Annotated in this window: 50 protein-coding genes; 21 read left to right on the plus strand and 29 right to left on the minus strand. The window is 68.9% G+C overall.

Annotated features, from left to right (window positions below):
- Positions 1 to 234 (minus strand): hypothetical protein (locus OUA97_RS16880; protein ID WP_267233194.1); only part of this gene is annotated, 234 nt, incomplete at its 3' end.
- Between the two features lie 39 nt (positions 235 to 273).
- Here OUA97_RS16880 and OUA97_RS16885 point away from each other — a divergent pair.
- The 3 genes from OUA97_RS16885 (at position 274) to OUA97_RS16895 (ending at position 2795) form a co-directional block, all read left to right on the plus strand.
- Positions 274 to 471 carry a hypothetical protein gene (locus tag OUA97_RS16885; RefSeq protein WP_267233195.1) on the plus strand — a complete coding sequence of 66 codons (198 nt, stop codon included), beginning with the start codon at positions 274 to 276 and terminating at the stop codon, positions 469 to 471.
- A 5-nt stretch (positions 472 to 476) separates the two neighbouring features.
- The gene (locus tag OUA97_RS16890) at positions 477 to 1562 is read left to right on the plus strand and encodes a BamA/TamA family outer membrane protein (RefSeq protein ID WP_267233196.1); all 1086 of its coding nucleotides are present in this window, start codon (positions 477 to 479) and stop codon (positions 1560 to 1562) included.
- 288 nt (positions 1563 to 1850) lie between these two features.
- Entirely contained in the window at positions 1851 to 2795 is a 945-nt protein-coding gene (locus OUA97_RS16895) for a formylglycine-generating enzyme family protein (RefSeq protein WP_267233197.1), read from the plus strand.
- A 102-nt stretch (positions 2796 to 2897) separates the two neighbouring features.
- On the opposite strand, the gene OUA97_RS16900 is transcribed toward OUA97_RS16895, so the two are convergent.
- Positions 2898 to 3680, minus strand: coding sequence for a hypothetical protein (locus OUA97_RS16900; protein WP_267233198.1), 783 nt, complete (start codon positions 3678 to 3680; stop codon positions 2898 to 2900).
- A 299-nt stretch (positions 3681 to 3979) separates the two neighbouring features.
- Between OUA97_RS16900 and OUA97_RS16905 the strand changes: the two genes are divergently transcribed.
- The 5 genes from OUA97_RS16905 (at position 3980) to OUA97_RS16925 (ending at position 7311) form a co-directional block, all read left to right on the plus strand.
- Positions 3980 to 4405, plus strand: a complete 426-nt coding sequence (locus OUA97_RS16905; protein WP_267233199.1) for an EF-hand domain-containing protein — start codon at positions 3980 to 3982, stop codon at positions 4403 to 4405.
- A 46-nt stretch (positions 4406 to 4451) separates the two neighbouring features.
- Complete coding sequence (locus tag OUA97_RS16910; protein ID WP_267233200.1) at positions 4452 to 4814, plus strand: DUF1622 domain-containing protein; 363 nt, start codon at positions 4452 to 4454, stop codon at positions 4812 to 4814.
- A 194-nt stretch (positions 4815 to 5008) separates the two neighbouring features.
- Positions 5009 to 5614, plus strand: coding sequence for a DUF4136 domain-containing protein (locus tag OUA97_RS16915; RefSeq protein WP_267233201.1), 606 nt, complete (start codon positions 5009 to 5011; stop codon positions 5612 to 5614).
- Positions 5615 to 5642: 28 nt separating this feature from the next.
- Positions 5643 to 6506 carry a bile acid:sodium symporter family protein gene (locus OUA97_RS16920; protein ID WP_267233202.1) on the plus strand — a complete coding sequence of 288 codons (864 nt, stop codon included), beginning with the start codon at positions 5643 to 5645 and terminating at the stop codon, positions 6504 to 6506.
- A 103-nt stretch (positions 6507 to 6609) separates the two neighbouring features.
- Complete coding sequence (locus OUA97_RS16925) at positions 6610 to 7311, plus strand: DUF3313 family protein (protein ID WP_267233203.1); 702 nt, start codon at positions 6610 to 6612, stop codon at positions 7309 to 7311.
- Between the two features lie 3 nt (positions 7312 to 7314).
- Here OUA97_RS16925 and OUA97_RS16930 read toward each other — a convergent pair whose 3' ends face one another.
- Positions 7315 to 7875 carry a gluconate 2-dehydrogenase subunit 3 family protein gene (locus tag OUA97_RS16930; RefSeq protein ID WP_267233204.1) on the minus strand — a complete coding sequence of 187 codons (561 nt, stop codon included), beginning with the start codon at positions 7873 to 7875 and terminating at the stop codon, positions 7315 to 7317.
- On the minus strand, positions 7875 to 9605 hold the full coding sequence (locus tag OUA97_RS16935) for a GMC oxidoreductase (protein ID WP_267233205.1): 1731 nt from the start codon (positions 9603 to 9605) through the stop codon (positions 7875 to 7877). Before OUA97_RS16935 ends, OUA97_RS16930 begins: the two co-directional genes overlap by 1 nt.
- Positions 9606 to 9793: 188 nt before the next feature.
- Here OUA97_RS16935 and OUA97_RS16940 point away from each other — a divergent pair, with 188 nt between their 5' ends.
- A complete protein-coding gene (locus OUA97_RS16940) occupies positions 9794 to 10594 on the plus strand; it encodes a 3-keto-disaccharide hydrolase (protein WP_267233206.1) in 801 nt (266 codons plus the stop codon).
- Between the two features lie 59 nt (positions 10595 to 10653).
- On the opposite strand, the gene OUA97_RS16945 is transcribed toward OUA97_RS16940, so the two are convergent.
- The 5 genes from OUA97_RS16945 to OUA97_RS16965 form a co-directional block, all read right to left on the minus strand.
- Positions 10654 to 11007 (minus strand): c-type cytochrome, encoded by a 354-nt coding sequence (locus OUA97_RS16945; RefSeq protein WP_267233207.1) that lies wholly within the window; start codon positions 11005 to 11007, stop codon positions 10654 to 10656.
- Between the two features lie 11 nt (positions 11008 to 11018).
- Positions 11019 to 12074 (minus strand): sugar phosphate isomerase/epimerase family protein, encoded by a 1056-nt coding sequence (locus tag OUA97_RS16950; protein WP_267233208.1) that lies wholly within the window; start codon positions 12072 to 12074, stop codon positions 11019 to 11021.
- A complete protein-coding gene (locus OUA97_RS16955; RefSeq protein WP_267233209.1) occupies positions 12071 to 13213 on the minus strand; it encodes a Gfo/Idh/MocA family protein in 1143 nt (380 codons plus the stop codon). Before OUA97_RS16955 ends, OUA97_RS16950 begins: the two co-directional genes overlap by 4 nt.
- The gene (locus tag OUA97_RS16960; RefSeq protein WP_267233210.1) at positions 13213 to 14118 is read right to left on the minus strand and encodes a sugar phosphate isomerase/epimerase family protein; all 906 of its coding nucleotides are present in this window, start codon (positions 14116 to 14118) and stop codon (positions 13213 to 13215) included. Before OUA97_RS16960 ends, OUA97_RS16955 begins: the two co-directional genes overlap by 1 nt.
- 85 nt (positions 14119 to 14203) lie before the next feature.
- Positions 14204 to 15481 carry an MFS transporter gene (locus tag OUA97_RS16965; protein ID WP_267233211.1) on the minus strand — a complete coding sequence of 426 codons (1278 nt, stop codon included), beginning with the start codon at positions 15479 to 15481 and terminating at the stop codon, positions 14204 to 14206.
- 185 nt (positions 15482 to 15666) lie between these two features.
- Here OUA97_RS16965 and OUA97_RS16970 point away from each other — a divergent pair, with 185 nt between their 5' ends.
- Together OUA97_RS16970 and OUA97_RS16975 are read left to right on the plus strand one after the other, a co-directional pair.
- Positions 15667 to 16677, plus strand: coding sequence for a LacI family DNA-binding transcriptional regulator (locus OUA97_RS16970; protein ID WP_267233212.1), 1011 nt, complete (start codon positions 15667 to 15669; stop codon positions 16675 to 16677).
- A 28-nt stretch (positions 16678 to 16705) separates the two neighbouring features.
- Entirely contained in the window at positions 16706 to 17491 is a 786-nt protein-coding gene (locus OUA97_RS16975; protein WP_267233213.1) for a class I SAM-dependent methyltransferase, read from the plus strand.
- Here OUA97_RS16975 and OUA97_RS16980 read toward each other — a convergent pair.
- Positions 17481 to 18143, minus strand: a complete 663-nt coding sequence (locus OUA97_RS16980; RefSeq protein WP_267233214.1) for an AAA family ATPase — start codon at positions 18141 to 18143, stop codon at positions 17481 to 17483. The two genes, OUA97_RS16975 and OUA97_RS16980, sit on opposite strands and share 11 nt — an antisense overlap.
- 266 nt (positions 18144 to 18409) lie before the next feature.
- Between OUA97_RS16980 and OUA97_RS16985 the strand changes: the two genes are divergently transcribed.
- Positions 18410 to 18877 (plus strand): 2TM domain-containing protein, encoded by a 468-nt coding sequence (locus OUA97_RS16985; RefSeq protein ID WP_267233215.1) that lies wholly within the window; start codon positions 18410 to 18412, stop codon positions 18875 to 18877.
- 4 nt (positions 18878 to 18881) lie between these two features.
- On the opposite strand, the gene OUA97_RS16990 is transcribed toward OUA97_RS16985, so the two are convergent.
- A complete protein-coding gene (locus OUA97_RS16990; protein ID WP_267233216.1) occupies positions 18882 to 19850 on the minus strand; it encodes a LysR family transcriptional regulator in 969 nt (322 codons plus the stop codon).
- A gap of 113 nt (positions 19851 to 19963) precedes the next feature.
- Here OUA97_RS16990 and OUA97_RS16995 point away from each other — a divergent pair, with 113 nt between their 5' ends.
- The 3 genes from OUA97_RS16995 (at position 19964) to dmeF (ending at position 21768) form a co-directional block, all read left to right on the plus strand.
- Positions 19964 to 20452, plus strand: a complete 489-nt coding sequence (locus OUA97_RS16995; RefSeq protein WP_267233217.1) for a globin — start codon at positions 19964 to 19966, stop codon at positions 20450 to 20452.
- A 75-nt stretch (positions 20453 to 20527) separates the two neighbouring features.
- Positions 20528 to 20803 (plus strand): metal/formaldehyde-sensitive transcriptional repressor, encoded by a 276-nt coding sequence (locus OUA97_RS17000; protein ID WP_267233218.1) that lies wholly within the window; start codon positions 20528 to 20530, stop codon positions 20801 to 20803.
- A gap of 8 nt (positions 20804 to 20811) precedes the next feature.
- A complete protein-coding gene (gene dmeF / locus OUA97_RS17005; protein ID WP_267233219.1) occupies positions 20812 to 21768 on the plus strand; it encodes a CDF family Co(II)/Ni(II) efflux transporter DmeF in 957 nt (318 codons plus the stop codon).
- A 4-nt stretch (positions 21769 to 21772) separates the two neighbouring features.
- Here dmeF and OUA97_RS17010 read toward each other — a convergent pair whose 3' ends face one another.
- Genes OUA97_RS17010 through OUA97_RS17035 form a run of 6 tightly spaced genes read right to left on the minus strand, consistent with a single transcriptional unit; the run spans position 21773 to position 25932 of the window.
- The gene (locus tag OUA97_RS17010; RefSeq protein WP_323690930.1) at positions 21773 to 22585 is read right to left on the minus strand and encodes an FAD-dependent oxidoreductase; all 813 of its coding nucleotides are present in this window, start codon (positions 22583 to 22585) and stop codon (positions 21773 to 21775) included.
- Positions 22527 to 23399, minus strand: a complete 873-nt coding sequence (locus tag OUA97_RS17015) for a carbon-nitrogen hydrolase family protein (protein WP_267233220.1) — start codon at positions 23397 to 23399, stop codon at positions 22527 to 22529. Before OUA97_RS17015 ends, OUA97_RS17010 begins: the two co-directional genes overlap by 59 nt.
- A gap of 14 nt (positions 23400 to 23413) precedes the next feature.
- Positions 23414 to 23656, minus strand: a complete 243-nt coding sequence (locus OUA97_RS17020) for a hypothetical protein (RefSeq protein ID WP_267233221.1) — start codon at positions 23654 to 23656, stop codon at positions 23414 to 23416.
- Positions 23657 to 23666: 10 nt separating this feature from the next.
- Positions 23667 to 24446 (minus strand): 3-keto-disaccharide hydrolase, encoded by a 780-nt coding sequence (locus OUA97_RS17025; protein WP_267233222.1) that lies wholly within the window; start codon positions 24444 to 24446, stop codon positions 23667 to 23669.
- Positions 24443 to 25330 (minus strand): GDSL-type esterase/lipase family protein, encoded by an 888-nt coding sequence (locus tag OUA97_RS17030; protein ID WP_267233223.1) that lies wholly within the window; start codon positions 25328 to 25330, stop codon positions 24443 to 24445. The genes OUA97_RS17025 and OUA97_RS17030 overlap by 4 nt, the downstream gene beginning before the upstream one ends.
- On the minus strand, positions 25327 to 25932 hold the full coding sequence (locus tag OUA97_RS17035; RefSeq protein WP_267233224.1) for a TetR/AcrR family transcriptional regulator: 606 nt from the start codon (positions 25930 to 25932) through the stop codon (positions 25327 to 25329). The genes OUA97_RS17030 and OUA97_RS17035 overlap by 4 nt, the downstream gene beginning before the upstream one ends.
- A gap of 307 nt (positions 25933 to 26239) precedes the next feature.
- Here OUA97_RS17035 and OUA97_RS17040 point away from each other — a divergent pair, with 307 nt between their 5' ends.
- Positions 26240 to 28576, plus strand: a complete 2337-nt coding sequence (locus OUA97_RS17040; RefSeq protein ID WP_267233225.1) for a TonB-dependent receptor — start codon at positions 26240 to 26242, stop codon at positions 28574 to 28576.
- Between the two features lie 137 nt (positions 28577 to 28713).
- Positions 28714 to 30867 carry a beta-N-acetylhexosaminidase gene (locus tag OUA97_RS17045; RefSeq protein ID WP_267233226.1) on the plus strand — a complete coding sequence of 718 codons (2154 nt, stop codon included), beginning with the start codon at positions 28714 to 28716 and terminating at the stop codon, positions 30865 to 30867.
- A gap of 118 nt (positions 30868 to 30985) precedes the next feature.
- Here the strand turns inward: OUA97_RS17045 and OUA97_RS17050 are convergent, their stop codons facing one another.
- From OUA97_RS17050 to OUA97_RS17065, 4 genes are all read right to left on the minus strand, one after another.
- Positions 30986 to 31471, minus strand: a complete 486-nt coding sequence (locus tag OUA97_RS17050) for a phosphate-starvation-inducible PsiE family protein (protein ID WP_267233227.1) — start codon at positions 31469 to 31471, stop codon at positions 30986 to 30988.
- 146 nt (positions 31472 to 31617) lie between these two features.
- The gene (locus OUA97_RS17055; RefSeq protein ID WP_267233228.1) at positions 31618 to 32190 is read right to left on the minus strand and encodes an AAA family ATPase; all 573 of its coding nucleotides are present in this window, start codon (positions 32188 to 32190) and stop codon (positions 31618 to 31620) included.
- Between the two features lie 86 nt (positions 32191 to 32276).
- Positions 32277 to 32732: a competence protein ComJ gene (gene comJ / locus OUA97_RS17060; RefSeq protein ID WP_267233229.1), complete on the minus strand. Its 456-nt coding sequence runs from the start codon at positions 32730 to 32732 to the stop codon at positions 32277 to 32279.
- A 32-nt stretch (positions 32733 to 32764) separates the two neighbouring features.
- On the minus strand, positions 32765 to 33292 hold the full coding sequence (locus OUA97_RS17065) for a DinB family protein (RefSeq protein ID WP_267233230.1): 528 nt from the start codon (positions 33290 to 33292) through the stop codon (positions 32765 to 32767).
- Positions 33293 to 33693: 401 nt separating this feature from the next.
- Here OUA97_RS17065 and OUA97_RS17070 point away from each other — a divergent pair, with 401 nt between their 5' ends.
- Positions 33694 to 33885, plus strand: coding sequence for a hypothetical protein (locus OUA97_RS17070; RefSeq protein WP_267233231.1), 192 nt, complete (start codon positions 33694 to 33696; stop codon positions 33883 to 33885).
- A gap of 51 nt (positions 33886 to 33936) precedes the next feature.
- Positions 33937 to 34911 (plus strand): TerC family protein, encoded by a 975-nt coding sequence (locus OUA97_RS17075; protein WP_267233232.1) that lies wholly within the window; start codon positions 33937 to 33939, stop codon positions 34909 to 34911.
- A 227-nt stretch (positions 34912 to 35138) separates the two neighbouring features.
- Here OUA97_RS17075 and OUA97_RS17080 read toward each other — a convergent pair whose 3' ends face one another.
- Together OUA97_RS17080 and OUA97_RS17085 are read right to left on the minus strand one after the other, a co-directional pair.
- Positions 35139 to 37166: an amidohydrolase family protein gene (locus OUA97_RS17080; protein WP_267233233.1), complete on the minus strand. Its 2028-nt coding sequence runs from the start codon at positions 37164 to 37166 to the stop codon at positions 35139 to 35141.
- Positions 37167 to 37277: 111 nt separating this feature from the next.
- The gene (locus tag OUA97_RS17085; RefSeq protein WP_267233234.1) at positions 37278 to 38738 is read right to left on the minus strand and encodes a S10 family peptidase; all 1461 of its coding nucleotides are present in this window, start codon (positions 38736 to 38738) and stop codon (positions 37278 to 37280) included.
- Positions 38739 to 39074: 336 nt separating this feature from the next.
- Between OUA97_RS17085 and OUA97_RS17090 the strand changes: the two genes are divergently transcribed.
- Positions 39075 to 40559 carry a S10 family peptidase gene (locus tag OUA97_RS17090; RefSeq protein WP_267233235.1) on the plus strand — a complete coding sequence of 495 codons (1485 nt, stop codon included), beginning with the start codon at positions 39075 to 39077 and terminating at the stop codon, positions 40557 to 40559.
- Positions 40560 to 40611: 52 nt separating this feature from the next.
- Here OUA97_RS17090 and OUA97_RS17095 read toward each other — a convergent pair whose 3' ends face one another.
- From OUA97_RS17095 to OUA97_RS17120, 6 genes are all read right to left on the minus strand, one after another.
- Entirely contained in the window at positions 40612 to 42300 is a 1689-nt protein-coding gene (locus OUA97_RS17095) for a hypothetical protein (protein WP_267233236.1), read from the minus strand.
- Positions 42300 to 43250, minus strand: coding sequence for an ornithine cyclodeaminase family protein (locus OUA97_RS17100; RefSeq protein WP_267233237.1), 951 nt, complete (start codon positions 43248 to 43250; stop codon positions 42300 to 42302). Before OUA97_RS17100 ends, OUA97_RS17095 begins: the two co-directional genes overlap by 1 nt.
- On the minus strand, positions 43250 to 44554 hold the full coding sequence (locus tag OUA97_RS17105) for an APC family permease (protein WP_267233238.1): 1305 nt from the start codon (positions 44552 to 44554) through the stop codon (positions 43250 to 43252). Before OUA97_RS17105 ends, OUA97_RS17100 begins: the two co-directional genes overlap by 1 nt.
- Entirely contained in the window at positions 44551 to 45528 is a 978-nt protein-coding gene (locus OUA97_RS17110; RefSeq protein WP_267233239.1) for an ornithine cyclodeaminase family protein, read from the minus strand. Before OUA97_RS17110 ends, OUA97_RS17105 begins: the two co-directional genes overlap by 4 nt.
- Positions 45529 to 45630: 102 nt before the next feature.
- Entirely contained in the window at positions 45631 to 48594 is a 2964-nt protein-coding gene (locus OUA97_RS17115) for a TonB-dependent receptor domain-containing protein (RefSeq protein ID WP_267233241.1), read from the minus strand.
- Between the two features lie 237 nt (positions 48595 to 48831).
- Complete coding sequence (locus tag OUA97_RS17120) at positions 48832 to 49983, minus strand: aminotransferase class I/II-fold pyridoxal phosphate-dependent enzyme (protein WP_267233243.1); 1152 nt, start codon at positions 49981 to 49983, stop codon at positions 48832 to 48834.
- Between the two features lie 165 nt (positions 49984 to 50148).
- On the opposite strand from OUA97_RS17120, the gene OUA97_RS17125 reads away from it, so the two are divergent.
- A complete protein-coding gene (locus OUA97_RS17125; protein WP_267233244.1) occupies positions 50149 to 50631 on the plus strand; it encodes an Lrp/AsnC family transcriptional regulator in 483 nt (160 codons plus the stop codon).
- Positions 50632 to 50888: the final 257 nt, after the last annotated feature.

A 50888-nucleotide genomic window follows, 5' to 3' on the forward strand; every position in this document is an offset into this window, starting at 1 on the left:
ACTCAGCCGTGGTGATGGCTTCGAGCCGCGGCGGCGGCGGCCCGCGCGCCGGCCGCCCACCCGAACGTCAACCGCCAGAACGTCGCCGCCAACCACCCCGGCGCGCGCAACACCGCGGCGGCCTCCAATCGTCAGGCCAACGTCAACCGCAACGCCGCCGTCAACCGCAGCGGCAACCGGGTCAACACCGGCAACGTCAACGTCGGCAACAACGTCAACGTCAATGTCGACCATGACAACGGCTGGGGGTGGGGCGACCACGACTACCATCCGGTGGCCGCGGGCGTAGCCTTCGGCACGGCCGCGGCGGTGACGTCGGCGGCGATCGGCTCGCGCTACTACTCGCTGCCCCCGGCCTGCTCGCCCTACCCCTATTCCGGACTCACCTACTACTCGTGCGGCGGCGCCTACTACGCGCCCCAGTACGAGGGGGACACCGTCGTCTACGTGGTCGTCGATCGCCCGGGCTAGGGTCCATGCGGGCGGCCGTCGTTGCCTTCTGCCTTGCGCTCGCTGCGCCGGCGCTGGCCGAGGACGCTGCCGCTGACGAAGGCGACAAGCCCGCCAAGCCGTTCAGCATCGTGGCCATGCCGATCCCGGTCTCCAATCCGGCGATCGGCAACGGCTTGGCGGTCGCGGCCCTGGGCATCTACGCCCACGACAAGGCCGCGCCCCCCTGGGTCACAGGCGTGGGCGGCATGTACGCCGACAGCCGCAGCTGGGCGGCGTTCGCCGGTCAGCAGGCCAATCTCCGTCAGGACGCCGTCCGTCTGACGCTCGGCGGCGGGGTCGGCGACTTCCATCTCGATTTCTACGGCATCGGGGCCGTCGCCGGCGACCGCAACCACGCCATCCCGATCGGCCAGAAGGGCGGCGGCCTCATCGCCGCCGCGCTGTTTCGCGTCAGACCCCACAGCTATCTGGGCGTCCGCTACCGCGGCGTCGCCGTCAAGACGACGCTCGACCTGACCGAACTGCCATTTCCCGACCTGGAGCTGCCGCAGGTCGAAATGGACAGCGCCAGCTCGGCGCTCGGCCTGGCCGCCGAGTACGACTCCCGCGACAGCCAGTTCGGCCCGCGCGAGGGCGCCTATGTCACCGCCGATTGGCTGGTGGCGGGCGCAGCGCTGGGCAGCGATTTCGACTACGACCGCCTCCAGCTGGCCGCCAACGCCTACCGAGCCCTCTCCGACAAGGCGGTGATCGCCGCCCGCCTCTCGATCTGCGACAGCGGCGACGGCGCGCCGTTCTTCGACCTCTGCTTGTTCGGCCAGAACAACGACCTGCGGGGCTACGACCCCGGCCGCTACCGCGACCACACCCTGGCCGCGGTCCAGGTCGAGTACCGGCGCGACCTGTTCTGGCGGATCGGGGCCGTCGCCTTCGCGGGGGTCGGCGGCGTGGCCCCCTCCTTCGACAAGTTGGGCTCCCCCCTGCTGCCGGCGGCGGGCGTCGGACTGCGCCTCAAGGCGTCCAGGGCGCACCGCGTCAACGCCAGCATCGACTTCGCGTTCGGCGAGGATTCCCAGGCCTTCTACTTCTACATCGGCGAAGCTTTCTGACCTCGGGCGAATCCACGCCCCGCCTGAGGCGCCGACCTGATCACCGCGCCTATGCGCCGGTGCTGTGATGGCGTTGTCGGAACGCTCCTTCCCCTCCCCCCGGGGACCGCTCCGTCAGTCGGGCATCGGGCCCGACCTCCTGGACAGGCCCCGCGTCGCTCTCGAGGGCGCGGGGCCTAACCGTGCGCGCGGCGCGCACTCAGGGTTTCGCCGGATCGCCAAGCGTTCCCGCCGGTGGTGAGATCGCCTACAACCTGGCCGGATCGAGGACACCATCGGATGCCCCAAATGCAGCGTCAGCAACGCGCGCCCGATCAACGCCCCGGCATGGTGTGGATACCCGGCGGCGCCTTCCGCATGGGCTCCGACGTCCACTACCCGGAAGAGGCGCCCGTGCGGCGGGTCGAGGTCGAGGGTTTCTGGATCGACGCGCGCCCGGTCAGCAACCGCGACTTCGCCGCCTTCGTCGAGGCGACCGGCTGGATCACCACCGCCGAAAAGCCTGCCGATCCGGCCGACTATCCGGGCGCCGATCCGGCCATGCTCGCGCCCTCCTCGCTGGTCTTCATGCCCACCGCCGGGCCGGTGCCGCTGAACGATATCCGCGCCTGGTGGCGCTACGTGGCCGGCGCCGACTGGCGTCGTCCCTACGGTCCCGACAGCTCGCTCGAGGGGCTGGAGGATCATCCCGTGGTCCATGTCTCCTGGGCCGACGTCGAGGCCTACGCCGCCTGGGCCGGGGTCGGGCTGCCGACCGAGGCCGAATGGGAATACGCCGCCCGCGGGGGCCTGGACGGCATGATCTACGCCTGGGGCGACGCCTTCGAGCCCGGGGGCAAGCCGATGGCCAAGACCTGGCACGGCCGCTTCCCGTTCGAGAACCTCGACAAGACCGGCTGGCCGCGCACCTCGCCGATCGGCTCCTATCCGCCGAACGGCTATGGCCTCTCCGACATGATCGGCAACACCTGGGAATGGACCGCAGACTGGTGGTCGATCGCCTCGGCCGAACCTTTCAAGGGCTGCTGCGCCGCCAGTCGCGCCCAGGCGGCGATGGAAGCCAGCTACGATCCGAACCAGCCGGAGATCCGCATCCCGCGCAAGGTGCTGAAGGGCGGCTCGCATCTCTGCGCCCCGTCCTATTGCCGCCGCTACCGGCCGGCCGCCCGCCACGCCCAGCCGGTCGACACCTCGACCAGCCATGTCGGCTTCCGCTGCATCGTGCGGCCCTAGAGCGTTTTCCGATCCGATCGGACCTTAAGTTGCTCATAGGAATTTGAATTTAATACGCTTTCTTCGCCGAAACGATTGCCGCCTCGGCGGAAAATGCTCTGGCTAGGACGGGATCAGGTAGGTCAGCACGAAGCGCAGCCCCCAGTCGGGGCCGCCGTCGGGACTGTCCAGGTAGTAGCGGCCGAACACGCCGGCCTGCACCTTCTGGTTCGCGCCGAACTTGTACATGTGCGTGACGCCGACGTTCAGCGGCACGGTCCACTGCTCACGCGTCCAGTCGTAGGTGCTCTCGAAGTTGACCACGACGCCCGTCGTGTTGGGAAAGGTGTAGTTGAAGAACGGCTGCAGCAGGGTGGCGTTCACCTCTTGCGGCTGGCCGGTGTCCACCGCCCATAGCTGGGTCGCCAGCAGCCCATAGGTCATGTGCCCCTGCTGCTTCAGCACCAGTCCGGCGGGGCCCGCCGCCCACTGGTGGGCGCTGAAGCCGTCGGTGCCTGTGGGGTAGGAGATGGCCGGCCCGAAGCCCAGCACGAACCCCTCGGTCTTCGGAGAGAAAAAGAAGGTCTGCAAGGTGTCGCCGAACCCCATCTGGTCGCCACGGCCCGGCGCGGACTCGCTCTGCGAGATCACCGGCACGATGGTGCGGATGATCAGGTTCCAGTCGTCGGTGAGGTGCAGCGGCACGACCGGCTGAATGTTCAGCGTCACCCGCTCGCCGTCCGAGGGACCGTAGCAGCAGTCATAGTTGAACTGGAACGGCAGGCTGACTAGGTCCGAGACCGGGTTGGCGAGCTTCTTGGCCAGCTCGACATCGGACTCCTGGGCGCTCGCCAGGCCTGGTGCGGCCGCCAGGAGCGCCGCGCCTAAAAATACAGAAAACTTCATGCCTTAGCGCCTCCCGCTCATGCGCCGATCTAAGTCGGCGGCGTTCTCGACCGCCTGAAGCGCAGCCGGATCGGTCCCGGCCCTCCGTCAATGGCACGCGGCATCGCGCATCCCTCCCGGCGAAGGCCCAACGGTTTCACCGGGGCTGGCGCACGCCTATCGGGTGCAACCCTGACGACGGATACGGGAAGGGCGCATCAGGCCCATCGCCCACCCCGTCTCAGGTCGACGCCCAATGGTTCGGCATGACCGGAAGCTGGAGCATCGTGGCGACCTCCGTCCGACGAAAGGCCACGCCCATGCACCGTCTTGTCCTCGCCGCCGCCTTCTCGCTGCTGGCCTCCGGCGCCGCGGCCCAGGAGCTGCTCGCCGACGCCGACAAGGACGGCAAGATCACCCCCAAGGAATATCAGGACTCCCGCCGCACCTTTCTGATGCGCGCCGACAGCAACAAGGACGGCAAGATCACGCCCCAGGAATGGGACCGCGCCGCCGCCAGCACGCGCATGGACCTTGAAGAGCGCGGCGTCGACCACGCCGGCCTGGTCGGCAAGGGCGGCTGGTTCCAGGCGATGGACAGCAACAAGGACAACGCCGTCACCGCGGCCGAGATCGACGCCTATACGGCCGTGCGCTTCAAGGCTCACGACCCCAACGGCGACGGGGTGATCACCCGCGGCGAGGCTGCCCAGCTCGAAAAGGCCGCCGCCAGCAAGATCAAGTAGCCGTCCCCACAACAGCGCCCGTCCGACTCAGCTTGGCAGCCCCTCCATGGAATCCGTTCTTCAAGAACTGGCCACCTACGTCGCCCTGATCGCAGAGATGATCTGCGTGCTCTGCATCGCCGTCGGGGTCATCGAAGGCGTCTACCTGGCCGGCCGCTACATGGTGATGCCCGCTGGGCACACAGCCCTCACCCGCAGGCAGGTTTGGACCCGTTTCGCGCGCTGGATCATCCTGGCGCTGGAATTCGCCCTCGCCGCCGACATCGCCCGCACCGCCATCGCGCCGACCTGGGACGACATCGGCCAGCTGGCCGCGATCGCGGTCATCCGCACCGCGCTCAACTACTTCCTCGAACGAGACCTGGAGGAGTTCAGCCGGCGTCTCGACGCGCCCCAGGTGGAAAAGTGATCGCCCTTGCCGTCGCCGGCGGCCGGTGACAGGCGACTCCGACGCCCCCCAAGGTCAGCGCCCGCCAGGGCGCCGCGTCAGCCGCACCCTGACGGCGGCCGAGGGTTTGACCTGATTGCTGGGCTCGGGCTGCGGCCAGACATTTCCCGGCACAGCCGCTGATCGCGGCCCTGCAACCGAGTTGGGAAAATCACATGCGTAGCGGCCTCCTGAAGTCCCTGGCCCTGGCGGCGGGCCTGACCGTCGCGGCCCTCACCCTCACCGCGTGCGAGAGCCCAGGCGGCAAGGTCTCGGTGCTCAAGAGCAGCACGGTGTCGGTCGCCCCCGGCTCTACCTGGGCCTGGGCGCCGGGCGCGCAACCCGGATCGGGCGACAAGCGCATCGACAACGACATCATCCAGGCCCGCATCAAGGCCGCCGTCGAAGGCGCCCTGGCCGGGCGGGGCTATCGCCAGGTCTCTGATCCGTCGTCGGCCAATCTGCTCGTGCAGTACCACATCGGCCTGCAGAACCGGACCGAGACCCGCGTCGACACCTTCGGCGCGCCGATGGGCGGTCCCGTCGCCTGCGGCATCCGCGGCTGCATCGGCGGCTTCGGGTGGGGCATGTACGGCCCGCCGATGGACGTCGACGTCCGCAATATCAACTACGTCGAAGGCACCGTGATGCTCGATCTCATCGATCGCGCCAGCGGCCAACTCGCCTGGCGAGCCACGTCCCAGAAGCGGCTCGACCAAAGCGACGCCGACCAGGCCGGCGTCAACGCCATCTTCGCCGACATGGTCAAGACCCTGCCCTGAAGCTACCCGCCGCGGAGGCGGCACGATCATGGAAGCCCTCAAGCAGATCCTGCCGCTCCTGCTGACCCTCAGCCTGGCCGGCCTCGTCATGACGGTCGGCCTCAAGTCGGGGCACGGCGACCTGATCTATGTCCTGCGGCGGCCCAGCCTGCTGCTGAAGGCGATCCTGGCGGTGGAGATCATCCCCCCGCTGGCCGCCGCCGCCATGATCTGGCTGCTGCCGCTGGAGCCGGCCGTGAAGGCCGGGATCATGCTGATGGCCATCTCGCCGGTGCCGCCGCTGGTGCCCGGCAAGCAGCTCAAGATCGGCGCCCGCAAGGAGTACGCCTACGGGGTCTATGTCGCCATGGCGCTGCTGACCATCATAGCCGTGCCGCTGGTCTTCGACCTCGCCGCGCGGCTGTTCGGCCACGATAGGACCCTGCCGATCCGCACCATCGCCGCGACCGTGGCCACCGGAGTCGTGATCCCGCTCGGCCTGGGGATGGTCATCCGGCTGCTGGCCCCAGCCCTGGCCGAGCGCATCGGCCCCTGGGTCTACCGGCTGAGCATGCTGCTGGTGGTGGTGGTCTTCGTGCCGATGCTGGCGGCGATCTGGCCGGCGATCCGCAGCCTGATCGGCGACGGGGCGATGGCGGCCATGGCCGGGCTGACGGCCATCACCCTGATCGGCGGGCACCTGCTCGGCGGGCCGGCCGACTGCGACCGCGCCACCCTCGCCGTCGCCAGTTCCGTGCGCCACCCCGGCATCGCCATGCTGATCGCCAACACCACCTTTGGCGACAAGCGCGTCACCGCCGCGGTGCTGCTGTTCATGCTGGTCAGCCTGGTCGTCGGCGCGCTCTACCAGGTCTGGTTCAAGCGCCGCTATCCGGCCGCCGCGCTGACCTGACCGCCTCGCGGTTCCCTGGCCAGGCTCTGCGGGTTTCCCCCGATACCGGGCCCCCGGGGCCGGGCGCATGGTGACGCTGAGCAATTCGTCAGGGAGCCCCGCCATGACCCGCCGCGCCGTCGTCACTGCGCTCGCCGCCATCTGCCTGCTCGGCAGTGCGGCCCCGCCAGCCCTCGCCGCCTCGCCGCCCGCCACCTGGGACGGCCTCACCAACGTGAAATCCAAGCGGTTCGATGCGGCCTACGTCCTGCCCGGCGCGGACTTCCGCGGCTACACCAAGGTGATGATGGATCCGACCGAGGTCGCGTTCCGCAAGAACTGGGTCCGCGACTACAACAACGAGACGATGGATCTCTCCCAGCGCATCTCCAAGGAAGACGCCCAGAAGATGCTCGACGCGGCCCGCACCGGCTTCGAGGAGGTGTTCCAGAAGGCCTACACCAAGGCCGGATATCAGGTCGTCACCGCCCCCGGCCCGGACGTCCTGCGCGTGCGAACGGGCGTGGCCAACCTCTATGTCACCGCGCCCGACCGTCCGACGGCCGGCCGCTCTCGGACCTTCAGCCAGGAGGCCGGCTCGGCCACCGTGGTCATCGAGTTGCGCGATTCCGAGACCGGCGCCCTGCTCGGCCGGGCGGTCGATTCACGGCTCGCGGGCGACACCGGGCCCTACATGCGCAACAGCGTCACCAACCGCTCCGACTTCACCATGCTGTTCGAGCGCTGGGCGAAGATCAGCCTCGACGCCATGGCCGAGCTCAAGGCCATGTCGCCGATCCCCGACAATCCGGTCGCGCCGCGCTGATCGTTACAGCGCCCAGGCCCGGCCGACCTCGGCCAGGGGGATGCAGCCGTGGTACTCGCCCGGGACCGGCTCGTAGCGCAGCGCCAGGGTCGCGCCCGGCTCGGACGTGAAGTAGCCGATCGTCACGTACTCCTTCAGCAGCGAGAAGAAGTGGCGCGGCTTCCACGCCTTGCGGGCGGCGGCGGCCTCCTGGTCGTAGCGGCTCAGCAGCGCGGTCTGCTGGGCGCCGGTCAGCTCCGCGAACGCCTTGCCGTGCGCGGCCCGCGCGTCGGCGTTCATCTGGCTGAGGCCGGTCTTCAGCAGCTCGGCCTGCGGCTTGTCCAGATAGGTGGCGACCGCCCGGTCGACGAACTGCGGGACCTTGGCCTCGCGCGCCCCGGGGGTGTCGGTCTTTGGCACGATCAGCTCGGCGGCGGCGTCCAGCGCCCGGGCCTGCTCGGCGTCGAGCGCGGCGGGCGTCCAGGCCAGCGGCGGCAGGGCGGCGGCGACCGGGCCGGCGAAGCCGACCGACACCATGCCCATGGTCAGGGCCAGGCCCCGGAACGCATCGCGACGGTTCAGCATCACAGGTCCCCCTTGCGCTTGGCCTGAACCGCGTGATCGACGGCCCGGGCGGTCAGCGCCATGTAGGTCAGCGACGGGTTCACGCAGGAGGCCGAGGTCATGGCCGCGCCGTCGGTGACGTAGACGTTCGTGCACTCGTGCACCTGGTTGTGGGCGTTCAGCACCGAGGTCTTCGGGTCGCGCCCCATCCGCGCCGTGCCCATCTCGTGGATGCCCAGGCCCGGCGCATAGCCCATGTCCGCGGCCATGACGTTCTTGAAGCCGGCGGCCTCCAGCATCTCCACGGCGGCGGCCTGCATGTCCTTGCGCATGGCCTTCTCGTTCTCGCGGATCGTCACCTTGGCCGACAGGGTCGGCAGGCCGTACTTGTCCTTGGCCGCGTGGTTCAGGGTCACGCGGTTGTCCTCGTAGGGCAGGATCTCGCCGAACGCGCCCAGCTGCATGGTCCAGGGCCCAGGCTGGCTCATGGCCGCCTTGCGGTCGGCGCCGAAGCCCTCGCCCGCCAGGTCGCGGTCCCAGCCCGGGCGCGAGGCCCCGCCCTGGTAGCCGTAGCCGCGCAGGAAGTCCTTCTTGGTCGCCGCGTCGCCCAGGTTGCGGAAGCGCGGGATGTAGATGCCGTTCGGCCGGCGGCCGAAATAGTACTTGTCGCCGAACTCCTCGACGTCGGCCTTGGCCCCGACCCGGAAGTGGTGGTCCATGACATTGCGGCCCAGCTGGTCGCTGCCGTTGCCGAAGCCGTTCTCGAACCGCGAGCTGGTCGAGTTCAGCATGATCCAGGTCGAGTTGAGGGCCGAGGCGCAGAGGAAGATCACCTCGGCGTAGAACTCCTCTTCCTTCAGGGTCTGGGCGTCCAGGATCCGCACCCCGGTCGCCTTGCCGGCCTTCGCGTCATAGATCAGCGAGGTGACGATGCTGTCGGGCCGCATCCGCAGGTTCCCGGTCCGCTCGGCCGCCACCAGCGTCGCCGAGTTGGAGCTGAAGTAACCGCCGAACGGACAGCCGCGCATGCACATGTTGCGGTACTGGCACTTGCTGCGCCCCAGGCTCAGCTGCTCCTCGGTCGGCTCGGTCAGGTGCGCGCAGCGGCCCATGGTGATCCGGCGCTCGCCGAACTTGCCTTCGACCCGCTGCTTGAAGGCCTTCTCGACACAGTTCATCTCCATCGGCGGCTGGAACTGGCCGTCGGGCAGATGCGGCAGGCCCTCGTTCTGTCCGGAGACGCCGATGAAGCGCTCCACATAATCGTACCAGGGGGCCAGGTCGGCGTAGCGGATCGGCCAGTCGATCGCCACGCCTTCGCGGGCGTTGGCCTCGAAGTCCATCGGGCTGTGGCGATAGGTCTGCCGCCCCCAGGTCAGCGAACGGCCGCCGACCTGATAGCTGCGGATCCAGTCGAACCGCTCCTCCTCGGTGTACGGGTTCTCATCGTCCCGGACGAAGAAGTGCTTGGTGTATTCGTTGACCGTGTAGCCGGTGCGCGACTGCACCGGATACTGCGCCTTCAGCTGCTCGGCCGGCAGCTTCCCCTGCGGGTACTTGGTGTCCCACGGGTCGGTCATCGCCGTGGGATAGTCCTCAAGGTGGCGGACCATCGGCCCGCGTTCCAGCACCAGGGTCTTGAGCCCCTTCTCCGTCAGCTCCTTGGCGGCCCAGCCGCCGCTGATCCCGCTGCCGACGACGATGGCGTCATAGGTGTTTTCCTGGCGCGAACGGCCGTTCAGATTGGCCATCTTTCCCCCCGGTCTCGGTGCGGCGGCGTAGTCCGCCTGGTTCTTTCGCGCTTCGGCGGCGGACGCGAATCCGCCATGGCGCCGACCTGCGCTTTGCATCTCCCAGGTCCCATGAAATGGGTTACATTGCAAGTAGACAAGGGAACGCCGGAACGTGCGTCCACACCTAGCGGGAGGAACTGAACCCTATGCACTCATGCCGTCTGGCCGCCGCGCTCGCGCCCCTGGCCGTCCTCGCCCTGCTCGCCGCCCCCGCTCAGGCCCAAGCCATGAAAGCCGGCAAGTGGACGCCGATCTTCGATGGCCGCAGCCTCGACGGCTGGACGCCGAAGATCGCCGGCTATCCGGCCGGCGAGAACTACGCCCAGACCTTCGTGGTCCAGGACGGCGCGATCACGGTCTCCTACGCCGGCTACGACGGTAAGTTCGGCGGCAAGTTCGGCCACCTGTTCTACAAGACCCCGTTCCAGGCCTACCGCCTGCGGCTGAACTACAAGGTGCTCGACCCGGCCCTGCCCGACACCCCGGCCTGGGCCCGCAGCAACAGCGGCGTGATGTTCGCCAGCCAGAGCCCGCAAAGCATGAGCCTGGCCCAGCCATTCCCGATGTCGGTGGAGTTCCAGATCCTCGGCCGCGACGGCGCCGGCCCCCGCCCCACCGGCGCGGTCTGCACACCCGGCACCAGCATCACCTTCGACGGAGTGAAGGCCAAGGAGCACTGCATCCCATCCAAGACCGCGCCCACCATCGCTAACGGCACCTGGACCAGCCTGGAGCTCGAGGTCCTGCCCAGCGGCCAGGTGACCCAGAAGATCAACGGCGCGGTCGTGCACCGCTACGCCGGCGTCGCCCTCGACCCGACCGACAGCTTCGCCGCCGTGGCCCGGCCCTACTTCGAAACCCACAAGGCGACCGAGGGCTACATCGCCCTGCAGAGCGAGGGCCACCCCATCGCGTTCAAGGACATCGAGGTGCAGGAGCTGCAGTGACCCACGACTCCGCTCGTCCCGGCCTTCGCCGGGATGAGCGGGAAGACGGACCGCGCCCCCTAGTTCTTCAGCGTCCCCAGATACGCCACCAGCGCCGCCCGCTGCTCGGCGTCGGGCGCGCCGACCAGCATCTTGGTGCCCGGCACGCTCTTGGCCGGCGCCTTCAGATAGGTGTCGAGCGTGGCCGCGTTCCAGGTCAGCTTCGAGCCCTTCATCGCCGTGCTGTAGGCGTAGCCCGGCAGCGTCCCGGCCTTGCGCCCGGCGACCCCGGCCAGCGGCGGGCCCATCTTGCCCGGGGCCGGCGCGATCGAGTGGCAGACCGCGCAGCGCTGCTTGAACACCGCTTCGCCCGATGGGGCGGCCACGGCCGCGCTCGCCGCGAAGGTCGCGGCCAGGATGATCGCCAGCTTCATGTCTTGAACTCCTACAGGCCCAGCAGCCGCCGATTGCGCCCAGCGTCCGGCGCGCTGCCGGCGAAGTCGTCGAACGCCCGCTCGGTGACGTCGATGATGTGGTCGCGGATGAAGGGCGCGCCTTCGCGGGCGCCCTGCTCGGGATGCTTCAGCGCGCACTCCCATTCCAGCACCGCCCAGCCGTCATAGTCGTACTGCGCCAGCTTCGAGAAGATCGCCTTGAAGTCGACCTGCCCGTCGCCCAGCGAGCGGAACCGCCCGGGCCGCTCGACCCAGCCCTGGTAGCCGCCATAAACGCCCGAGCGGGCGTCCGGCCGAAACTCGGCGTCCTTCACGTGGAAGGCGCGGATGCGCTCGTGATAGCGGTCGATATAGCCGAGGTAGTCCAGCTGCTGCAGCAGCAGGTGGCTGGGATCGTAAAGGATGTTGGCCCGCGCGTGGCCGCCGACTTCATCCAGGAACCGCTCGAACGTCGCCCCGTCGTGCAGGTCCTCGCCCGGATGGATCTCGTAGCAGACGTCGACGCCCTCGTTCTCGAAGGCGTCGAGGATCGGCCGCCAGCGACGGCCCAGCTCGGCGAAGGCTTCCTCGACCAGGCCCGCGGGCCGCTGCGGCCACGGGTAGAAGTAGGGCCAGGCCAGCGCGCCCGAGAACGTCGCATGCGCCTTCAGCCCCAGCCGTCGGCTGGCCACCGCGGCCGCCTTCACCTGCTCGACCGCCCAGGCCTGGCGCTCGGCCGGCTTGCCGCGCAACTGCGGCGGCGCAAAGCCGTCGAACAGCTCGTCATAGGCCGGATGCACCGCGACCAGCTGGCCCTGCAGGTGGGTCGACAGCTCGGTGATCACCAGCCCATGCTCGGCCAGCACCCCGGCGATCTCATCGCAATAGGTCTGGCTCTCGGCGGCGCGCGGCAGATCGAAGAACGAGTCCGCCCCGCCGGTCGGCATCTGCACGCCGACATAGCCCATCGACGCGACCCACTGGGCCATGGTCTCCAGCTTGTCGAACGGCGGCTCGGCGCCGATGAACTGGGCCAGGAAGATCCCGGGACCTTTAAGCGTCTTCATGCGGCGTCTCCCAGCAGCGCGACCCAGCCCTCGCCCGCGGCGCTGGCGGCGACCGCCCGCTCCACGAAGGCCATGCTGCGCACGCCCTCGCCGATGTCGGGAACCAGGTTCGGCGTCCCGGCGGCGATCGCGCCCGCGAAGTCTCGATAGAGGTTGGCGAAGGCCTCGATGAAGCCTTCGGGATGTCCGGTCGGAATGCGCGAACCGGCTCGGGCCGCGGCGCCCAGATAGCCCGAGGCCGCGTGCAGGATCTGGGTCGGCCCGTCCAGCCAGTCGACGATGAGCTCGGTGTGGCGCTCGTGCGACCAGGTCAGGCCGCCCTTCTCGCCATAGACCTTGATGGTCAGGCCGTTGCGCGCCCCGGCCGAGATCTGCGAGGCGATCAGCACGCCGCGTGCGCCGCCTGCGAACCGCAGCAACACGTTGCAGTCGTCGTCCAGGGTGCGGCCCGGCACCACCGCGGCCAGGTCGGCGCAGATGCGCTCGACCCGCACGCCGCTCACGAACTCCGCCAGGTTGAAGGCGTGCACGCCGATGTCGCCGATCGCGCCGCCGACGCCCGCCTGGGCCGGATCGGCCCGCCAGCCGGCCTGCTTGTCGCCGTCGCGCTCGATCGGCCGCGACAGCCAGCCCTGCGAATACTCGACGATCACCTTGCGCACCGCGCCCAGCTCGCCGCGGGCGATGATCTCGCGCGCCTCGCGCACCATCGGATAGCCGGTGTAGACGAAGGTCAGGCCATAGAGCTTGCCCGCCCCCGCCACCACGCCGGCCAGCTCCTGGGCCTGCGCGAGGTTCAGGGTCGCCGGCTTGTCGCTGATCACGTGCATGCCGGCCGCCAGCGCCGCGGCGGCGACCTCGAAATGCAGGTGGTTGGGGGTCACCACCGCCACCAGCTGCGCCCCGTCCTCGCGCGCGGCCTCGGCCGCCAGCATCTGGCGGTAATCGCCATAGGCCCGCTCCGGCGCGACGCCCCAGGCTTGGGCGGCCTGGGCGTTCTTACCGGGATCGCGACTGAAGGCCCCGGCCGTCAGCTCGATGGCGCCGTCCAGCTCGGCCGCCATCTTGTGCACGGGGCCGATGAACGACCCCGGTCCGCCGCCGACCATGGCCAGCCGCAGGGGAGCTCCACGCGTCATCAGGCGGCCACGCTCGCCAGGTAGTCGTGGCTGATCCTGGTCGACTCGATGCGCGGATGGGCGAAGGGCGGCTCCTGCTCGACGAAGAACCCGCGCACGCCCGACGCATAGGCCGCCGGCAGCAGCTTCTTCCAGTCGATCATGCCGCCGCCGACCTCGGTCGGGTCCTGCTTCAGGTTGAAGTTCGGCTTGGTGGTCGCCTTGATGTCCTTCACGTGCATCAGGGTGAAGCGGCCCTTGTGCTCCTTGAGCAGCGCGAACGGATCGTGGCCCGCGGCGGTCACCCAGCCGGCGTCCATCTCGAAAGTCACCAACGACGGGTCGGTCTCCTTCAGCAGGACGTCCATCCCCGTCGTGCCGCCGATCGGCGCGAACTCGTTGTTGTGGTTGTGATAGCCGACCGTGATGCCCGCACCCTTCAGCGCCTGGCCCTTCTGGTTCAGGAAGTCGGCGTTCCACTTCCAGTCGTCGAGGGTCATCTGCCCGGCCAGCCGGCTCAGGAATGCCGGGCCGTCTTCACCCTGGTTCGGCTTCAGCTCGAAACGGTCGGGAATGTAGAACAGCGGCATCACCGCCGACTTCACGCCCAGCACGTTCAGGTCGTCGGCCAGCTTGGCAAGGTCGCCGCTGAAGGTCTGCGCGCCCATCGCCCGGCCCTGGATGTGGGCGCTGGTGCAGGTCAGCCCGGCGCGGTCCATCGCCGCGCGCATGTCCGCCGCCGAACGGCCGAGCAGTCCGGCCAGCTCGATGTTGCGGTAGCCGATCTTGGCGACCTGGGCGAGCGTGCCGTCCAGGTCCTTCGCCGCGTCCGGGCCGAGGGTGTAGAGCTGCAGCCCGATCGGCAGACCGTGCCGCTGGAAGAACAACTTGCCGCCCGCCGCGTTGGCGTTCGCAATTCCCGTCATGGCCGCTCCCATTCCTGCCAATCCCGCCAGCACACTGCGCCGCTGAAATCCTTGTGTCATCTCGGGTCTCCTTCTCGCGCAGCCGTCAGTGCGGCGCGGCGACGCTGGGGGTCAGGGTGTCGTCGCTCACCGCGTCGGCGGCGACAGGTCCGCGGGTCGGCGGGCGGAAGAACAGGGCCAGCAGCACCACCGCCGCCAGCGCCATGCCGGTCGGGACCATGAACAGGGCCGGATAGTCGACCGCCGAGCTGGTCGTGCCGTCGGCGGCGGTGACCGTGGTGGTCAGCCGCCCCATCAGCGCCGGGAACAGGAAGCTCGCCACCACATTGCCGACCCCCAGGATCAGCAGGTTGAACAGCCCCTGGGCGCTCGAGCGAACGTCCTTGGGGAACACCGCATCGACGAAGATGTACACGGTGGCGAAGAAGAAGGCGTAGCAGATCCCGTGCAGCAGCTGCACGGCCACGATCACCGGGATGCTGTCGGCGAAGAAGGCGAACACCGCGAACCGCGCCGCATGGCCCAGGATGCCGACGATCATCGTCGCCTTCCAGCCCAGCCGGATCAGCACCCGGCCCAGCAGGAACATGGTCAGGATTTCGGCCACCTGGCCCAGGCTCAACACCACCATCGACAGGTTGCCGGCGATGCCGACCCGGTCGGTCAGGAAGGCGTCCGAAACCACGAAGTAGCCGTTGTGGATGACGGAATCGATGAAGGTGACGACGAACAGCACCAGCACGAACGGCGTGCCCAGCAGGGTCAGCGCCCGGCGCCAGGCCAGCTTGTCGATGCCGGCCGCCTCCTTGCGCGGCGGGGTGTGAGGCAGGGTCAGCGAATAGCCGGCGGCGGCGAACGAGATCAGCGCCGCGACCAGGAAGATCCAACGCACCTGGTCGGCCGTGGCGTGCGCGCCCAGCAGGAACACGAACGGCCAGCTGACCATCACCCAGCCGACCGTGCCGCCCATCCGCACGGTCCCGAAGTCGGCCGCCGGGTCGCGTAGGTTGGCGAAGGCGATCGAGTTCGACACCGACAGGGTCGGCACATAAAGCAGGCTGTAGAGCAGGTAGCAGGCGAAGAACGGCCAGAAGCTGGTCGAGAAGGCCACGCCCACCAGGGCCAGGCCGCCGATCAGGTGGCTGACCGCCAGGAACCGCTCGGCCGAGAAGTTGCGGTCGGCGAACTGGTTCGAAAAGAAGATCCCGACCAGGGCGGCCACGCCCCACGAGCTGCCGACCAGCGACTGCTGCCAGGGTTCGAAGCCCAGCATGGTCATGTAGGGGAACAGCTTGGGCGCCCAGGCGCCCCAGATGGCGAGCTGCAGCACCATCATCAGGAATAGCCGAACGTTCGTCGTCATCTTCCTGGCCCTCCCCGACCGGCTGCCGCGGCGGCGTTTACGGCCCTGAATCGGCCTGCGCTCGCGTCCATGTAATCGAAATCATCGATAACAGCAGCCCCATCGCCCGGCAACAGCATTGTGCGGCGGGCGCAGCGCGAACCTACGCCTTGAAATGGGAGGCGCTTCTCGCCAGTGTCGCGCCGATGCCTACCATTCAAGATGTCGCCCGCGACGCGGGGGTCTCCACCGCCACGGTCTCCCGGGTGTTCAGCGCCCCCGAACTCGTTTTGGAAGGCACCCGGCAGAAGGTCATGGAGGCGGTCGCCCGGCTCGGCTACGAGCCGAACTTCGCGGCCAAGAGCCTGCGCACCCTGCGCACCGAGAAGATTCTGGTCACCGTGCCGGACATCTCCAACCCGTTCTTCTCGCGGGTCATCCGCGGGGTCGAGGAGGCCGCCCACGCCGCCGGCTACTCGGTGTTGCTCGGCGACACGCGCCACCAGGAGGAGCGCGAGGAGCAGTACGCCACCATGCTCCGCCGCAAGGAGGCCGACGGCCTGATCTTCCTCGGCCACCGCCTGCCCGACACCCTCGTCGACATGGTCGCGGCGATGGGGCCGCGCACGCCCATCGTCAACGGCTGCGAGTTCGCGCCCGACCTCGGCGTGGCCAGCGCCCACATCGACAACACCGCCGCCGCGGCCGAGGTGATGGACCACCTCTACGGCCTCGGCCACGTCCGCGTCGGCGTGATCACCGGCCCGCTGGCCAGCCCGCTCAGCGCCGACCGCCTGGCCGGCGTGCGCGCCGCCGCCGAGCGCCACGGCCGCGCCGCCTCGCTGCAGGCCGTCACCGGCGACTTCACCATCGAATCCGGCCTGCACCAGGCGACCGCCCTGCTCGCCGGCCAGGACCGCCCGACCGCGATCTTCTGCTTCTCCGACGAGATGGCCATGGGCGCGCTGGAGGCGATCCGCCGGGCCGGCCTTTCCTGCCCGCGCGACGTCTCGCTGGTCGGCTTCGACGACATCCGCTTCGCCGAGTACCTGGCCCCGCAGCTGACCACCGTCAGCCAGCCGATGGACGCCATCGGCCACGAGGTCGTGCGCCTGCTGCTCGACATCCTCAAGGGCCGCGCCACGACCCTGCAGCAGGTCACCCTCCCCCACCGCCTGGTCGTGCGCGCCAGCACCGCCGCGCCAGCGGCGGATTAGGCCCCGCCGCAGGCCTTGGCGACCGGCGTTGCTCGAAGCGTCCTTCGCCCGCAATCTGCCCGCCATGACCTCGGACGCCCTGCTCGAAGCCTGGAAACGCGACGCCGCCGCACCGTTCGCGGGCTGGGATTTCTCCTATCTCGACGGCCGCATGGTCGAGGCGCAGCCGCCCTGGTCCTATCCCGACCTCGCCCGCGCCGCGGTCGCGCAGGCTCATGACGTCCTCGACGTCGCCACCGGCGGCGGCGAGGTGTTCGCCTCCTTCGCGCCGTTCCCCGGCCGCGCCACGGCGGTCGAGGGCTACGCGCCCAACGTGCCGATCGCCCGCGCGCGCCTGGCGCCGCTGGGCGTCCAGGTCTTTGAGGCCAACACCGCCTCGGGCATGCCGTTCGAGGACGCCGCCTTCGACCTGATCCTCAATCGCCACGGCGGCTTCCGCGCCGCCGAGATGCACCGCGTCCTGAAGCCCGGCGGCGTCTTCCTGACCCAGCAGGTCGGCGGCGACAATCTGGACGACCTGACCGCCGCGTTCGGCGCGCGCCTGGCCTATCCGGACAACACGCTTGAGCGAACCGTTGAGGCCTTCGCCGCCCTCGGCTGCGACCTTGAACTGGCGCAGGCCTGGCGCGGCCCGGTGACCTTCACCGATGTCGGGGCGCTGGCCTACTTCCTGACCGCCATCCCCTGGGTCATCGAAGGCTTCGACGTCGACACCCACGCCGAAACCCTGGCCAGCCTGCACCGCCAGCTCCAGGCCGACGGCCCGCTGCGCTTCACCTATTCCCGTTTCCTGCTGCGCGCGGTCAGGCGCTGAGGTCGGCCTGCGGCAGGGCCAGCGCGCGCAGGCGCCCGTCCACATAGTCCCAGAGCGCGGCGATCTCGCCGGCCGCCGCGCGGTCGGGGGACTCCTCCGCCGAGCGGCCGCGCTCCAGCGCGGTCTGGTAGATAGAGCGCGAGCGCAGGATCGCCGGGGCGACCTGCGCCTGCATGTAGTCGAGGCCCTTCATCGCCCGCTTCACCAGCGGCGCCTCGACATTGCCGCGCGCCACCGGAGCCTGGTTCATCACCACCGCCGACGGCTTGCCGATCTTGCGCACCAGGCTCAACGTCCGCGCCAGGCCAGACAGGTCGATCAGGGTCGGGCGCACCACCATCAGCGCGAAGTCGGCCAGCACGATCGCCTCGCCCACCGACTCCACCGCGCCGGCCGCAGTGTCGATGATCAGCAGCTCCTTGCCCTGCGACAGCGCCCCGAACTGCGCGGCCAGCACGTTGCGCGCGCTCGCGGCCGCCACCTGCGGCCCGCCGCCTTCGCGCGTCTCCAGGATGTCGCGGGCCGAATGCTGCGGATCGGTGTCGACCAGCAGCGCCTGCATCCCGCGCAGGTGCGCGGCCAGCGCCAGGTGCGTGGCCACCGTGGTCTTGCCCGAGCCCCCCTTCAGGGCGATCACCGCCAGCGTCTTCAAACTCACCTCGTGCGAACCGATCTCAGGCGGTTCTGAACCCCGAATTGGGCGCCGCCGCGGCAGGGCGGGCGCCGCGCCCCTCGCGCCACGTCTGACCCGCCGCCGCGCCCTTGTCCAGGGGCCGGCGCAGTTGGCGCGGCGGCCCGACAGTCCTAGTCTGTCGGGGTCCTGTCGGCTTGCCGTCGGCCTGCTGGCGGGTCGCTGACGTGGAGGCGACAGGCCTCCTTCCTTCAGGGTCGGGGCGATCTCCGACGAGGACTTTGGACATGCTGATCCAGAAGCTGCGACTGCAAAGAGGCTGGTCCCAGGAACAGCTCGCAGAAGTCTCGGGCCTCAGCGTCCGCACCATTCAGCGGCTCGAGCGCGGCCAGCCCGGCAGCCTGGAGTCGATGAAGGCCCTCGCGGCGGTCTTCGAAACCGACCTCGACCGCCTGAAGGAACCGACCATGGATGCCCCCCGCTCCGACCTCCGGCCCGACGAGGCCCTGGCCCTGGCCCACGTGCGCAAGGTCAAGAGCTTCTACGTCCACCTGACCCAGTACCTGATCGTCATCCCGATCCTCGCCGTGGTGAACCTGACCAGCTACCCGAACTATCTGTGGTTCGTCTGGCCGGCGCTCGGCTGGGGCCTCGGCCTCCTCGCCCACGGCGCCACCGTGTTCAACGTCGTGCCGTTCCTCGACGGGGCCTGGGAGCGCCGCCAGGTCGAGAAGTTCCTCGGCCGCAAGCTCTAGGTCGCTAGGCGGGCAATTGCGCGGCGGCCCGGGCCAGCAGCCCCTGGAACCAGACGTGCCCGCGCCGCGCCGCGGCCGACGCCGTCCAGAAGGCGTCGATATCCAGCCGCCGGTCGGGATAGTCGATCTCGATCAGCCGCACGTCGCGTGACCGGGCCAGTTCCTGGGCCAGCTTGCGCGGCGCCAGCGCCAGGCACTCGGCCTCCGCGACGATCGCCCCCATGACCAGGAAGTTGGGGACCTCGCAGACCGGCGCGACCTCCAGCACCGAGGTCGGCTGGATCAGGCCGGCCCGCGCCAGGGCGCTGCGCTCGCCGACCTGGTAGACCACCTGCCGCGCGTCGCGGAACTCGGCCGGGGTGATCACCTCGCCCCAGCGGGTGTCGCCGCGCGCGGCGATGCAGACCATGTCGTCGCGCCACAGCGCCATCCGCTCCATCCGCTTGCCGAAGGTCCGCCCGACCGGCCGCGGCACGATGAAGAAGTCGATCTGGTCGCGGTCCTCGGCCTCGCCCTGGGTCTGCTCGAGGAACAACAGCTCCACCTGCGGCGCCTCGCGCGCGCACAGTTTGGCCAGCTGCGGGGCCAGCAGCACGGTCACATAGTCGGCGGTCCGGATGACGATGCGCAGCCGCTCGCTCCGCGGGTCGAACGGCCGCGGCGGTTCGTACAGCAGCTCCAGGTCCCAGAGGATCGCCCCCAGCGGCCCCAGGATCGCCTGCCCCCGCTCGGTCAGCTTGGCCTCCCGCCCGCGCGAGACGATCAGGTCGTCGGCGAACGCCTCGCGCAGCTGGCGCAGCGCCTTGCTGACCGCCGGCTGGCTGATCCCCAGCTCGCGGGCGCTGGCCGTCACGCTGCGGGTTCGCAGCAGCGCGTGCAGGATCGGCAGCAGATCGAGATTGGTCTGGCGCAGGCTCTGGGCGATCTGTCGCCGCGCCGCCCCCGCCCCCTTCGTTTTCGCATGTTCGGCCATGCATTACATAACACATGGTTATGTCTCGAATTCCAAGATCGCGCGTTTCGAGCCGCCCGGCGCCGGTCTAGGCTTTCCGCAAGGTCCTGGGAGACCGATGGGAGATCACGCCGATGACGACCGCTCCAGCCTTCGCGCGCGCCGCCGAAATCGAGGCCAGCCTCGAACAGCTGGCCGAGCTCTGCGAAGATCCCACCCCGGTCGTCTACAAGCGACTGTTCGAGCTCCAGCCACAGATGGAGCCGTACTTCTGGCGTGACACCAACAACGCCATCAAGGGCGAGATGCTCTCGCGCACCTTCGCCGCGATCCTCGATTTCATCGGCGAGCGGCGCTACGGCGACCACATGATCGAGACCGAGATCATCAACCACGAGGGCTACGACGTCCCGCGCGAGGTGTTCGCCACCTTCTTCGCCGTCGTCCGCGACGCGGTCCGCCAGGTGCTCGGTCCGGCCTTCACGCCGGAGCTCGCCGGGGCCTGGGACGCCCTGCTCGCCGAGATCGACGTCTACGTCCAGGCCACCCCGCGGCACGACGTGGTCAGCACCTATCACGCCCCGCGCGTCGCCGCCTTCCAGCGCGGCGAGCCGCTGAGCTAGCCGCAGGCGCCTGCCCCTCCCCCAAGGGGCGCAGGCGCTTGCCAGCGCGAATTATATACCATAGGGGGTTATCCTATGGCTCACCTCTCTACACACAACGAGGCGCTGCTCAAGCGCGTCCGCCGGATCGCCGGCCAGGTCGAGGCGATCGAACGCTCGATCGCCGCCCACGCCGATTGCGCCGACACCCTGCACCTGGTCGCCGCCACCCGCGGCGCCATCAACGGCCTGCTGGACGAGGTGGTCGAGGCCCACCTGCGCGAGCACGTCGCCAGGCCGGGGCTGGACGACGCCGCCCGCGCCCAAGGCGCCCAGGAAGTCATCGAAGCCATCCGGCGCTATTCGAAGTGAGCCCGATCATGCCCCCGGCCAACGACGCCGCCCCCCTCGTCCACGACCACGTGTTCCTTGGCGCGGCGCACGACGACCATGCCCGCCGCACGATGTGGGTCGTGGTCCTGACCGCCCTGATGATGGTCGCCGAGATCGTCGCCGGTTATTGGACCGGCTCGATGGCGCTGTTGGCCGACGGCTTTCACATGGCCACCCACGCCGGGGCGCTGGGCGTGTCGGCCGCGGCCTACGCCTATGCCCGCAAGCATGCCCGCAGCAGCAAGTTCAGCTTCGGCACCGGCAAGGTCGGCGACCTCGCCGGCTTCGCCTCGGCCCTGGTGCTCGGCGTCGTCGCGGTCGGCATCGGGGTGGAGTCGGTCAAGCGGCTCCTAGAGCCGACCACCGTGGCCTTCGGCGAGGCCACCATCGTCGCCGTCGTCGGCCTGGCGGTGAACCTGGTCAGCGCGCTGCTGCTCGGCGCCGGCCATCACCACCACGGCCACGATCACCACGACCATGGCCACCATCACGACCACGGCCATGACCATCACCACGGTCACCACGGCGTCCACCACAGCGGCGACAACAACCTGCGCTCGGCCTACATGCACGTCCTGGCCGACGCCCTGACCTCGATCCTGGCCATCGTCGCCCTGCTGGCCGGACGCATGCTCGGCTGGGTGTGGCTCGATCCGGTCATGGGCCTGGTCGGCGCGGCGGTGATCGCCCGCTGGGCCTGGACCCTGATGCGCGATACCGCCGGCGTGCTGCTCGACGCCACCGACGAGCACGTCGCCGCCGAGGTCCGCGAACTGCTGGAAGGCCCCGGCGACGCGCGCATCTGCGACCTGCATGTCTGGCGCGTCGGTCCTCAGGCGCACGCGGCCATCGTCAGCGTGGCCGGCGGCCTCGACGCCGCCGAGGTCCGCCGCCGCCTAGCCCCGGTCCACGAGCTCGCGCACCTCACCGTCGAGGCGCGCTAACCCCCTACCCCGGCACGGCCACGAACCGCCCGCCCGGCGCGTGTTCGTGGCCGTTCAACCGGTCGACCAGCCCGACCAGTTCGTCCAGGCGCGCGTCGTAGAGCCCGCGCGGGGTGGTGTCGTGCTCGTTGCACAGGAACGCCGCGGCCGCGACAGCCACCCCATGCTGGGCCCCGTTGCCCATCAGCTTCACCGACGAGCCGGCCACATGGGTGACGCTGATGTGCTTGCCCGCCATCAGCAGGTTGTCGATGTTCGCCGAATAGAGGCAGCGGAACGGGATGCCGTAGGGCTGCTGGTCGCGCACGTCCATGATCCAGTCCTTGAGGCGGAAGTCGTACTTCCCCTCGCCCGGGTTCCAGGCGCAGTGGATGCAGAAGAACCCGTCATTGGAGACCGGCATGTCGTTGTAGCGGGTGTGGTTGCGGATATCGTTCTCGGTCAGGACGTGGTCGCCACGGTAGCGTCGGAACTCCCCCTGGGCAGCGACGAACGCCATCCAGTCGAACTCCAGGTTGGCGTACTGCTCCGGATCGGCGTTCTTGACGTTCGAGAAGGTCCCGTAGAGCGCCCGCATCAGGTAGTCGCGGACCAGCTCGCCCGAGGTGTAGGGGTCCAGCCACTGGCCGTATTCCCAATAGTGGGTGGCCGGGAATTGCATCATCCAGGCCTGGCTCGGATCGGCGCTGAACTGGAAGGTCGAATTGTCCGGATTGGCGTTCGGGCCCGCCCCGCCTCGAACTAGCCCAGGCAGCGCCTCAGAAGCGGCCGACGTCTGCGCTGCGCGGATCGACGACCCGGGCCTGGTCGTGCAGATCGCCGGCCCGCGCCCGCGTCCGCCATGGCCGCGCGAACTCCAGCGCGCCGCGCAGGGCCGCCGACCCGCGATCCAGATCGGCCACGATCACCGCCGCCGCGCCGTCCGCGGGCGCCGCGGCGATCCACCGTCCGTCCGGCCCGATCAGGCCGCTGGGCGCAGCGTCGCTGCATTGCGCGGGCACGGAGAAGCCCAGCCAGAAGGCGCCGCAGGCCGCATGCCCCTGCGCCTGCACCGCGAACATCGGATCGCGGGAAAAGGTCGACAGCAGCACCATGTCGACCTCCTGGCGGGCGTACTCGACGAACAGTTCGGGAAACTGGATCTCGATGCACAGCACGCAGCCGAAGCGAAACCCGCCCACCTCGAAGACCAGCGGCTCCGCGCCGGGCGCATACCAGTCGCCGACCTCGGTGTACGACAGCAGCCGCTTGTCGTAGCGGCCCGCCAGTTCTCCCTGGTCGGAGATGACATAGAGGCTGTTGTGCGGCCGGTTCGGCGGCGTCAGCGGATGGTTCGAACCGACGACCGTCCAAAGCCGCAGCTCCGCCGCCAGGACCGCCGTCGCCTCCAGCTCCTCGCGCAGCGCCGCCCAGTCCACCCGCCATCCGGCCAGGGCCTGCTTGCCCGGCCCCGACGGATAGCCCGACATCGCCCCCTCGGTGAACTGGATCAGCCGGGCCCCGGCGTCGGCCGCCTCCCGCATCTGCGCCCGGATCACCGCGCCGTTCTCCCGCGGATCGAACCCCACGGGCGTCTGGGCGATGGCGATGCGGAGACGGCTCCTATCGGACGAAGTTTCCGAACCGACCACGCTCCCTCCCGGCCTCACAACCAGCCGCGCTCTTGAAGGGCGGCCACGTCAGCGCTCCCGACGATCCAACAGACTAACAACAGCACGAAACAGCACCCGGCAATGCCGAGCCAATAGGCTACCGGCTCAGTCGCTCGCTGTGCGCTGCGGACGCCGAACCCGACCCAGATGACGCCATCGCGAAGCTGCCGCCACAGCAGGAGAGCGAGGATCACTGGCGCCGCATGCCACAGCAGGATCCCGAAGAGCTCGCCCACGATCGGCCTCTCACCCCGCCGGCCCCAGCTCTCGCACCCAGATGTTGCGGAAGCTGATCGGTTCGCTGGGGTCGCGGTGGGCCTGCAGCTTGATCGGCGACTTGCCGTGCGCCTTGTACTTGGGCTTGCCGATGAACACCGTCTCGCCGGTCAGCTCGACATTGTCCTGCACCAGCACCCCGTTGTGCAGCAGCGTGACCCGCGCCGGCTTCACCAGGGCTCCGTCCGCGCCGAACACCGGCGCGCGCCAGATCACGTCGTAGGTCTGCCACTCGCCCGGCTTGCGGCTGGCGTTGGCCAGCGGCGGGCGCTGCTTGTAGAGGCTGGCGGCCTGGCCGTTCACATAGGTCGGGTTCTGGTAGGAATCGAGGATCTGCACCTCGTAGCCGGCGTCGCCGCCGCCGGTGGAAGCCAGGAACAGCCCGCTGTTGCCGCGCGCCTGGCCCTCGCCGGTGATGTTGGCCGGAATGCGCCACTCGATGTGCAGCTGATAGTCGCCGAAGCTCTGCTTGGTCTCGATGTTGCCGGCCGCCTTGTTCACGGTCAGCACCCCGCCCTCCACCGTCCATCCGGCCGGCGACTTGTCCTTGGTCGCCACCCACTGGGACAGATCCGTGCCGTCGAACAGCACCAGCGCGTCGGACGGCGCCGCGCTTGGCTGCGCGCCCGGCGCGACCACCGGCGGCTCGGGCGTCCAGACTTCGGTGTCCTTAGGCAACAGTTGCGCTCCGCAGGCGGTCCCCACCGACAGCGCGGCCAGCGCCGTCAGCGCCGCGAACCTTATCGTCATGGCCAGCTTCCTCCCAGCGCCGCCTTTCTTGGACCGCGCCGCCGCGCCTCGTCCAGCGCCGCCTGCGCGATGGGCGCCATGACGCCGTAGCCGGCGCGGTTGGGATGCACGAAGTCCTTGCTGAAGGCCGGGCGCATCGCCCCCTCCGGCGTCGCCATCGCGCCGTGATAGTCGGCGAAGACATAGCCGCGGCTCGCCGCGAAGCCCTTCAGCCAGGCGTTCAGCTCGCCGATCTGCGCCGCCGGCTTCAGCCCCGCCCGCCAAAGGAAGCGGTCGGCCGGCGGGATCGCGCCGAGCACCACGGCGATGCCGCTTGCATCAGAAATCTTCGCCATCGCCCTGATATTGTTCTTGAAATCGTCTGGTCGACTGGGCCCCAGATTGCCCGCCACGTCGTTGGTGCCGGCCAGGATGTGGACCACCTTCGGCTTCAGGGCGACGACGTCGGCATGGAACCGCAGCAGCATCTGGGCGCTGGTCTGGCCGCTGATCCCGCGGTCCACCCGCGCGGCGCTGAAGAAGCCCGGATCGGCGACCATCCAGAGCTCGGTGATCGAGTCGCCGATGAACACCGCCTCGACGCCCCCATTCTTGGCGTTCAAGGCAGCGACATTGGCCGCCCGATAGCGGCAGAGGTCGGCCCAATCGCGCGCCGCCTGCTCGGCCTTGGCCTTTTCGGCCGCCGCGCCCCGCGCCGGGTCCATCAGCTTGGCCAGCAGCGCCGGCGGGAACGGCGCGTCGGCGACCAGAGCCTCCGACATCTCCTTTCCCAGCGGATCGGGCGCGGCCGGCGGCGGGCACGGGTCATCGACCATCCCGACGGGAGCGGCCTGCGCGCCGCCCCCCAGAGCGAGGGCCATCGCCGCGGCCAGCAGCAGCCTCATGCCTTGCCTCCCCCATGCAACGTTTCCATCAGCCTGCGCAGCAGCAGGATCGACTCGCGCACGTCGCCGACGTCAGGCTCCAGCACCTGCGAGATCGACAGCCCGCGCACCGCCCAGACGATCAGCCGCATCTCCGCCGGCGGCGCCAGGTAGTCGGCGTCGAACCACTTGATCAGCCGCCGGCGCGACTCCTTGGAGATCCGCGCCAGCACCGGGGCCAGCTTCTGCGTCATCGCCGGGTCGCTGCGCGAGCCCTGCAGGATTTCCAGCACCGCCACCCCGGCCGGCCGGCTCAGGGTCTCCCAGACGGCCTCGGGGATGGCCAGCACCCGCTCCTTGGGGTCGGCGATGGCGCCGAACCGGGCGTCGTAGAGGTCCATCTCCTCCTCGAACGCCGCCTCCACCACCGCCAGCATCAGGTCCGCGCGGGTCGGGAACTGGTGCAGCATCGCCCCGCGGCTGCCCGAACGCTGGGCCACCAGCGAGGTGGTGGTCGCCGCGTAGCCCTCGGCGTGCAGGCAGTCGATCGCCGTCGCCAGCACCTTGGCCCGCGTCCTGGCGGTGCGCTCGGCTTGGGTCATGCGGCGCGGGCGTTCGCTCATCGGGTCTCGTGATTCTGGAAGGGCTCGGCCGCACTATCCGCGCACCGCCCCCGGCTCTGCAAGGCTTCGCCGTTCACTTACATGCGGTATTGACCGGATGTAAGTTCACGATTTAGGTAAGGGCCGACTCCGGGGCATCGGGTCGGGTTTCCAAGACAGCGCCGCCGCCTGCGCGGCAGCACGTCCCAGTACGACGACGTCATCGCCGTCCCTGCGCGCCTGCGCTCGGCCGACGATGATAACGATTACACAAGAACACCACACGGCGACCGGGTTGGCCGCCACGAAGAAAATACGGGGAGAAAACATGTTCATCTCTGCACGCCGCGCCCTCATGGCGTCGTCCGCGCTCGTCCTGATGGCGGCCTCGCCGGCCGCGGCCCAGTCCAGCGACGACGGCCTGCTGGCCGAACTCGTCGTCACCGCCCAGAAGCGGGCCGAGAACGTCCAGGACATCCCCAAGCCGGTCCAGGTCGTCGGCGCCGGGGAACTGGCCCAGAACAACGTCACCGAGATCGCCGACCTCAAGAAGCTGGTCCCCTCGATCTCCGGCACCGGCCTGTCGATCCGCGGCGTCGCCACCTCAGCCTCCAACATCGGGGCCGAGAACAAGGTCGGCGTCACCCTCGACGACGTGCCCCAGCCCTCGCGCGCCACCCTGGCCAACAACCTCATCGACATCGAACGGGTCGAGGTCCTGCCCGGTCCGCAAGGTACGCTGTCGGGCCGTAACGCCACCGGCGGCCTGATCAACTTGGTCACCCGCTCGCCGTCCGACGTCTGGACCGGCTTCGCCACCGCCATGATCACCGACGACGGCGAGCGCCAGTTCGGCGCCTTCGTCTCCGGCCCGATCAACGACTGGGCGGCCTTCAGCCTCTCGGCCTACTCGCGCCACACCAAGGGCGTGCTGACCAACCTGACCACCGGCGCCGACACCTATTCCGAGGTCAACGGCGTCCGCGGCAAGCTGGAGCTGACCCCGACCGAGGACCTCACCGTCACGATCACCGCCTTCCACCAGCAGCGGAACGCGGTCGAACAGGGCTTGGGCGCGCTGATCCTCGGCTACTCGTCGGTCCCGACGTCGCAGATCTTCACGCCCTACGACTTCAACTTCCCCAAGCGCCCGTATTCCGAGCTGCGCCCCGCCCCGGCCACCTTCGACCTCGACGGCTTCGTCTCGCCGCGCGACTCCAAGAGCCGCACCATGGACGACGGCGGCGTGCTGCGGATCGACTACGACCTGGACGCCGTCACCCTGACCTCGATCACCTCGTTCCTGCGCGAGACCAATCCGGCCACCACCGACCTGACCGCCTCGACCCTGGTCAACATGGCCATGCGCCCGGACTTCGACGGCTTCGCGCACATCTACAACAAGACCAGGTACGTGACCCAGGAGGTGCGCCTGACCTCCAGCGGCGACGGCCCGCTGCAGTACGTAGCCGGCGCCTTCTACTCCAACACCGAGAACACCTACGACTACACCCGCTTCCTGCTGCCGGTGGACTGGCATCGGGTGTTCGGCCAGGAGGCCTTCGCGGTCTTCGGTCACGCCTCGTACGACGTCACCGACAAGCTCACCGTCATGGGCGGCCTGCGCTACGAGAAGGACAAGGTGGACTACACCTGGGTCTTCAACCCGATCCTGGCCACCAGCCGCCGGCTGGAGAACGGCATCACCATCCCGTTCCCGAAGATCAACGACCTGATCGTCTCCAAGGGCGACGACAGCGGCGATTACGTGAACTACGACGCCTCGGTGCAGTATCACCTGACCGACAACATCATGGCCTATGTCACCTACGGCAAGGCCTCCCAGGGGCCGGTCTACGACGCCGAGGACAACACCGCGGCCATGGCCGGCACGCTCAAGACCCTCGAGCCGGAAAAGGTGAAGGCCGTTGAGGCCGGCCTGAAGACCGAGTGGTTCGACCGGCGCATGACCCTGAACGTCAACTACTTCGACAGCCGCTACGAGAACTACCAGCTGCAGACGATCCTCTACGACGCCACCCAGGCCAACACGATCCCGGTGCTCAAGCTGGCCTCGGTCGGCGAGGTCCGCACCCATGGGGTCGAGCTCTCGGCCGCCGCCGTCGTCACCGACGACTTCCGCCTCAACGCGGCGGTCTCCTACACCGACGCCAAGATCGAATCCTTCCCCTACGCGCCCTGCTACACGAACCAGACCGCGGCCCAAGGCTGCGAGACCATCGTGGTGCCCGGCGAAACCGTCGCTCGCCCGGTGCAGCGCGACCTGGCCGGCCGCCAGCTGGCCAGCGCCCCCGAGTGGCGCGGCACGGTCAGCGGCTCGTACACGTTCCGCGAGGTGCTGGGCGACTACGACATCGTGCTGAACGGCACGGTCCGCGCCCAGAGCAAGTCCAACACCGACCTGCTGGGCGACCCGGCCAAGAACCTCGCCGCCACCACCTTCGTCGACGCCGGCGTCAGCTTCACCAACGGGACCTACAAGCTCGACCTGCTGGCCAACAACCTCTTCGAGGAGAGCGCCGAGACCTACGGCACCACGCTGGGGATCTTCCTGCCGCCGGCCGGCACGGTGATCCGCACCCGCACCGGCATCAGCCGCGACAACACCCGCTACTTCGGGGTCCGCTTCACGGCTAACTACTAGCTTCCATCGTCCCTGAACGCGGCGCGGCGGGCCTTCTCCCGACGCGCCGCCCTTGGTCCGGCCATGCCCCCGGACCGCCTGGCGGCGTCGCTCCCCTGCGCCGCCGCCAGGACTCTTTTTCCCACGGAGGCCGCCCCATGCCGATCCGCCCCGCCGCCCTCGCCGCCGCCTGTGCGTTCGCCCTGCTGGGGGCCGGGCCGGCCGCCGCCGTCTCTCTCACCCCGCTGCCGCAGTCGGTGACCGAGCACGAGGGCGTCCTGCCGGTCGCCGGCCGCTTCGTCGTCACCTGGACCGGCTGCCGCGAGCCGATGCTGGATCGCGCCGCCGAACGCTTCCAGCGCGACCTCGCTCGCCTCACCGGCGTCGAGACCTTCGCCGCCGGCGGCCCCGCCCTTGAGATCACCTGCGCCGCCGCCGATCCCGGCGCCCTCACGCTCGAGGCGCGCGAAGCCTATCGCCTGCAGGTCTCGCCGCGGGGCGTGGCGCTGCAGGCCGACGGGCCGGTCGGCGTGCTGCGCGGCCTGGCCACCCTTCGCCAACTGCTCGAGACCGGCCCCGACGGCTCTGCCTCCCTGCCCCTTGTCGCCATCGACGACGCCCCGCGCTTTCCCTGGCGCGGGGTGATGATCGACACCGCCCGCCACTTCATGAGCGTCGAGACGATCAAGCGCCAGATCGACGCCATGGAGCAGGTCAAGCTCAACGTCCTGCACCTGCACCTCAGCGACAACGAGGCCTTCCGCGTCGAGAGCCGCCGCTACCCGCGCCTGCACGAGGTCGCCGGCCACGGCCAGTTCTATACGCAAGGCCAAATCCGCGAGCTGGTCGCCTACGCCGCCGACCGTGGCGTGCGCGTGGCGCCGGAGTTCGACGTCCCCGGCCACGCGCGGGCCATGACGCTCGCCTACCCGCAGCTCGCCTCCAACCCGGCCGGCGCCCCCGCCGCCGGCCTCCAGGTGCTGAACCCGGCTTCGGACGAGACCTACCGCTTCGTCGAGCGGCTGTTCGACGAGATGGCCGGCCTGTTCCCCGACGCCTATTTCCACATCGGCGGCGACGAGGTGCCCGACGACGCCTGGGCCGGCGATCCCCAGGTGGAGGCGCTGATGAAGGCCGAGGGCCTCAAGACCAAGGCCGAGGTCGAGGCGCACTTCCACCGTCGCATCCACCAGGCCCTGACCCGCCGCGGCAAGATCGTCGTCGGCTGGGAGGAGGTCATCGACACCGGAACCCTGCCGCGCGACGTCGTCGTCCACGCCTGGCGCACCTCCAACGCTACTGCGCGGGCGACCGCGCTCGGCCACAAGACCATCGTCTCGGCCGGCTACTATCTCGACCTGCTGAACACCGCGGCCTTCTCCTACCGCCTCGACCCGCTCGACACCTCCGCCGCCGGCATGCCGCCCAAGGACGCCGAGGCCGCCCGCAAGCTGCACCCGCTGGTCGCCCGCTTCGTCACCGACGGCGTCATCGTCCAGCCGATGGCCCCGCTGAGCCCCGAGCAGGAAGCCCTGGTGCTCGGCGGCGAGGCCCCTGTCTGGGCCGAACTGATTACCGACGAGATCCTCGACTCGCGGCTCTGGCCGCGCGCCGCGGCCCTGGCCGAACGCTTCTGGTCCCCGCGCGAGGTACGCGACGAGGGCGACATGTACGCCCGCCTCGCCGTCCAGCAGGACCGCCTGCGCCGCCTGGGCCTGCAGGACCTGGCGACCCGCGCCCGCATGGCCTCGCGCCTGGCGCCGGGCGCCTCCGAACCGCTGCTGGTCCTGCTGGACCTCGTCGGCCCGGCTCGCAATATGGCCCACGACCAGCGCGTCCCGGCCTTGCTGCGCGGCGAGAAGTTCGTCCAGAATTTCAATGGCCTGGCCGACGCCGCTCCCGTCGACAGCCTGGTCGCCCGCGCCTTCGTGGCCCGCGCCGAACACGTCGCCGCCGGAGACGCCGAGGGCCGCGCCGCGCTCCGCGGCGACTTCGAGGTCTGGGCCGCCAACCACCGCCGCGTCGCCGCGCTCGCCGCCGATCACCCGGCCGTGCGGGACGCCCTCCCCGTCTCCGCCGACATCGCCGAGATGGCCGCCGTCGGCTTGGCCGCCCTCGACGCCCTGGAGGTCGGCAAGCCGCTCGCCCCCGACCTCGCCGCCCGCGCCAAGACCGTGCTCGACCGCGCCGACGCCTTCGAGGCCGCCTCCGCCCGCCCGATCTTCTCGTTTTTCGGCCAGCGCCCGCCGGCCGACCTGATCATCATGGTCACCCCCGGCGTGCGCGCCCTGGTGCAGGCGGCCGGCGGCTAGACCCTTTCCGCTTCAGGTGGAATCACCTGCCCCGGACGAAAAGGGTCTATCTTCAAAAGCTTAGAGCGTGACGGCCGCTTCAACCGGCTTCCACTTGAAGCTGTCACGCTCTAGGATTTCAGTCGCCTGCGGCCCGGTTCGAAAAGCGCAGGCGGATGAGCGCGTAGCTGACCGCCAGCGCCAGGACGAGGGCCGCAGACCCCACCAGGGTCGTCCAGGCGGTATGCTCCAGGTCGATCAGCATGACGTGCCGGACCGCGGCGATCATCGCCACGACCACGATGATCTCCACCTGGGTCTTGAAGCCCGTGAAGAAGCTCGTCAGGCTTTTCAGCAGCTCCAGGCCGAGCATCAGCAGCAGCACCCCGGCGAACACCTGCTCAACCGCCGCCTGCACCTCGCTCAGCGTGTCGAGGGCGCCGAGCGACCCGCCCACGCGTTCGATGAACAGGGCGTAGAGGATCCAGGTCGCCACCAGGATCGCAGCGATCACCAGCAGCTCCGCCGCCAGGATGACCAGCGCCTGGCTCAAGTGCACGACTCGGTCGCTGGCCGCCCACAGTCCCTTGAGTTTGCGGCTGTCGTCGTCCGAGCTGACGCCCATGTCCGGTCCCCTTGGCCAAGCCGCGGCGCGCGAACCGCACCTGCCTGCCGCCCAAGACAACCACTCCGCCCCTAGCCCCGGCATCAGGCCCAACCCTGAGGTCGAACCACGACATTGCGCAGCTCGCCGCCGGACCTCGCCCCGGCCTACGACGGCAAGCGGGACTTAAGCTCCGCCGCGATCCGGTCGGCGCTCTCCGCCGCTCCGAGCCCGCTTATTTCCAGGTCGAGGACCCAGTCGTGGTTGATCGGGAACGGGTCGAGGCCGGCCAGCGCCCCGGCCTGCCCGGCGTCCGTGGTCTTGTACCTGCCGCGCCGCTCCTCATTGGAGATCCGCTCCCGCAGCTGCGCTTCGCCGCACGCCAGCCGGACGACCAACAGGCTGGCGCCCCGGCGCTCGGCGGCCCCGAGGATCCGGCCGGCGATGATCCAGTCCAGAGGGTGTCCGCCGGCGTCCGACACCGCGTGGGTGAACACATAGTTGCGCCCGGCCGGCCCGAACCGCGCGACCGTCTCCAGCACCGCGGCCAGCACGTCGTCGGTCCGGTCCCACACTCCGGCGGGCAGCACGCGCCCGTCCGGCTCGACCACCTCGAGGATCGGATTGCTCCAGAAGTGGTTGTCCAGCAGCTTGGCCGAGAGCTGCTCGGCGACCAGCTTGCCGACCGTGTACTTGCCGACGCCGGGCGGCCCGACGAGATAGACCATCACATTCTGCATGACGCCCCCGGCGCTCACCCTTGGGCGGGAACCTTAGGTCGACTTCGGCGACGGGGTCGAGCGCGGCCGTCCGATGTCCCGGCCGACTATGCGGGGCTCGCTTCCATCAGATAGTGCGACTGGATCTTCGCATTGCGGCCTTCCTTCAGGACAGCCGGCGTGACTTCGTCCGCCGGGACGAAGATCAGCTGAAACGGTTGGGTCTCACCCCGAGGGGTCAGGAAGTAGAGCGCGTAAGGACCAGGCGGGAGCGCGACCTCAAATCCCGACAGAATGCTCCCGATCTCGACTGTCCCAGTCGCCGCCGCCACGAAAGGCGTCCTGATCGCGCTCTCGGCTGCGTCGAGTTGCGGCGGGCCGTCGGCCACAGCGACCTTCACCACCGCCAAGGCGCAATCGTCATCCACGGCGAACGAGACACTGCCAGGTCGCCACGAAAACCCCTGCGCGACATGATCGTCCGCCCACGCGTTGTACGGGGCGTCGAACGATGGATCGAACACGCATAGCTGGCCGTACGAGATCGGGATTTTCAGTTCCATCGCCGTACCTCTCCGCAATGGGCAGCCAGCGTTCATCTGGGCGCGGATGACGCTTGTTCCGCGAAGATCAGCTGAGCCAGATCGAGCGGCTGATACTCGAAGCCCATCATCGACATCGCGGCGGTGATCTGGCCCCGGTGATGCGTCGCGTGATTGAAGACATGGAGCAGCGCCGCCGGCATCGGCAATGTGCGCGCCTGCCCGGTGGTCATCGTGAAGCGCAGATCCTCGGCCAGCGCAGCCTCGCTCAGGCTCTCGACATGTTCGCGCCACCTGGCCGTCGCCGCGACCAGTCGGGACGCCAACTTGGCCCGATCGCCTTCGATCTCGGCGTCCAGCGCGAGGCTTCCCGTCGCAGCCCCGGCGAACCTAGGATACCAGATCTCGCTGTCGGTGAGCAGCAGGTGGTTCAACGTGCCGTGCACCGACCGGAAGAACAGCCCGCAGGGTCGGCGATAGGCGTCCTCGGGCATGGGTTCGATGGACGCCAGCAAACGCTTGGTCGCCCATCCGTGATAGCGGGCCATCAGAGCAAGCTGATCTTTCGCTGAGACGGTCATGATCCCCCGCTGACGCCGTCGAGCTCCGACAACGACGTCCAATCTAGAAGGGGCGGGTCAATCTGCAACGGATCGGCGCGCGACCAGCCGATCCCGACCTTGCCTGAAGCGCAGCTAGGAGCGCGTCCCTCGACGTCCGCAATGGGTGGGCAGCGTAGGTTCACTCGATGCGCGAGAGTTTGCGCCGTGCTGGGTAGGACCGGCTGAAATGCGCCTTGTCGCCCTCGTCTTGAGGCCTCTTGCGAAACCTGCATAGCGCACCAATCTGAAACGCGCGGTACCGGGCCCCTCTGACGATCAAAGGCGATCGTGATGTCGGACCGCACAGGTGCGCCCTGGGGTCCGTTGCTACTCCCGCTTGCCTGACGGCTTCCGGGCGCGCCTCCAAACAGGAGGAGCACATGAACACCATCCAAATCTGGCGCCTGCGCGACCGCTATTGTCGGCTTCTACGCCTGATCCGCAGCATCCGGCAGGGGCCTTCGCATCGAGCCGACGCAGGCGCTTTGCGGCAGGACCGCGATGAGCGTCGACGCGCGATGGGCCGCGCCAAACTGGCGCTGGCGCCCATTCCCGTACGCACGCGTCACTAGCCTTGCCGGGCGGCGCCGAATGCGCCGCCCGCGCCCTCGGGAGCTCATATCATGGACCTGCTTACGGCGGCCGTCCTCGGTCAGCCCTTGTGGATGTGGCTGGCGTTCGCCGGCCTTGTCATCGCTCTGCTCGCCCTAGACTTGGGGGTTCTACACCGCGACCAGCACGAAATCGGGGTGCGAGAGAGCCTGTTCCTATCGGCCGGCTATCTCAGTCTCGGTTTGGCCTTCGGAGGCTGGGTCTGGCATCAGCTGGGCCGTGAGTCCGGCATTGAGTACATCACTGGCTTTCTGATCGAGAAGAGCCTGGCGCTAGACAACATATTCGTCATCGCGACCATCTTCGCGGCGTTCGCCGTGCCGCGAGCCTATCAGCACCGGGTGCTGTTCTGGGGCGTCCTGGGCGTAATCGTTCTGCGCGGCGTGATGATCGGGTTCGGCGCGGCCCTGGTCGCCCGCTTTGAGTGGGTGCTGTTCATCTTCGCGGCCTTCCTGGTTGTGATGGGCGCAAGGATGTTCTTTGCCGACAAGGCGCCAGAGGATCCTCATGACAACCCGGTCTACCGCTGGCTGGTGCGCCACATCCGAGTCACACCCGAACTTCACGGCTCGCGCTTTTTCGTAAAACAGCCTGGCCGAACGGGAAAACTAGTCTGGTTCGCCACGCCACTCTTCATGGCGCTGATCATGGTCGAACTGGCCGACGTCGTGTTCGCGGTCGACTCGGTGCCTGCGATCTTCTCAATCACCACCGATCCCTACATCGTCTACACCTCAAACATTTTCGCCATCCTTGGGCTGCGCGCCCTTTATTTCGCCTTGGCGGCGGTGGTGGCGCGCTTCGCCTACCTGAAGCATGCGCTGGCGGCGCTATTGGTGTTCATCGGCGGCAAGGTGTTCTTCGCCGAGATGATGGGCTGGGAGAAGTTTCCCGCGCCGGTCTCGCTGGCCATTACTGCGGTATTGCTTTTCGCGGGCATCGGCTGGTCCCTGTGGAAGACGCGTGAACAAGGTCGCGGCCTCTGACCCACCGTCGCCGGCGCCGTGCGCCCGGCGCCCGGCGCCCGGCGACGACGGGTCTTGAGATGGCGCCTTCCGGGATGTCCGCTGAGGGTTGGGAGCTGCCATCCGCCCTCCCCGATCAGGCTTGTCCCGGCCACCTATACGCTCCGCGCTTCAGAGTAGGCCGCGGTCGCCGAGCGCAACTAAGTCTATGGATGACCGGGACAAGCCCGGCCATGACGATCCTGGGCCTACTTCGCCACGCTCACCGGCGGCGGGGCGCTGAACGGCTTGACGTTCAGGTGCTCGTAGATCTCGGCCGGGTAATAGGCGACGCCGCCGCGCATGGTCATGCGGATGTTGCGGATGTTGCGGATGTCGGCGGTCGGGTCGCCCTCGACCAGGAAGAAATCGGCCAGCTTGCCGCGCTCGATCGAGCCCAACTGGTGGTCGCGGCCGAAGTACTTTTCTGAGTCCAGCGTCGCCAGCCGCAGCGCCTTGCCCGGCGAGATGCCGGCCTTCACATAGACCTCCAGCTCGCGCAGCAGCGAGAACCCGGTGCCGTCGTCGGTGCCCGGCAGCAGCTGGATGCCGCGATCGTCGAGCAGCTTCAGCGTCTCCAGCACCTTGGCGAACCCGGCCTGGTACTCGGCGTCCTGCGCCGGGCCCGAGATGGTCACGAAGTTGCGCTTGCGATAGCGCTGATAGCCGACCGGCACGTGGTCGATATAGGGCGCGTCGCCCTCCTGCACCTGGCCCGAGCGCGACAGCATCAGCCGCTCGAGGATCATCGCCGTGGTGTCCAGCGCCACGCCCTTGTCCTTCATCAGGGCCAGCGTCGCCTGCACGCGCGGGGCATTGAGGTCGAGGTCCTTGGCCCGCGCCATGCCGGTCAGGCGCAGCGGCGTGCGGGTATCCTCCTTGGGATCGAGGATCCAGCCCAGCATCAGCTGGTTGATGTGGGCGATGTCGTTGTAGCCGTCCTTGATCACCCGGTCGGGGCTCGAGAACGCCGGCACGTGGCCGGTCACGCCCATGCCCAGGCGGTGGGCCTCGGCGGCGATCGGCGCCACCCAGTCGGGGTTCATCGAGTTGTAGATCTTGATCTGCCAGTAGCCGTGGTCGGCGTACCAGCGCACGTCCTTCAGCGCCCCTTCCAGGCTGTCGGCGATGAAGCCGTGGCGGGCGGAGTATGGGCTGCGGCCCTCAAGGAAGCCGTTGCGGACGATGCGCGGCCCGGCCAGCTTGCCGGTCTCCAGCCCGTCGATCCAGCCCAGCAGTTCCTCGTTGTAGTTGCCCTGGTCGCGCACCGCCGTGACCCCGGCCGCCAGATTGAACAGGTTCGACTGCAAGGTGGTGTGCGAGTGCATGTCGTGCAGGCCCGGCACCAGCGTGCCGCCCTGCCCGTCGATCACGGTCTCGCCCTTCGGGACCGGACGGCTGGCGTCCTCCGGCTCGACGCTGGTGATCTGGTCCTTGAACACGGTGACGGTCGACAGGCCGCCGACCGTCATGGTCTTGGGATCGAACACCTTCACGTTCCGGATCCGCACCGGGGTCTCGAAGCGGTGGGCCAGCTTGGCCTGCGCCTCGACCGCCGCCTGCAGGTCGACCTCGCGGCTGACCTTCTGCAGCTGCGGGATGTTCGCTTCGGCGCCCTCGCGGATCAGCCCACCGTCCAGCGTCCCGAACAGCTCGCCCTTCTTGTCGATCAGCACATAGCTCGGCGACAGGTCGATGCCCGACAGCTCATAGACTGTGACCGGAACCGCGGCCTTGCCCTCGCCCAGGGTCAGCTTGCGGACCTCCTTCAGGCGCATCTCACCCGACGGCGCCAGCGGCAGGGTCCGGGTCGGCGACTTCAGCAGCGCCTTCACATAGACGCCCAGCATCCACGGGCTGGCGTCGTTGGCGGCATAGAGGATCGGCTTCGCCGCCGCGACCTGGCCCTTGTCGGCTTGGCTGGTCCACTGCGCCTGGCCCGCGCTCCAGGCGAAACGCTCCTGCACCGGACTGCCGAACAGCGACGAGCCGTCGATCGACCAGCTCACCGGCACGCCCGAGGCGTCCAGTTCGATCGCCTCCTTGGCCTTGGGCCCGCGGCCGTTGTTGTTGACCGCATAGTCGACGGCGACCTTGCGGCCCTGCACGTCGGCGGTCAGGTGGCCGACCTTCTCGCCATTGGCGATGACCACGAAGTTCTGCACCTCCGCAGCGGCGGGACCGGCCAGGCCCGCAGCCAGGCAAAGGGCGAGAAACGAAACGCGAGTGGGGAACATCGGGCTAGTCCTTGAAAATCGTCCTTCTCCCCTTGCGGGAGAAGGTGGCAGGCGAAGCCTGACGGATGAGGGGTCTTGGGCGCTGGCCGCAAACATCAGCCTGCGTCGCCATCACGGCCGCACGAACCGACGCACGGCCGCGCTCAGCGCGGCGTGGTTGCCGGGGTCGGTGAACACCGAATGGCCGCCGTCGAAATAGGCCGCGGTCAGCCGCTCGCCCGGCACGCCGGCCTGGTCCAGCGCATAGCGTGCGCCATAGGGCGGCGTGGTGACGTCGTAGTAGCCGGCCGCCCAGAACAGCCGCATCTTCGGGCTGGCCTGCATGGCCTTGCCGAGCAGGCCGTTGACGTCGCCCATGCCCTGGTGGTCCCAGGCCGCGTTCACGTCGAGGTTCAGCGAGTTGTAGGTCTCAGACGTGCGGAACTTCAGGGTGTCCTTGAAGTAGGACTCCAGCGCATTCATCCCCTTGGCGACCGGCAGCACCCCGGTGGGCTTGGCGCCCGGCGGCCGCGGCTCGGCGAAGCCCATGCCCGGATCGTCATAGGGCGGCCGCTTGGCCGGGGCGTCCAGCCGCGCGGTCGCCCGCCCGTCCAGCTGGCCGGTGCGCAGCCCCTGGTCCTTCAGCAGGTTGAACATGAAGTCCTCGCGGCTCAGCCGCAGGTCCTTGGCGAGGATGAACTCGGTCGGCAGCCCGATCATCGCCGACATCTTCTCCGCCACCGCCCGCTTCTCGGCCTCGGGCAGGCTCGCGCCCTTGATCAGGGCGGTGACGTACTGCGTGCGGGCGAACTCGACCGCCTCGTCGTGCACCTGCTGCACGCTGCGCCCGGCGACCTTGCGGTGATACCAGGCGGTCGTCGCAAAGGTCGGCAGGGTGGTCACGAATGGCATCTCGCGGCCCGGCGGATAGCCGACCAGCGCGAACAGCAGCACCCCGTCGAGCTTCAGGTCCGCCCCAATGTCGGCGACCAGCGCCGCGCGGGTGGTCCCATAGCTCTGGCCGAGCATGTAGCGTGGCGAGGCTTCGCGGCCGTTGGCCTTCAGCCACTGGGCCATCACGCTCTTGACCGAGGCCGCGTCGCCGTCGCGGCTCCAGAAGGTCTTGCCGTCGACGCCGGGGAACGGGCGGCTGTAGCCGGTACCGATCGGGTCGATGAACACCAGGTCGACCGCGTCGAGGATGCTGTCGGGGTTGTCGACCATCCGCTGGTTCGGACCGTCCTCGGTGCGCTTCTTCGGGCCGAACGCCCCGAAGTGCAGCGGCGTGGTCGAGGCGCCCGGCCCGCCGTTGAACAGGAACAGCACCGGCCGCGCGGCGTCCTTCGCATCTGTCCGAACATAGGCGGTGGTGACCAGCGATCCGGTCGGGGCGCCGGCGCCGTCGGTCAGGAAGGTCTCGGCGACGATGGCCTTGTAGGCGACCTTCTGGCCGTTGAAGGTCCCGACGTGCTGGGTCGTGGCGACCACCGGCGCACGGGCCACGGCGCTCGGCGCGGCCAGAACGACCTCCGCCCCCATGGGCGCCAGGGTCAGGCAGGCCCCCATCAACAGCGCTCGCAGGCTCGCACGCATATTCGTTCCCCCGATGATGCGGACATACGATAGTCCGCCCGCGCAGAATTTCTTTTCGAACTTCCCGCCCCGGACCCTAGGCCGCACATAGGCTAGTCAGGTTCCTGCAAGGCCGCCGAATAGCTTATGCCGCGTGCCGATAGCCGCCGGTTGGGCGTTGCGGTCTTGGATAGCTTGAGCCTGCGAGCCAGACATGACCGCATGGGCCATGCACGGTCTCAACGCGTCCTTGCATAAAGCCGCCGCGCCAACCTGGTCCATCGGCCAACATCGGCAAGATAATGCGATCTCCGCTGCTTAACCTGACGATAGAAACCCGACCGGAGACCATCCAGCGTGCGACTGAAGCCTGCCGCCCTCGCCTTCGCCCTCCTCTGCACGGCCGCCCCGCAGGCCTACGCCCAGTCCGTTCCGGCCCCGGCCGAGGCGCCCGCCCAGAGCTTCGTGACCCGCCACGTCGGGACCTTCAACGGCCAGAAGGTGAAGTACGTCGCCAGCGTCGCCGAGACCGTGCTGCGCAACGCTGACGGCGAGCCGACGATCCGCTTCGTGACCACCTCCTATGTTCGCGAAGGCTTGAAGGACAAGGCTTCGCGGCCGGTGATCTTCCTGTTCAACGGCGGCCCCAGCTCGGCCTCGACCTGGCTGCACATGGGCGCCTTCGGCCCGCGCCGCATCGCCCCGCCGCAGGACGTGAACGCCGAGGTTCCCAAGCCCTACAAGGTCGTCGACAACGCCTATTCCCTGCTCGACGTCGCCGACCTGGTGTTCGTCGACCCGGCCGAAACCGGCTTCACCCGCGTGCAGCCCGCCGCCAGGCGCGCCGACTTCTACGAGGTCGACGGCGACGCCAAGTCGGTCTCCGGCTTCGTCGAGGCCTGGCTCAAGGCCAACGGCCGCGAGGCTTCGCCGAAGTACGTCCTGGGCGAAAGCTACGGCACGATCCGCGCGGCGGTGATGGCCGGCCAGCTGGCCAAGACCACCCCGCTCGACGGGGTGATCCTGATGGGCCAGGCGGTGAACATGGTCGAGACCAGCCAGCGCCCGGGCAACATGCTCGCCTACGCGACCAACATCACCGCCCTGGCCGCGGTCGCCGCCTATCACGGCCGCGCCGAGACCGGCGGCAAGAGCATCCCGGCCTTCGTCGACGAGGCCTATGCCTTTGGAATGAATGAATATCTCGCCGCGCTCGTGAAGGGCCAGGAGCTGCCGGCCGCCGAACGCGAGGCCATCGCCCGCAAGCTCCAGGCCTTCACCGGCATCGGCGCCGACTACTATCTGGCCCACGACCTGATCATCTCCAAGGTCGATTTCGTCAGCGAGCTGCTCAAGGACAAGGGCTTGGTGCTCGGGATGTACGACGCCCGCTACGCCGGCCCGGCCCCCGCCCCCGGCGCGCGCCCCGTCGATCCGTTCGGCAAGGTCTCCGACATGGTCAAACCGAGCTTCGACGCCTACATGGCCGGCGAGCTCAAGGTGACCTGGCCGATGGCCGACTACCGCTCCTTCGCGCCCGAGACCCTCAGCTGGGGCTGGTCGCCGACCAGCGGCATCGGCGGCCCGTTCAACGACTTTGACTATCAAGCCAATTTCGGCCTGGCCCTGAAGGCCAAGCCGAGCTTCCGGCTGATGATCGGCGCCGGTTATTACGACACCACGACCACCATCGGCCCGGCCCGCTACCTCAAGTCCCACGGCGCCCTGCCGGCCGACCGGGTCGTGCTGCACGACTACGAAGGCGGCCACATGGCCTATACCAACGAGGACGCCCTCAAGGCGTTCAGCAACGACGTGCGGGCGTTCGTGACAGGGCGCTAGACCAATCCCGGCCATCCCGGCGAAGGCCGGGATGGCCGCACCTCTTCAGGCGTTACCGCCCGCAGGCCTTGTCCGGCACGCCCGGCACGCGCTTCCACTGATAGATCTCGACCTCTTCAGCCCGCGGCAAGTAGCTGATCGGGAACGTCTTTCCGTCCCGCGTCACCTGCAGGGTCAGCTGCTTTTCCGGATCGCCCTGCAGGGCGTCCAGCGCCTGGCCGTAGGTCACCACGTCGCCGTCGCGCAGCCCGGCCTTGGCCGCCTCGGAGTTCGGCTGCAGGTCGCGGATGGTCTTGACGTCGCCGACCAGCGACTTGGGCTCGAAGCCCAGCTCGAACCGCCGGACCTTGCCGGTCGTGCGCGTGAAGCATGGCCCGAAACCGTCCGCCTCCGGCAGCATCAGCCCGCCCGCCAGCATGGCCGCGTGGGTCTTGGCCCCCGCCGCGTCGAGCTCCTTGTCCAGCAGCGCCAGCCAGTCGGCCTCGCCGGTGGTCTGGCCGCGGCGCTCGCGCTCGACCATCTCGATCACCAGGTCGTCGACCGAGCGCTGGCCGCCCGAGGCTTTGCGGATCTGGCCGTCCAGCACCGCGAAGTACATCGCGCCCCGGTCATAGGGCAGCACGCGTACGCGGGTGTCCTCCCAGAAGCGCGGGGCGATCTGGTCGTTGGGCGTGTCGTTGAGCGGATTGGAATAGTAGCGCCGCGCCGTCTCGTTGATGTCCGCCAGATAGTCGTCCGGCGTGATCAGGCCGGCGCGCAGCGGCAGAAGTGCTTGATAAAACACGGCATTCCCCTCGCCGAACCACTGGCCCGGCCCGTCCACCGCGGTCCAGGTGTGGATCATCTCGTGCGCCAGGGTGCCCTTCAGCGCCTCGCCCGAGCCGGTCTTGCCGTAGGTGGTCAGGAACGAGTTGGTCAGCGCCGCCCCGCCCCCGGCGTTGATCGGGTTGTAGCGCAGGAACACCCGATACGGCGGCTCGCTGGGATCGCGGAAGAAGCCGATCATCCAGCTGTGCAGCTGCTGGGTCCAGTCCATCACCGGCCCGGGATCGAACGGCGGCGTCCCCAGCCAGACCGCCGAGAAGCCGCCCTTGGCGTGCTGCGGATAGCGGTGCATCGGCCCAGCCATGAACACCGTCGACATCAGCCGTCCGGCCGGCCCGACGCCCAGCGAGACATCGCCGTCGCCATAGCTCGAGGTCGCCGCCGAACCCGGCAGCCTCGAAAGATCCCAGCGCAGGCTGATGTCGTAAGGCGTCGCGCCCTCCGGGATCAGGATGAAGGTGTTGCCCACCCCCGACAGTCCGCCGCCCTCGGTGCGCAGCTGGTAGGGTGGCCCCGCGCCGCGCTTGGGCGGGGTGTTGTCGATCGGCGCGCGGTAGCTGACCGTCAGGTCGCCCTTCACCGCCCGCCCCGGGATCCAGTGGCGCGCATAGGCGATGGCCACCGGATCGTCCTTGAAGCTCAGCGGAACCTCGCCCGCGGCGTCCGTGGCGCGCAGGTCTTGCAGGGTCGTGGCGACGGTGGCGGTATTGGCGATCACCACCGGCAGGGTCAGCAGCGGCTGGCCGGCGGCGGCGTCCACGCCCGACAGCTTCAGGGTGACGTCCAGGTGCCCCTGCTCGGCGTCGGCGGCCAGCGGACCGGGCGCCAGCAGCACCTCCATCCGTTCGTGCGCTTGGGCCATCGTGGCGAGGCTCGCCGAAGCGAGCAGCGTGGCGGCGAAAAAGCCCTGACGCATCAAGCGGTCTCCGAAGCCTTGTAGAGAGCCCAGGCGCTGGCCAGATCCTGCACCACATGGCCGAGGGACTTGTAGATCGTCACCTGGAAGGCGTTCTGGCGGCCCTCCAGCTGGCCGGCGAACACCTGGCCGATCTCGCCGACCACGTGCCGCTCGTCGATCAGGCCGGCCTCCTTGGCCTTCAGGTACTCCGCCCCCTGGGCCAGCACCCCCTCGCGGCTGTCGGCGATGAAGCGGGCCCGGACCACCAGTTCGTCGTCGATCTCGACCGGCCCGGCGTAGCTCGACCCGACGACGTTGACGTGCGTTCCCGGCCCGATCCACGCGCCCTTCAGGATCGGCTCCTTGGCGGCGCTGACGGTGCAGACGATGTCAGCGTCGGCGACCGCGTCCTCGGCCTGCGCGAAGGCGGTCACCGGCACGCCCAGCTCGGTGCTCATCGCCGCGGCGAAGGCCTCCGCGCGGTCGGACGAACGCCCCCAGACCGCGATCTTCTCCAGCGGCCGCACCTGGGAGATGGCGCGCGCGTGGGTGGCGGCCTGCTCGCCATAGCCCAGCAGCGCCAGGCGGCTGGCCTCAGGCCGGGCTAGGACGTCGGTCGCCGCGGCGCTGGCCGCGGCGGTACGGATGGCGGTCACCTCGCCGGCATGGACCACGCAGGCCGGCGCGCCGGTGGCCGGATCGAACAGCACGATCAGCCCCTGATGCGACTGGCGGCCCTTGGCGAAGTTCTCGGGATAGACGCTGATCACCTTGGCCCCGAACGGCGCGTCCTCGCCCATCGCCCCGGGCATCAGGCCGAACATCCGACCTTCAGCCAACGGGATGATCGAGCGCAGCAGCTGGCGCGTCTGGCCGGTCGAAAAGGCGATCATCGCCTCCCGCACGATCGGGATGGCGATGTCATAGGTCAGCCGCTCGGCGACCTCCTGGCGATCGATGACCCGCATCAGGCGACCGCCCGCTGGCGGCCCGACACCGCATAGTAGGTGACGCCGATCGCCGCCCAGACCGCCAGCGCCGCATAGGGCGTCCAGTCGGCCGAGAAGCCCAGCACCGCCACCACCAGCGAGGCCGCGCAGCCGGCATAGGCCCAGCCGACGGTCGCGCCCTTGGACAGCTTGAAGCGCGCGCCCTCGTAGATCTCCGGATGCTTGCGCACGACCACGGTCGCGGCGATGCAGGTGGCGGCGTACTTCAGCAGCGTCGGGATGTTCACCGCCAGGAACAGGCTGGTCAGGTTCATCGGCGCCAGCAGCCCCAGGCAGGTGGCGCCGAGAATGGTCGCCAGCGCCATGTGCGGCGTGCCGTACTTGGGATGCACCTTGGCCAGGGCCGCCGGCAGCATGCCCTCGCGGGCCATGGCGAACAGGCTGCGCGAGAAGCCGAGGTAGAGCGAGTTGATCGACTTGGCGATGGCGATCACCGCGGCGCAGACGATCAGCGGCTTGGCGACCGGACCCATGAACGGCTGGGCGGCGTCGAGCAGCGGGGTCTCGCTCTTGGCCAGCGCCTCGGGGCCGATGACGCCGATCGCGACCGCCCCGACCATCAGGTAGAGCGCGACCGCCGTCAGGATCGACAGGCCGATGCCGAGCGGAATGGTCTTCTGGCTGTCCTTGACCTCGTCGCCGATCTCGGTCGCCGCCTCGATCCCGAAGAACAGGCCGATCAACAGCGGGATCGCCGCCAGCATCCCGGCCGTGCCGTTGGGCAGGAACGGCTCGAACTGAGCGGCCTGCACGTGCGGCGCGCCCCAGGCCGAGAAGACGATGAACAGCACCACCAGCGCGCCCATCAGGATCACCTGCAGCCGCGCAGCCAGGCCGACGCCGAAGTAGTTGGCGAAGAAGAAGATCACGAACGCCGCCAGCATGGTCGGCTTGGTCGGTAGCGGGATGACCATCGACAGGTAGCGGACCATGACCAGGGCCAGGATCAGCATCGCCCCGACATTGGAGACGATGCGCATCCAGGCGATCAGATAGCCGACGAACGGATGCACGAAGCGCCGCGACCACTCGAACGAGGCGCCCGAGGTCGGCAGGGCCGAGCCCATGAACGCATAGGTCATGGCGATCACGAACATCGGCACGGCGGCGACCACGACCGCCAGCAGCATGCCAGGCCCGGCCAGCGCGGTGGCCGGCGCGATGACCGAGAAGATGGCCACGCCGACGGCGGTGCCGAGGCCAAGGGCGACCACGGCCCACAGGTCGACGCCCTTGTGCATGCGGGCGGTCTGATCGGTCATAGGGTCTTTCCGGTAGCGTCTCGATAGAGCCAGGCCGCCGCCGCCAGATCCTGGGCGGCGTGGCCGAGCGACTTGTAGAGGGTGATCTCGCCCGCCGCCGTGCGGCCCGGCCGCGCACCGGCCAGCACCTGGCCGATCTCAGCGGCGATGTGGTCGTCGCCGACCAGTCCGGCGGCCTTGGCGCGCAGGAACTCCCCGCCGTGCGCCAGCACATGCTCGCGATGGTCGACGATGAAGCGGCCGCCCGCCACCAGGTCGCAGGCGATCTCGGCCTGGGCCGGTCCGCTGGAGCCGACCGCGTTGACGTGGGTCCCCGGCGCGACCTGACCCAGCGAAAGGATCGGATCGGCCGCGGCGGTGAGCGTGCAGACGATGTCGGCGCCGGCGAGCGCAGCCTCCATCGAGGCGGCCAGTGTCTCGACCCCGGTGTCGGCGGCGACGCGGGCGGCCAGCGCGCCGGCCTGGTCGGCCGAGCGGGCCCAGACGCGGATCTGGCGCAGGGCGCGGACCTTGGCGATGGCCTGGGCGTGGGCAAGCGCCTGCTTGCCGGCGCCCAGCAGCGCCAGGACCGACGCGTCGGGCCGGGCCAGGGCGTCGGTGGCTACGGCGCTGGCCGCGGCGGTGCGAATGGCGGTGACCTCGCCGGCGTCGACCAAGCAGACGGGCGCGCCGCTCTGCGGATCGAACAGCAGCACCACGCCCTCATGGGCCTTTGCGCCGTCGGGACGCTTGAAGACGCTGACCAGCTTGGCGCCGAACACGCCGGTCTCGGACATGGCGGCCGGCATCAGGGCGAAGGTCTTGCCCTCGCCCCATGGCAGGAAGCTGCGCAGCTGCTGGCGCACGCGGCCGTCCGAGAGCGCGATCATCGCCTCGCGGACCACCGGGATCGCCGCCTCGTAGGTCAGCCGGGCGCGGACGGCTTCGGCGTCGAGCACGATCAGGTCGCCGAGTTCATCCTTCGCCAAGCTCATGCCCCTGCCCTCGAAATGCGTGACGGCGCCGGACCGTGGGTCAGACCGGCGCCGCCTGCCGCGCGCGGATGAGACTGTTCCGCGCGACGGTTTGGCGTGGCCCTAGAACCGCGCGTTCAGGCCGACATAGTACTGACGGCCGAGGATGTCGCCGTAGGTGCGGGTCGGATACGACGGCTCCTCGTCGGTCAGGTTGATGACGCCGGCACGGACCGTGTACTTGTCGAAGGCGTACTGGGCCGAGATGCTGTGCCGGATGTTCGCCTTGATGTCCGGCGTCGGCGTGTTTTCGATCGTGTCGAACCGGTTGACCTTGGTTTCCGGCAGATAGAACAGCGAGTAGGTCGCCCGGATCGGGCCGCGCGACCAGCGGGCGTCGAAACGGCCGACCCAATCGGGCTGCGCCGTGGTGCCGTCCGTACGCGTCGTGTCGAAGCCGGTGACCGAGGTCTCGAGCTTGGCCGTATGAGTGGCCTCGACCGCCAGTTCCAGTTCGCCGTAGTCCGCGTCGTTGAAGAAGCGCCCCGGCGAGAAGCGGTAGTTGATGTTGTAGACCTCACCCCGATAGGTCACCTGACCGGCGTTGTAGGTCGTCGATTGAGCGGTCACGACATGACCCAGCTCGTTGCGAGTGAAGCGGCTGCAGACGTCGGCGGGCATTTCCGTCGAGTCGAAGCAGGTCTCCAGGAAGTTCACCGGCAAGAAGGCCGAGAGGCCGTCCGTCAGGTCCACTTCAACCCGGTCGACGACGATCGTCAGGCCTGGCGCGAACGACGGCTGGAACACGAAGCCGTAGGTCGTGGTGTCCGAGATCTCGTTGCGCAGGTCGAGGTTGCCGCCCGTGGTGATCTGCGCGTTGGAGAAGTTCTCCGACGGGTCCTGGAAGCCGGCCAGTGGCCCGTAGCTCGGATTGGCGGCGAACAGGGCCCGGCAGTTGGCCATACGCACGGCCGGGTTGGGACCCGAGTTGATGCGGTCGGCGTCGCAGGGATCGCGGGAGATCGAACCAAGCTCGGTCCGCGACGGGGCGAACATCTGGTCGAGGGTCGGCGCCCGGAAGTTGCGGCTACGCGAGGCGCGCAGGGTCAGACCGTCGAAGACGCCCCACTGAAGGCCCGCGCTCCAGACGTTCTCCTTGCCCGCCAGCGAATTGTCGACCCGCCGATAAGCGCCGTTCAGATCCAGCGACTGGACCAGCGGCAGCGTGAAGTCGCCGCCGAGGATCGGCACCAGAACTTCGGCGGACAGTTCGTTGGTGTTGTAGCTGGCCGCCGTCGCCTCGGTCGGAACGCCGGTGCCAGTCAGGCCGAGTTGGTTGGCCATGAACGGCGCGAACTTCGCCTTTTCATAGCGATACTCATACGCCGCGCTGAACTTGACCATGCCGGCCGGCAGCTTCACGAGATCGCCGCCGATGGTGGCCAGGAAGTCGTCCTGGAAGTTCAGGTAGTGTTGGCCGACCCGCTCGTTGACGTAGAGGCGCGCCACCTGGCTGACATTGTTGGCGCCGAATGGGTTGATCGGGGCGCAGTTCGGATCGTCATTAGCGGCCGAAGCGTCGGCGTTGATCGCGCAGACGATGTTGCCGGCGCTGTTGCGCACTGCATTGATCGCATTGGCGAACTTGGCGTTGTTGACGCCCCAGCTCTCGAAGCGGCCGTCGGTCTCGCCGTGGCTGTACGAGGCGCTCCAGTAGAAGTTGCGATCGGCGAAGTCGAAGTCGCCATCCAGCGACACGAGCGCTCGCACGGTCTCGGTGGTGTTCACTCCCTCGCGGGTGTGCAGCAGGTCGTTCCACCACTTCGAGAGATAGAGCGGCGGACCGCCCGGACCCAGCAGCGCACGCGCCTGGTCGGACAGGTAGGGGTTGGCGCGGCTGATGGCGATCGCACCAGCGCCGCTGGCGGCTGAGTTCAGGATCGTATTGCTGATCTGCACCGCGTAGGGGTCGCGGCCTTCGACCTTGGCATAGAGCAGCTCGCCCGACAGCTTGATGCGGTCGGTGATGTCGTAGTGGCCGATGACGTTGCCGGTGATGCGCTCGACGCCCGTGTAGAGCGCGGCGAGGTCGCGATAGCTGAAGCCCTCGCCGCCCGAGGCGAACGGCACGCCCGAAATCGTTCCCGGATTGTAGGCGACCAGATTGCCGTTGGCGTCGAACTGCTGCGGCGTTCCATTGACGCGATAGAGGAAGTTCGGCACGGGGGCCGGCGCCGGCGAGAATAGGACGCCGTTGGGATTGAACTCCCAGAAGCGGGCGTCGAAGATTTCCTTCAGCGACGAGATTCCGTCGTTCGGACCGGTGTCGGCCGGGTTGTTGACGGTGATGCGCGCCAGATTGCTGCGCGGACGATCCTTGTCGTAGAGCGGCTCGGTCTTCGAGTACTCGAGGTTCACCGCGACGTTGGCGCGATCGTCGAGGAAGTTGCGCCCGGCTGTCGCGCGCAGGCTGGTCTGCGGATAGTCGTCGCGCGAGGAGATGCCGTACTGGGCGTCGAGCTCCAGTCCTTCAAAGCTGTCCTTCAGGACGTAGTTGATCACGCCAGCGATGGCGTCCGACCCGTAAACGGCGGCGCCGCCCGCCTGCACGACATCGACGCGTTGGATCAGGCCGGTCGGGATGATGTTCGTGTCGACGACGCGGTCGCCAAGACCCGGAAGCGCGGTGTTGCTCTGCCCGGCCGACGACGTCACGAAGCGGCGGCCGTTGACCAGGGTCAGGGTCCGGCCCGGACCGAGACCGAAGAGATTGGGATACTGCTGGCCGGTGCCGGCCGCATCGCCCGAACCGTCCGGCGAGGCGAACGACGGCGAAACGGAGGTGAGCTGATTCAGCATCTGGCCCGGCTGAACGAAGCCGCGGTCGGTCATGGCCTGCTGATCGATGACCAGCACCGGCGCCGGCGTGTCAGTCTCGACACGACGGATGCGTGAACCGGTGACGATGATCTCCTCGATCGCCACCTCGTCCTGCGCGAAGGCCGGCTGGACCGACATCGCCGCGGCGATCGCCAGACCGCCCATCATGCTGGTGGCGAGCATGCGCCCGCGAACCGACTGAACCATCTTATATCCCCCTGTTGTCACGGAGCCCCTCCGGCTCCGACGCGACCCGCCGCTCCCCGTTCGGGGCGGGTCGCAAACTCCGCTTTTGCGTTGTGGCGCTTGTCGAAAAGCTAGGCGCTGGAACGCGGTTTTTCTTTTCGTTCTTCAAACCGACGCCAAAGCGTCGCAGATTGTTTATGCGCTCGCCGCCCCCGGCCCGCATGGCCGATGCGAGTTCGAAACGCAGCGCGCACAAGGTCATCGCGAGTATCGCCGCAAGGCGTCGGCGAAGCGGCCCAGACCGCGGTCCAGCGGTTCGGCGTCTCCGCCGAAGCCGATCCGTACATGGCCGGGCAATCCGTAGAACTCGCCGGGCGCGACCATCACGTGGTGCTCGCGCCAGAGCCACTCGGCGAAGGCGTGGGTGTCGGCGACGCCCACGACGCGCGGGAAATACATGCAGCCATGGGCCGGCAACTCCCCGGCCAGCAGCCCTTCGGCGATCATGCTCTGCGCATGGCGCTCGAGCACCGGGCGCGAGCGGGCCAGCAGGCCGCGCCAGTGGTCGTCGAACGGCGCCATGTCCTCCAGCACCCGCGCGGCGACGGCGTGGGAAAGCTTGGAGACGCCCATGTCGCCCTGCTCGCTGGCCGCCAGGATCCTGGCGATCTTGTCGGGCGCGGCGATCGCCCAGCCGCACTTCAGCGCGAACAGGCCCTGGACCTTGGTCAGGCTGCCGACGCTGATGATCTCCGGCGAGTAGGTGGCGGCCGCGGCGTGCGGGCCGGCGAAGTCGCCATAGACCTCGTCGATGACGATGCGCACGCCGCTCTTGCCGGCCAGGGCCGCCAGCGCCAGCAGCGTCCCCTGCCCCAGCGACGCGCCGGACGGGTTGTGCAGGTCGGTGAGCAGCACCAGGCGCGTCTGCGGCCGGATCAGGCCTTCCAATTCGGCGGCGTCGACCGCGAAGTCGGGCGCGCGGCGCGGCAGATAGCTGATCGTCGCCCCCGCCGCCGCGGCCAGGCCCGGCAGCAGATCGAAGCACGGGGTCTCGACGATCACGTGGTCGCCGGGCTCGATGAAGGCCCGGATCGCCATCGCCATCGCGCTGGTGGCGCCGGTGGTGCAGAGCACATTGGCCGGCTGCACGCCGTAGCGCCGCGCCACGGCGGCGGCGACGAAGCGGTTGCCGTTGGCGAACACGCTCTCGTAGCGGTCGGTGATTTCGCCGCCGAACGCGCCGCGCACCACCTGGGCCAGCAGCTCGGTCGGTTCCTTGATGGTGGAGTCGAACAGCACCGCCGCGTCCGGGGTCGCCGCGATGTTGCGCATCGCCGCCCGCACCCAGTTGGAATAGTCCTCGGGCGACGGCGTATGCGACCCCGCAGGCTTGGGCGACTTACTCGGCATATTTGACTTCGTCGCCCCCAAGGCGCCGCCCCCGCCCGTGCGGAGACAGTTGCTGATCGTGAAGTGAGCCTATTCCACCACTCGGGATTATCTTGCCTTACTCGGCCTTGACAGCGCCGATCTCCGCATCCGCTATGCGCGCATACTGAACCAAGGACATAAGATATGCCCGCCGAGCTCGACGCCATCGACATGAAGATCCTGGAGCTGATGCAGCGCGACGCCTCGCTCTCGACAGCCGAGCTCGCCGAGCGCGTGGGCCTGTCGCAGTCGCCCTGCTGGCGGCGCATCCAGCGGATGCGCGAGGAGGGCTACATCAAGGCGCAGGTGGTGATCGTCGACCGCGAGAAGCTGGGCTTCAAGATGCAGATCTTCGCCCAGGTGAAGATGACGACGCTGAGCGACGAAGACCGCGCGAAGTTCCACAAGGCTATCAACGATATCCCCGAAATCCTTGAATGCTATACGGTTTTCGGGGAAATGGACGCCATGCTCAAGATCCTGGCGCCGGACGTGATCTGGTATCAGGACTTCATCTTCTCGACCCTACTGAAGCTGCCCGGCGTCATCGACGTCCGTTCGATCGTCACCCTGACCGAGTCCAAGAGCACCACCGCCATTCCGATGCGGGCGCGCAAATTCCGCTGATCGCGATGCAGGCGCATGACTAATGCAAGGCCTGTGGCTGCCGCCGCATAATCCTCGCCGCCGCCGCGACCTTCGCCGTGGAGAACGACAAGAAAATCCACCGGCCGGCGCCTAGCGTTTCAAGCACGGCCGGAGCTGGCCGCAAGAGTGCGAGATCACCATGAAGCTGACGCGCCGCGCCCTCGTCGCCGCCGCCGCCGCCGGCGGCGCCATGGCCCAGTCGGCCGCGGCGGCCCGGTCTCTTATAGACATCTCCT

It is taken from the genome of Phenylobacterium sp. 58.2.17, from assembly GCF_026411515.1.
Lineage (GTDB): Bacteria > Pseudomonadota > Alphaproteobacteria > Caulobacterales > Caulobacteraceae > Phenylobacterium.

Bases quoted from the DNA above. Each gene is read 5' to 3' on its own strand.
- OUA97_RS16955 (WP_267233209.1), bottom strand. From the start codon at position 13,213: ATGACGCGTGGAGCTCCCCTGCGGCTGGCCATGGTCGGCGGCGGACCG.
- OUA97_RS17040 (WP_267233225.1), top strand. From the start codon at position 26,240: ATGTTCATCTCTGCACGCCGCGCCCTCATGGCGTCGTCCGCGCTCGTC.
- OUA97_RS16990 (WP_267233216.1), bottom strand. From the start codon at position 19,850: ATGGCCGAACATGCGAAAACGAAGGGGGCGGGGGCGGCGCGGCGACAG.
- OUA97_RS16960 (WP_267233210.1), bottom strand. From the start codon at position 14,118: ATGACGGGAATTGCGAACGCCAACGCGGCGGGCGGCAAGTTGTTCTTC.
- OUA97_RS16900 (WP_267233198.1), bottom strand. From the start codon at position 3,680: ATGAAGTTTTCTGTATTTTTAGGCGCGGCGCTCCTGGCGGCCGCACCA.
- OUA97_RS16970 (WP_267233212.1), top strand. From the start codon at position 15,667: ATGCCTACCATTCAAGATGTCGCCCGCGACGCGGGGGTCTCCACCGCC.
- OUA97_RS17025 (WP_267233222.1), bottom strand. From the start codon at position 24,446: ATGACGATAAGGTTCGCGGCGCTGACGGCGCTGGCCGCGCTGTCGGTG.
- comJ (WP_267233229.1), bottom strand. From the start codon at position 32,732: ATGGAACTGAAAATCCCGATCTCGTACGGCCAGCTATGCGTGTTCGAT.
- OUA97_RS17030 (WP_267233223.1), bottom strand. From the start codon at position 25,330: ATGAGGCTGCTGCTGGCCGCGGCGATGGCCCTCGCTCTGGGGGGCGGC.
- OUA97_RS17070 (WP_267233231.1), top strand. From the start codon at position 33,694: ATGAACACCATCCAAATCTGGCGCCTGCGCGACCGCTATTGTCGGCTT.
- OUA97_RS17065 (WP_267233230.1), bottom strand. From the start codon at position 33,292: ATGACCGTCTCAGCGAAAGATCAGCTTGCTCTGATGGCCCGCTATCAC.
- OUA97_RS16920 (WP_267233202.1), top strand. From the start codon at position 5,643: ATGGAAGCCCTCAAGCAGATCCTGCCGCTCCTGCTGACCCTCAGCCTG.
- OUA97_RS16965 (WP_267233211.1), bottom strand. From the start codon at position 15,481: ATGACGACGAACGTTCGGCTATTCCTGATGATGGTGCTGCAGCTCGCC.
- dmeF (WP_267233219.1), top strand. From the start codon at position 20,812: ATGCCCCCGGCCAACGACGCCGCCCCCCTCGTCCACGACCACGTGTTC.
- OUA97_RS17125 (WP_267233244.1), top strand. From the start codon at position 50,149: ATGCCCGCCGAGCTCGACGCCATCGACATGAAGATCCTGGAGCTGATG.
- OUA97_RS16890 (WP_267233196.1), top strand. From the start codon at position 477: ATGCGGGCGGCCGTCGTTGCCTTCTGCCTTGCGCTCGCTGCGCCGGCG.
- OUA97_RS17115 (WP_267233241.1), bottom strand. From the start codon at position 48,594: ATGGTTCAGTCGGTTCGCGGGCGCATGCTCGCCACCAGCATGATGGGC.
- OUA97_RS16935 (WP_267233205.1), bottom strand. From the start codon at position 9,605: ATGGCCAATCTGAACGGCCGTTCGCGCCAGGAAAACACCTATGACGCC.
- OUA97_RS16925 (WP_267233203.1), top strand. From the start codon at position 6,610: ATGACCCGCCGCGCCGTCGTCACTGCGCTCGCCGCCATCTGCCTGCTC.
- OUA97_RS17050 (WP_267233227.1), bottom strand. From the start codon at position 31,471: ATGGGCGTCAGCTCGGACGACGACAGCCGCAAACTCAAGGGACTGTGG.
- OUA97_RS17000 (WP_267233218.1), top strand. From the start codon at position 20,528: ATGGCTCACCTCTCTACACACAACGAGGCGCTGCTCAAGCGCGTCCGC.
- OUA97_RS17120 (WP_267233243.1), bottom strand. From the start codon at position 49,983: ATGCCGAGTAAGTCGCCCAAGCCTGCGGGGTCGCATACGCCGTCGCCC.
- OUA97_RS17105 (WP_267233238.1), bottom strand. From the start codon at position 44,554: ATGACCGATCAGACCGCCCGCATGCACAAGGGCGTCGACCTGTGGGCC.
- OUA97_RS16915 (WP_267233201.1), top strand. From the start codon at position 5,009: ATGCGTAGCGGCCTCCTGAAGTCCCTGGCCCTGGCGGCGGGCCTGACC.
- OUA97_RS16940 (WP_267233206.1), top strand. From the start codon at position 9,794: ATGCACTCATGCCGTCTGGCCGCCGCGCTCGCGCCCCTGGCCGTCCTC.
- OUA97_RS16995 (WP_267233217.1), top strand. From the start codon at position 19,964: ATGACGACCGCTCCAGCCTTCGCGCGCGCCGCCGAAATCGAGGCCAGC.
- OUA97_RS17085 (WP_267233234.1), bottom strand. From the start codon at position 38,738: ATGCGTGCGAGCCTGCGAGCGCTGTTGATGGGGGCCTGCCTGACCCTG.
- OUA97_RS16895 (WP_267233197.1), top strand. From the start codon at position 1,851: ATGCAGCGTCAGCAACGCGCGCCCGATCAACGCCCCGGCATGGTGTGG.
- OUA97_RS17080 (WP_267233233.1), bottom strand. From the start codon at position 37,166: ATGTTCCCCACTCGCGTTTCGTTTCTCGCCCTTTGCCTGGCTGCGGGC.
- OUA97_RS17100 (WP_267233237.1), bottom strand. From the start codon at position 43,250: ATGCGGGTCATCGATCGCCAGGAGGTCGCCGAGCGGCTGACCTATGAC.
- OUA97_RS17035 (WP_267233224.1), bottom strand. From the start codon at position 25,932: ATGAGCGAACGCCCGCGCCGCATGACCCAAGCCGAGCGCACCGCCAGG.
- OUA97_RS17075 (WP_267233232.1), top strand. From the start codon at position 33,937: ATGGACCTGCTTACGGCGGCCGTCCTCGGTCAGCCCTTGTGGATGTGG.
- OUA97_RS16985 (WP_267233215.1), top strand. From the start codon at position 18,410: ATGCTGATCCAGAAGCTGCGACTGCAAAGAGGCTGGTCCCAGGAACAG.
- OUA97_RS17110 (WP_267233239.1), bottom strand. From the start codon at position 45,528: ATGAGCTTGGCGAAGGATGAACTCGGCGACCTGATCGTGCTCGACGCC.
- OUA97_RS16905 (WP_267233199.1), top strand. From the start codon at position 3,980: ATGCACCGTCTTGTCCTCGCCGCCGCCTTCTCGCTGCTGGCCTCCGGC.
- OUA97_RS17045 (WP_267233226.1), top strand. From the start codon at position 28,714: ATGCCGATCCGCCCCGCCGCCCTCGCCGCCGCCTGTGCGTTCGCCCTG.
- OUA97_RS17055 (WP_267233228.1), bottom strand. From the start codon at position 32,190: ATGCAGAATGTGATGGTCTATCTCGTCGGGCCGCCCGGCGTCGGCAAG.
- OUA97_RS16945 (WP_267233207.1), bottom strand. From the start codon at position 11,007: ATGAAGCTGGCGATCATCCTGGCCGCGACCTTCGCGGCGAGCGCGGCC.
- OUA97_RS16950 (WP_267233208.1), bottom strand. From the start codon at position 12,074: ATGAAGACGCTTAAAGGTCCCGGGATCTTCCTGGCCCAGTTCATCGGC.
- OUA97_RS16930 (WP_267233204.1), bottom strand. From the start codon at position 7,875: ATGCTGAACCGTCGCGATGCGTTCCGGGGCCTGGCCCTGACCATGGGC.
- OUA97_RS16910 (WP_267233200.1), top strand. From the start codon at position 4,452: ATGGAATCCGTTCTTCAAGAACTGGCCACCTACGTCGCCCTGATCGCA.
- OUA97_RS17095 (WP_267233236.1), bottom strand. From the start codon at position 42,300: ATGCGTCAGGGCTTTTTCGCCGCCACGCTGCTCGCTTCGGCGAGCCTC.